The sequence below is a fragment of the Xanthomarina sp. F1114 genome (assembly GCF_026410255.1).
Taxonomy (GTDB): Bacteria; Bacteroidota; Bacteroidia; order Flavobacteriales; family Flavobacteriaceae; genus Xanthomarina.
Map to the genome: position 1 here is coordinate 1 of NZ_JAPMLL010000016.1, position 57,671 is coordinate 57,671.

Here is a 57,671-nt window from a genome sequence, read left to right on the forward strand (position 1 = left end):
GTCAAGCAACCAAGCAAAAAAAAACACCCTCCTTAGAATTAAAAGAATAAAGAGCTCATCTGTCATGCTGAGCATAGTCAAAACATCTCCAAAATCAGCTCCTCCCTTCAGATGAAGGGAGGTGGCTCATCTGACTTCAGGAGGATGAGACGGAGGGTTTGAAGTCACGAAAATTCTCTCCAGACATAGAAAATGTACAGGCTGTGGCTCAAAGCATCTTAAGACATAGAATTATAAAAAACTATAAACCCGAAACCGAAGGAATATCAGAAGAGCAGATTATTAAAAGCCTGTTCTAATACCTTCCATTTTTATATGTTTCTCTCCAAAATGGGCTCCTCCCTTCAGATGAAGGGAGGTGGCTAGCCTGATATAAGGAAGGCTAGACGGAGGGTTTGAGTTATCAAGCAACCAAGCATAAAAAACACCCTCCTTAGAATTAAAAGAATAAAGAGCTCATCTGTCATGCTGAGCGTAGTCGAAGCATCTCCAAAATCAGCTCCTCCCTTCAGATGAAGGGAGGTGGCTCATCCGACTTCAGGAGGATGAGACGGAGGGTTTGAAGTCACGAAAATTCTCTCCATTCATAGAAAATGTACAGGCTGTGGCTCAAAGTATCTTAAGACATAGAATTATAAAAAATTATAAAGCCGAAGCCGAAGGAATATCAGAAGAGCAGATCATTAAAAGCCTGTTCTAATACCTTCCATTTTTTCTATATTTCCCTATAAATTCAACGAGATAACCGTGCATTTTACGGACACTCAAAACCAACCTATTCTAAATTTTATTAATTTACTATTTTAGCTCATACTATTTTAAGAAATCTGTATTTCTTATCATAGAAAACCTCTTTTTGTTGAATTATTTTCAGTGAAACTTTCATTCTATTACATATTTTTAAAACTCCTTAAAAATTCGTAATTTTGCAATACACGGAACATGTGAAAAACACTGAAACTATTAATATTAATAATTAAATACAACTTATGGCTTTCGATATAGACATGATTAAAAAGGTGTACGGTACAATGGCAGAGCGCGTAGATGCAGCTCGTAAAATTGTTGGAAAACCGCTTACACTTTCAGAAAAGATTTTATACGCACATCTTTGGGATGGAACACCAACCAAAGCGTTTGTTCGTGGAAAAGATTATGTGGATTTTGCTCCAGATCGTATTGCGTTGCAAGACGCTACGGCGCAAATGGCATTATTGCAGTTTATGCAAGCTGGAAAAACGAAGGTTGCAGTTCCTACTACAACGCATTGCGATCACTTAATTCAAGCAAAACAAGGTGCTAAACCAGATTTAATCCGTGCTAACGAAACAAGTAGCGAAGTATTCGAATTCTTGGCCTCTGTATCTAATAAGTATGGAATCGGATTCTGGAAACCAGGTGCTGGTATTATTCACCAGGTGGTTCTGGAAAACTACGCTTTCCCAGGTGGAATGATGATTGGTACCGATTCGCACACCGTTAACGCTGGTGGTCTTGGAATGGTAGCTATTGGAGTAGGTGGAGCAGATGCGGTGGATGTCATGGCAGGAATGGCTTGGGAACTTAAATTCCCTAAATTAATCGGGGTTAAATTAACAGGTAATATCAACGGATGGACATCGGCAAAAGATGTGATTTTAAAAGTAGCTGGAATTCTAACCGTTAAAGGTGGAACAGGTGCTATTGTTGAATATTTTGGCCCAGGGGCTAAAAACTTATCTTGTACTGGAAAAGGAACCATTTGTAATATGGGTGCCGAAATTGGTGCAACTACTTCAACCTTTGGTTACGACGATTCTATGGAACGTTATTTACGCGCTACGGATAGAGACGATGTTGCTGACGAAGCAAACAAAATCCGAGAATACTTAACCGGAGACGACGAAGTATATGCAAACCCTGAAAAATATTTCGATCAGGTTATTGAAATCGATTTAGATACATTACGCCCGCATTTAAATGGTCCGTTTACTCCAGACTTGGCAACGCCAGTTGGAGAATTAGGTCCTAAAGCTAAAGAAAACGATTGGCCAATTAAAGTAGATTGGGGTCTTATAGGATCTTGTACCAACTCGTCTTACGAAGATTTAACCCGTGCAGCTTCTATTGCCAAACAAGCGGTAGATAAAAAGATTAAAGCCAAATCAGATTTCGGAATTAACCCAGGCTCAGAACAAATTCGTTTTACAGCCGAACGTGATGGTATCCTAAAAATCTTCGAAGATTTAGACGCGACTATTTTTACCAATGCCTGTGGTCCATGTATCGGACAATGGGATAGAAGCGATTTAAAAGGAGATGAGAAAAATACCATTGTACACTCTTTTAATAGAAACTTCTCAAAACGTGCAGATGGAAATCCAAATACACACGCCTTTGTGGGCTCTCCAGAAATGGTGGCAGCAATTGCTATTTCAGGAAGATTAGACTTTGACCCAATGAACGACACCTTGATAAACGAGGATGGAGAAGAAGTAAAATTAGAAGAACCAAGAGGTATTGAATTACCACCATTAGGATTCGAAGTTGAAGATGCTGGTTATGTAGAACCTGTAAAGGATGGTACGGGAATAGAAATATCTGTAAGTGCTACGTCAGAACGTTTACAATTATTAACACCTTTCCAACCTATTGGAGATAGCATTACAGGAGCCAAACTGTTAATTAAAGCGTTTGGAAAATGTACTACAGACCACATATCAATGGCTGGACCTTGGTTGCGTTATAGAGGACATCTAGATAATATCTCTAACAATATGCTAATTGGTGCGATCAATGCTTATAATAAGAAAACCAATTTTGTAAAAAATCAGTTGACTGGAGACTATGCAGGAGTTCCGGATGTGGCCAGAGATTATAAAGCCAAAGGTATTTATTCAGTAGTAGTTGGAGATCATAACTACGGCGAAGGTTCTTCTAGAGAGCATGCTGCCATGGAGCCAAGACACTTAGGTGTAGCTGCAGTTATTGTAAAGTCCTTTGCACGTATTCACGAAACAAACCTGAAAAAACAAGGGATGTTAGGTTTAACTTTTGTTAATGAATCTGATTACGATCTAATCCAAGAAGATGATACCATCAATTTCTTAGATTTAAATGAATTTGCACCAGACAAGCCTCTTAATATAGAGTTTGTGCATAAAGATGGTTCAAAGGATGTTATTACCGTAAATCACACCTATAACCAAGCGCAAATTGATTGGTACAACGAAGGTTCTGCACTTAATTTAATTAAAAAGCAAAACGCGTCTTAATTAATAAGAATAGTATTAAACTAAAAAACTCCTGAAGAAATTCAGGAGTTTTTTTATGTCTTAAATAATTTTACAATTTAATTGCCTCCAAGTTGTCAGAAAGTAAGAGTATAAAGTCTCCTGTCATTCTGAACGAGGCTCGAAGCAAAGAATCTAATAGTACAACACTAACAACTCACCACTAACAACTCAAAGCTCACAACCCACAACTCACCACTCAAAGCTCACCTCTCAAAGCTCACGACTCAAAACTCACACCCCACACCCCTTGTCCAAAGTGATAAAGAAAGCAGGTTTAAGCCATCAGTAAAAGTGAGAAAACTAAAATTTATAGATAACTTCAGCACTATGCTGAATGTAATTTGATAAGTAAATCGATTTATTGAAACCCCATTTCCCTACGGTTTGCAATCGCAATCCTAAATCATAGGTGTTTGTAAACCAAAACTGAACACCTACTCCAGCATTAAACGTGCCCGTATTAAAATCTGTTACTTGAGTGAAGCCTAGCCCAAGAAGCGCGTATGTTTCTACTCGCTTTAGTCGGGTAGTGGGAGCATAAAATTGATCAAGATATACTTTACCCGACATGTCCATCGCAAAGAAAGATTTATTTTCAGGTAGTACCAATTCATTCTGCAAATTACTCATTTGTAGGCTATTAAAAGATAACGCTGCATTTATAGCTAAATAATTTAAAACGCGATATTCCCCACTTAACATTACTGGGTTTTTAAAATTCCAATTACTTCCATCAAATGGTTGGTTAATTCCCGAGCCATCATTATCTACAATATTAACTCCTAGACCTATAGCCCAAGGATAATCAAGTACTTCATTTACGCCTCTGCTTTGACCAAAACTAAAAATGGTAATAAACAAAAGTATAATGGATATGCTAAGTTTCTTCATAGAGCAAATTTATAATAAAAATAACATTATTTTGGACTTCATCAAAAGAATATTAAAAAATAAGCTTTCAAATAATCACGACTTTCCTTTTAAACGTTCAAAAATACGATTATAATTATTAAAGACATCTTTTCTATAATCTTTATTAATTAAGAATAGTTTCAATCGTGAAAATAAAAACTTAATAAATAAAAAACTCCGAAATAAATAATCAATAGAATAGGAAAAACTAGGATGCCTTTGCTTAAAATTATAATAACTGAGCTTAAAAAAAGTCTTTTTGTCTTTTATTAGATGTTGGACATCCTTAAAATAAACAGTCGATAAACATAAAAAATTGATTACAAATCTATCAGCTTCTAATTCATCAGGTAATACTCCTTGGGCTTTATTTAAAATAAGGAGCGAGTCATATATGCTTCTAAAACTAACTCGTGAATAATAATTCCCACGATCATTTATTTGCCAGTTGAGTATGCAATGATGTAAGAGGTGATTATTAGCAGGTACGTAAACTTGGTTAATTAATTGTTTAGAATTTAAAACACACTCTTTGTTTAAAAGAGCTTTCTGTCCCTTAAAAAATAAAGATTTATGTAACTCCACTGCTGCCAAACTATTAGCTAAAACTAATCTGGGTAGGTGTCTATGTTCAAAATATTTAACTCCAAATGTTTGTTTTCTAGGCTTGTAGTTTTCCGAAATCAGTACATTATTAGCAGCTTCAAGTTGGTGTTCGGAAACAAGAATATCAATATCACCAATCATTCTTTCTCCTAAATCAATATAATACCCTGCTGCTAATAGCCCAGTCCCTTTTAGAAAAACATGTTCAATATCATGATTTTGAAAGAGTTTGCTAATAGTATGAACATCCCTTAAAAGAGAGATATTTCTGTTTCTATTAATGTCGGTTAGCTCTTCAAGATAGTCTCTAAGGTCTGCTGGTAAAACACTTAGAAGAGACTTTTGTTTTAATCGCAAATAAAGGGTAGGTAAAACAACATGCTGGCTAGCATGTACTACAAGAGCGTCCCAATCGAAATCAGAATGGGCCAATCTCGTTTTTAAAACTTCAGAATCACTCTTAAAACTTAAGATGTCAGCAATAATTTGATACGCTTGAAAGGGAGTCATTTTTGAAGGGTGACGAATTAAATGTTATTTAAACAAATATAAATATATAATGTTATTGCGCAGGTCTTAATAACGTTTCAAATTTAGAAATAACAGCATCTGTTTCACTATAAGTCAGTTTGTAAAAACTACAGCTATCAAGCCAATCCATAAAAATTCTAACATGTTCAGGATGAGGCGAAATCCATGAATCGGGTATTAATGCATTTAGAGCTTCTTCAATTGGGAGTGTGTCCAATGAGGCTTCGGAATCTGCCTCATAATTAACTAATACTATTTTAGAACAAGGTAATGGTTTGATATCCGAGTTAACTGGTGTAACGTATTTCAAGAGGCCTTTATGGCTATTGGGAGATTGAAATGTCCTGTACTTTATGCGTTCAGAAAGAGAATCAATCAGACTAAAGGCATTTTTTTTAATGGAGATGGCTGATGGAAAATGATGAATCTGTTGAGTTTTAGCAAGCATAGGACTAAGGTCATCAGTCAAAAGATTAAATCCATAATCCATTAGTATGGCTGATAGAGTGCTTTTCCCTTTGCCAGATTCCCCAATAAGCATAACAGCCTCAGAATTATTTGAAATGGTAGAAGCATGGAAGCTTGCAAGCCAATCAGATTCCTTGGTCTGAGTTAAAGTGCACAATAATTCTATGGCAAATTTTCCCTGTAATAAATGATAAGCTTGAGTTGAATAACTTTCTAAAAAATGATTACTTTTAAATAAGTGCAGAAGATGGTTTGAGCTGCTAATATGAAAAACACAATCTGCGTTAATTTGCGGAGCCTCTATTTCTAAATATGAAAATTGCGGGTGAATCAAACGCTGTTCGTTTTCAGACTGATAGCATACTTGGATAATTACACCATTGAAATTATAAAAAATGGAAATAAATGGGAACTCTGAATCCAAAACAGAAACTTCACTAACTTTATTTTCTTCAGGATCTATACTATGAACAGATGTTAAAAGACTTTCAATTTCTGAAAATAAAACACCTGATACCTCTCCTGAAATAGGTTCACCTGTATTGATTAATTGATGAAAATGGCTGTAATCCTTGCTTTGTAAAAAGCAATCTAATAAAGTGTAAATATGGTCATTTAAGACCAAGTATTTATTTGAAACCTGAAACCACAAAATAACAACATCATGGGTGTGATGCACATAGTTAGGGGCTAAAATGGTTTTCAATTTTTGTTTTCTTATATTTATTAAGAATGAAGCTTTTATTCAAAAGGGTTCCCTCCTGGATCTAAGGGTACAGATTGAGCATGGGCTTTTTTGGGGCTTAATATAAGAAAGGTTCCCACAGCCGTTAATGCAGCGTATTTCCCCATTCTCTTTAGCGCTTCATTACGCGTGATTTGATTTTTTGACGAGTCTTTATTCATAATGCAAATATAAAAATCATTTTATATATAATTACTATAATCTGTTAATAGATTATATTTTAAACAATATGGTCAATTTAATTTCCCTCTTATAAATTAATCCCAAAAATCATATTTGTAGAAATTTATAAGAGGTTTTTTATATATTATTTAATAATTACTTTTTGTGTCTTAATTAAAGTTTTGTTTGATACAGCAACAGCATATACCCCTGTGGCTAAGGTTGAAACATCTATTTGGTTATGGATAGTTCCAGCCTCTAGAGTAGAGCTCAGTACCACTCTGCCTTGCATATCGTACACTTTAACAAAGGTAGTCTCTGTTAAATGCCCTTTTACAAAAATGGCTTTTGGTGTAGCAGTAGCAAAAATATGTAAGCTATTTAAAGTCAGGTCATCTGTAGATAGTGAAGCATCTGCAAACCTTAAAAAGAAACGTCCCACTCCCGAAATAGCGGAAGTAGCTGTTAAGTTATAGGCACTATCTGTTAATAAGGTTAAGGTATTAGCTACAGTATCTTCCAAATAAACATGTGTGGATGCCGGTAAACTGGTTTCAGCTAATGTCAAGCTTATTGTTTCGCCTGCTGGAATATGAACTCCCAATGGAATACTAACATCGGCATAATCGTTATAAGCTAATGATTGAACGCCCATAGCATCACCAGTATTATCTTGAACTAAATTAGAATATAAGGAGAATTCGTTTGTTTGTCCCGCAAATACTTTCGAATCGTAACCAGGGTCTAAACCTAAAGAAGCATTATCAGTAAAATAGAAATCTGTGCTATATGATAAATCGGCCTCATTACTTAGGCGAAGTTTTAAATGTTCTATTGGAGTGTTACTTAATCTTCCTGGAATAAAATCATCACCAGGACCAATGGTGCGCATGGATGGGGTAAACGAAATAGTTCCGCTTGTCGCACGGGAAGCAACATAAAACCCTTGGCCTGGTGCTAGTTTTGCACCAGGGTTTGCCTCAGAATATGCTTGATTTTGTATATTCCAACCATTCGAGGCATTTCCATCATAGCCATAAACACCTGAGCTAGTAGTACTCAACGAACTATTATTAAGAGCTAAAAAGTCTGCTAAACTTAAATAAGACGTATATGGGTTTCCAATTAAGTTCCAATCTGGAGTTACCGTCCCAGCAATAGAAATAGGAGTGCTAACACTACCTGTGTTAACCGTTCCAGTAAAATTTAAATTACCATCGTCTGTGGTCGCTGTTCGATAACCAATACCAGGACTTAATATGACAGATGCTTCCGCGGGAATAGCAGTGTCATAAGTTAAATAGCTGCCCGTAGTCTTGTCAAAGGGACCAAAAAGTTTCTCGCTAGGATTACCAGGATTGTAAAATAAATTAGAATTATTAGCAGCCATATCACCAAATGTTTGCCCGCCAACTGGAGCTGAAATTAAATCGTTTCCACCAACACTAGCATTGGTATTTACATGGCGACTATAAGTAACATTTCCAGTGACAATACCTCCAACAATTAAACTGGAGTAATTGGAAGAAAGAGAATTCAGTTTTAATAATCCTTCTGTATTTAAATCTGAATTTACTGTAATAGAACTAATGGATGATACAGTGACAGTAGCTCCATTTGCAATAATTAGATTATTAAACCCAATATCTTCACCCACTACGTAATTTCCATCTTTCACAAGTCCGTTTTCAGTACCTGTAGCCATAGCATCAGTAGGGGCGTAAGGTATCCAAGAACTATTTGTATAGACCAACCCATCAAAAGCAATCACAACGTTAAATCTAACACTGCTAAATAAACCTCCCACTCCCGGCGTTATGGGGTCAACATATAATTTAGCATTTTCCCTTGGTTCTAAAAATTTGACCGTATTAAAGATTCCAATTCCATTATTGATGTCATAATCTGTTGATGATGGATCCATTGATCCATTTGAACTTACCTCCACTTCTCCATTATAATCGATATCCAAATTATTGTTTATATCCACCGCATGAACCGTTGGATAGGGGATCATTATTTCAAACTGATCGACATCTGTTGGTTGTTGGTCAAATATGAGTATAGAAGCCGTTACTTCTATTCTGTTATCATCGCCAGTAATTGATGTACTAGCCCCTCCGGCATCAGTAGCTGTAAAAGTCGAGCCACTAACATGAGAAGTTGCTGAACTAATAATTAATTGAATTTGCTCATTATCAGTAACGGTGCTTTTAAAAGTGGCATAAACACTAAACGTTTTGGAACCATTATTCGGAGCTGTTATGCTTAAGCCACTAAAATTTGTTGTGGCATCTACCGTAGTCATTTCACTAACATTTGTAGTGCCATCAAAGATAGCCAATGCTGCAAAATTGGTATATCCAGAAACACTAAACCCTAAATCGGTTAAAATTGTTGGTAAGCCATCAGGATCTGATAAATCGTTGCCCCCATCTTGAATGACAAATTCTCCAATTTGAATAGAATTTGTTGTAGTTAAACCGGACGCAGCGTTATACGTTATATAATTAATATTTTGCGAAGCTGTAAAGCTAGTAGAAGCAATAATATTAGATTCTTGTGCATAACTAAAGAGACTAATAGTAAATATTAAAAGTGATAAGTAGATTTTTTTCATAATCATGTAATTTTAAATAACTGATTGCCAGGCGGGTATATCAGAGCTTTGATTTTTTAATAGCTAACTACAAATATATGAAAAGTAGATGACTTTTAAAGGGTTTTATTTTTGGAATTGAATAAATAAAATGGATAACTAATTTGCTTAGGGAAATTTTTATAAATATATACGCTGTGAAGCAAATTATGGGATACACCATCCTCGAGCAAACCCAAGACTGGTAAATTCATAGTAGAATGGATTAATAATAATTGTTTTACCAACCAATAAGCTTCAGACCCTGTTAACGGTTTCTCATGTCGAATGCTTGGATTCAGATAGAGTTGCATTAATAAAATAATACCTGACCTGTTTTACTGTGTTAAGAAGTCCTTATAGCTTAAACTGCCATAAAAATAAAAGGTTTTTATTTCTATTAATTGCACGAAGTTCCTTTAAATACGTTTCAATATCTTTTGGTAAAATGTTTAAAGGGCAACTCTGTTATAATCTGCTATAAATAGGAGTTAGTAGTTAGAACTAAATTAAAGCTAGCCACCTTAAAGACATTCTCTCAATTAACAAGATGCTAAGTTAAAAGTGTTTATAATTCAATAATATTAATTTTAAAACTTAAAATTGCTGAAATCTGATGAAAAGAGGCTTGTAATAGATTTATATTAAGAAGTTGTTTTTTTACTTTTTAGAATGTCTAAATAAAAGTGAAATGCTATATTTTCTTTTTAAATATTTAGAATTATTGAAAAAATACAAATTATGATAGCCATAAATTTATTTTAGGTAGTATAAATTATGTATTTTCGCGATTAGTTTATATCCTGTTTGTAATTATAAACAGTTCAAAATTAAAATAAAAAAATGCCCTGGTTCGTACTTAAAACCAAGCCAAATTGCGAAAAAAAAGCAGCTGACAAATTACAAGCAATAAATGTAAATGCGTATTGCCCGGTAAAGACTGTGGTAAAGCAATGGAGCGATCGTAAAAAGAAAGTTCAAGTACCCTTGTTGCCCTCCATGATTTTAGTTAATTGCAATGAAGCAGATCGAAATATGGTTTTTGGTATCCCTTATGTTAGGCCGTATTTGTTCTGGTTAGGTAAACCAGCTGTAGTTACAGAGAAAGAAGTAGAAGCTTTGCGCTTATTCGAGACCGAAGACTATAAACGTTGCGATTTAGAAACAATAAAAGTAGGCGAAACAGTCGATCTAAGTAGTATTGGGTTGCAACAACAAAAAGGCGTGGTTAAATATGTGTCGGGAGACCAGTGTTGGGTGGTTTTAGACAGTTTAGGTTATATTGTAAAGCTACAATTGGCAAAATAAGTAACAGCATCCATGGGGTGCTGTTTGTATAAAAAATTAGAATAAGCTCAGCACTTGTATGTGACTGGCAGTGGCGAAGCCATGTAAAATCACGAACAATTGCATAAAATATTATGCAGTGGACAAGGCTAAAATAGTCAATATTAATAGTGTCCACGGTTCAAGCCACCAAGGTGATATGCCACATTATTTTGGCGCCTGTAAAGAAAGTAAAAAGTTTCTGTAGTAACCAACCAGGCCACATCCTACACAAAGATATTAAAGAGGCGATTTTATGGTATCGGGGAGTTTGGCGTGAATTTGTGGTGAATATTTCACATAAAGTAAAGCTTAACAATAAAGCGCTTCTATATATGGAATTTGTAATTTTAAGGATTAATAAATATTTTTGATATTAGTGTCAAACAAAAAAACAATTTTAGCGGGGTACTCTGGACATGGTTTCGTTGTTACGGAAGCAGCTGTTTTGTCCAATATTATAATTGATGGTTATCTTGAGCCAAAAGAAATTCTTCCAAACCATTTTAATTTAGAATATTTAGGCTTTGAAATGGATCCTAATTTTGAATGGGATAGAGATATTGATTTTATCCTGGGGATTGGGGATAATCAGATAAGGCATAAACTTGGGAAATTCATACAATCCAAATCCAAGGAGATTTTGAATATTATACATCCATCAGCTTCAGTTACTAAAATGTTAACTATGGGTTCGGGAAATTTTATTGCTAAAAATTCTTCGATCAACCCAATTGTAGAAATTGGAAATTTTTGTATCATTAATACTGGAGCTATTGTAGAACATGAATGTGTTATCGGAGATACAGTTCATATTGCACCTGGTGCCGTTTTAGCTGGGAACGTTAAGGTGGGTACAAATACGTTTATTGGTGCAAATTCAGTTATTAAACAAGGCGTTACCATTGGAGAAAATGTAATTATTGGTGCAGGTGCTGTTATAATTAAAGATATTGCTGATAACTCAAAAGTAGTTGGGAATCCAGGAAGGATAATATGAATAAAAAAGTGATAATAATTGCAGAGGCTGGTGTCAATCATAATGGCAATATGGATACCGCTAAACAACTTATAGATGTTGCGGCTGAGGCAGGTGTGGATTATGTGAAGTTTCAAACCTTTAAAACCGCTAAACTTGTTACGAAATCAGCAGAGCGCGCCGAGTATCAAAATACAAATACTAAAAACAGCGATTCTCAATACGAAATGCTCAAGAAATTGGAGCTTTCTGAAACAGATCACTTAGAATTGATAGCTTACTGTCAAACTAAGAATGTGAAATTTCTATCTACTGGCTTTGATTTGGATAGTTTACAATTTCTTGCTAATATTGGAATTACCTTAGCTAAAATTCCTTCGGGTGAAATTACCAATTTACCATATCTGGAAAAGATGGCAGAATTATATTCTGAGTTCATTCTTTCTACAGGGATGGCGAATATACAGGAAGTCAAGGATGCCTACCAAGTATTGATTGATGCAGGAGTCAAACCTTCAAACATTACTATCTTACATTGCAACACAGAATATCCTACACCAATGGAGGATGTCAATTTAAAAGCAATGCTACATATAGAAAGGGAACTAGATACAACTATCGGATATTCCGATCACACTTTAGGTATCGAAGTGCCTATTGCTGCTGTGGCCTTAGGAGCAACAGTCATTGAGAAACATTTTACTTTAGATAGAGAATTGCCCGGTCCAGATCATAGAGCATCTTTAGAACCCACAGAATTAAAAGCCATGGTTTTGGCTATCCGCAATATTGAAAAGGCAATTAATGGAAGTGGAATAAAGGAACCGTCACCTTCAGAAATGAAAAATAGACCAATTGCCCGTAAGAGTATTGTTGCAAGTAAGCTAATTAAAAAGGGCACTATTTTTTCTGAAGAAAACTTAACTATTAAAAGGCCAGGTACAGGAATTAATCCTATGAAATGGAAGATGATTTTAGGGGAAACAGCAACTCAAGATTACGGTGAGGATCAACAAATCGAAATATGATTAAGAATATTTGTGTCGTTACCGGCACGCGCGCCGAATATGGTTTATTAAAACCATTATTGGATTTAATAACTAAAAGTATTTCATTAAACCTCCAATTATTGGTAACAGGAGCACATTTGTCGCCTGAATTTGGTTTGACTTATAAAAGTATAGAAGCAGATGGTTTTAGCATAGATGAAAAGATAGAAATGTTATTGTCTTCTGATACAGCCACGAGCATTGTAAAATCTATGGGATTAGGTATGATAAGCTATGCAGATGCCTTTGAACGATTAAAACCAGATGCTATTGTTATTTTAGGAGATCGCTATGAAATGCTCGCGATTGCTTCTGCCGCTTCCGTTTATAAAATTCCTTTAGTTCATTTACATGGAGGCGAAATTACGGAAGGCGCTTATGATGATGCTTTCAGACATGCCATTACAAAATTGAGTCATCTTCATTTTACTTCTACTGAAGACCATAGAAAACGAGTTATCCAATTGGGAGAAAATCCCGATAAGGTGTACAACGTTGGAGCAATAGGATTAGACAACATAATCAATTTGAAAATGTTGACAAAACAGGAAATAGAAGTCGAATTAGGGATTAAATTTAAAAAGTATAATTATCAAGTTACCTTTCATCCAGAAACTTTAAGTAATATATCATCTGCAGAACAGTTTCAGATTTTGTTGCAGGCCATAGAAATTCAAGAAAACAGCTTTTTTGTGTTCACAAAAGCCAATGCAGATACAGATGGACGAGTTATTAATAGCATGATTGATGACTTTGTACAAAAATATCCTGAAAAAGCAAAAGCTTTTACATCTCTTGGGAGTTTGCGATACCTATCTTTGCTAAAAGAATGCGATGCTGTTATAGGCAATAGTTCTAGTGGTATAATTGAAGCACCATCGTTAAAAGTTGCAACCATAAATATTGGTGACCGACAAAAAGGTCGCACACAAGCAGCATCAGTGATAAATTGTAAGGTAGATTATCAACAGATAAAAACTGCTATTTTAAAAACTCAGGATAGAGAATTTAAATCTGAACTGAAAAGCCTTAGAAACCCTTATGGTGAAGGTAATACGGCGACCAAAATAATTGAGGTTTTGGAGCACACCAATTGGGAAGATATAAAAATAAAAAGATTTCATAATCTAAAGTCATGAGTTCACTAAATAAACATACCGTTCTAAAAAACACAAGTGTTAGGGAAGCCTTGATTAAGTTAGATGTTCTTGCTTCTGATGCCATATTATTCGTTACAGATAATGATAATGTGCTTATTGGTTCGCTTACGGATGGCGACTTAAGGAGAGGCTTTATAAAAGGTTTGGGATTTGAGGATGCTTTACTGGATTTTATTCAGAATAATCCTTCTTATATCGTTGAAGGGGAATTTGTAATGGATAAACTCGAGGAATATAAGTCGAGAAACTTTAAGATAATTCCAATCTTGAATGCGGCTAAACAAATTGTAGAAATCATCAATTTCCGAGAGCAATCCACGATTATCCCTGCCGATGCCATCATTATGGCAGGTGGCGAGGGAAAGCGGTTACGTCCGTTGACTGAAACCACTCCAAAACCTTTATTGAAAGTTGGAGGCAAGCCCATCATAGAATATAATATCGATCGATTACAACAAGTAGGAATTAAAAATATCACATTAAGCATCAATTATCTAGGTGAACAACTTAAAGGTTATTTCGGAAACGGTGGTAATAGGAAATTAAATATCCAATACGTTAAAGAAGATAAACCTTTGGGTACTATTGGGTCAATTCTTTTGGTTAATGACTTTTTTCACGATGACATCATCGTCATGAATAGTGATTTGTTGACCAATATTGATTTTAAGGATTTCTATAAATTGTTCAAGGATTCTGGAGCTGACATGGCCGTGGCCGCAACCTCTTATAACGTCGATATCCCTTATGGCGTTCTGGAAGCAGACGATTCCAATAAGGTCCTGTCACTTAAAGAAAAACCTCGATATACATACTATTCTAATGCTGGGATCTATATTCTTAAAAAGGACCTCTTAAAAATGATTCCACAAGATGAGTTTTATGATATTACCGATCTCATGAAGCGCATCTTGGAGATGAACTTAACGATGGTGACTTACCCAATTAACGGCTATTGGTTAGATATTGGGAAACATGAGGATTTTGAAAAAGCGCAACAGGATGTTAAACATATAAGATTTTAATGAAACCATTAGTTATAATCCCTGCAAGAGGAGGTTCTAAAGGTGTTCCTGGGAAAAACATCAAATTATTGGGTGGAAAACCATTAATCCAATACGCTATCGAAGCAGCACTTGAAATAACCGATAAGGATAATATTATTGTAAGCACAGATTGCGAAAAAATAAAAGCTGTAGTTGAAGGTTTAGGACTCAAAGTGCCGGCCTTGCGCCCAAAAAAATTAGCCTTGGATGCTGCTGGAACTAATGAGGTCTTATTATATGAACTTGAAAAATTAGAGCAGGCAGGCAGACTTTTTGATTCACTTATTCTACTACAACCTACCTCACCATTTAGAACAGGGAATCATATTTTGGAGGCATTAGAATTGTATAAGGAAGATTTAGACATGCTCGTTTCCGTCAAAGAAACAAAAGCTAATCCGTACTTTGTTTTACGGGAAGAGGATAATAATGGTTTTTTAGTACCATCCAAATCCTTTACTGCGAATCGTCGTCAAGATGTGCCCAAGGTTTGGGAGTTGAATGGAGCTATTTACATTATAAACACTAACACACTTAAAAGTAAGCCTATAAATCAATTCACAAAAGTAAAGAAATACGTTATGGATGAGTTTTCTTCTCTCGATATTGATACCATGATGGATTGGCAATTGGCAGAAAAACTCTTGGCTTAGTGGCTAACTCTTTAAGAGAATCCGGAAAATCCGGAATGATTTGGTCTTTTTTAATACAAGGAGGTACACAGGCAATCAACTTTGTCGTAACTGTTATTTTGGCGAGATTATTAATGCCAGAACAGTTTGGTCTCATTGGAATGATCGCTATTTTTATAGCCATTAGTCGTGCTTTGATAGATGGAGGTTTTGTCTCTAGTTTGATTAGAACAAAGGATGCCGATAATGTGGATTACTCAACAGTATTCTTTGTTAACCTTATCAGTTCAGTTTTTTTATATGGACTCCTATTCATTACTGCCCCGTTAATTTCAGAGTTCTATCAAGAAGAAATTCTAATTAAATTAATACGGGTACTAGGTTTGATTTTGATTATAAATGCATTTTCATTAGTACAATCAACAAAACTAAATAAAGCTTTACAATTTAAGACTCAGTTTAAGTTACAACTACCTTCTTTGATTATAAGCGCATTGATTTCAATTTGGATGGCCTATAATAATTATGGGGTATGGAGTTTAGTGGCCAAAGATATTATTTATGCGTTTCTGGCAACTCTGCAGCTTTGGTGGTATGCCAATTGGATTCCAAGTTTTGTCTTTGATAGAGAAAAATTTAAGTACCATTTTAATTTTGGCTACAAACTTTCTTTGACCCAAATTATAAATACAAGTTTTAATAACCTCTACAATGTGGTTATAGGGAAGTATTTTTCAGCTGCACAATTGGGGTATTTTACCAGAGCAAGATCTTTAGAACAATTACCTACATTGTTTTTTTATAATGCTTTTAATCGGGTGTTTTATCCTTTATTAGCCAAGGTAAATGATGATGACCAACAATTGAAGAGAGTTTACTCACAATTGATGAGAGTGGTAATATTTGTTGTGACCCCTATTTTAATTTATTTAGGTGTCGTCGCAGAACCTTTTTTTAGATGGCTTTTAACTGAAAAATGGTTGCCTGCTGTACCATATTTTCAATTGCTAATTATATCCGGAATTTTCTATCCCATCCATCAATATAATCTCAATATCTGCAAACTCAAAGGACGAAGTGATATGGTGCTTAAGTTATCTATGTTACAAAATATTATGTTGCTTGTTGGTGCGTTTAGCGCGATTTGGTTTGGCATCTATGGGCTCTTATATAGTTTAATTGTAATTAATATTCTGATAACTTTTATTAATGCTTATTTTTCTGGTAAATTGATTGGATATAACTTAAAAAATCAGTTAAAAGATATACTTCCCATTTTGTTATTAAATGTTTTGATAGGAATAATTTTCTATTTCTTACAAATTAGATGGTTATATAAATTTCCTGATTTATTGAATTTAATCGTAAGTGTTATTGGATTCCTTGTTATTTATTTATTTATAGCATTTGCAATAAGAATGAAAGTGATAAATGACTTGATGTCCTATAGGAGAAAGTAATATGGAAAAAAAGGTCAACATATTTATAGCGCATACAGAATACCACTTTATTCAAAGTTTGAATATTGCTCTTGGTTTATTTAATGAAGATCTGTACGAAAATTATATTCATATAACCAAGCGTGGTAATCGCTTTGAAAATGTAATTGATCCTGCTTTAAAAAATAATATTTTTGTCAAAGTTCATATTGAAAAGGAACCTTCTGTATTAGTTAAAGAAATTTTGGCATTAAAGACTTGTTACAGATTCTTTTTTTTTCAAGAAAACTCTATTTATAATCGATTCTTAGCGTATGGATTGAAAAAGAAACATAATACCATCATCAGCTTAGGACCTGATGGTTATAAACCTTATGGCGTGTTTAATAAAAAACATGAGTTTCTTTCTATGATTAAGGATACTATTACTGATCATAAAAAATTATATAAAGATCGCTTATCTACTACTAAATTATTTAAGTCGGATTATTACAGATATGGGTCAAGTAGTTTTATTGATGAAGTTTGGCTAACAAATGTTGAAATTTTTAATAGTAAAAGAAACAAAACAACCGCCGAATTAAAAGAAATTAATCCATTTACTTTGGAAGTAATTGATTCTCTCAAATCATATTTTAAATTAGAAGATAATCCTTTAGATGGAAAAGAGCATAAAATCTTATACTTAAATCAACCATTTTGGACTGAAAAATTGGTTAGTAGGGAAATGTCTTTTTTGAAGGACTTAATTATTCATTTTAACAAAACTATTTATTTAAAGCTACACCCAGGCACTCCCGAGGAAACAAAAGCACTCTATAAAAAAATAGATCAATTGATATTGATAGATTCAAAACTTCCAGCTGAAATATATATCTTGGAAGTTAAAAACTCTATAATTTTCAGCGGCTGGTCGACTGCTTTGATTACACATAACCCATCTTGTAATTATTATTTTAATTTGCCTATCTATAAAAATTGTGATGCTAAGGCTGTAGATCAAATGGAGCTTACTATATTGCCTCATATTGATATTGTGGAAACCCCTAAATCAATGAAATTTCCAAGTGAATAATCAAACCAAAGGATTTTCTATTATTTTGTACCTTATATGGCCTATTTCTGCCATATTCATTGGTTTAAGAAATTTTGATTGCAGATTTGGAAGAAATTTGTTGGTAGCTTCTTTTACGTTTTTAGGATATACCGCGGATGATACTGGAGACTTAGAACGATATGCCTCTCAGTATTATGAGGCTTCCAATAATAAATTGGATTATATTTTGGATTTATTCTTAAACCTTCAGATTGGAAAGTTTTTCAATGATTTCTCGGCCATCATTTTTTCGATCTTTGACAATCATCATATTTATTTCGCTTTTTTATTTGGTGTTTTTGGTTACTTTTTAGTTAATGCTATCAATTTATTGCGTATAAATATCTCATCTAAATCTAAACTTCCAGTTTTAGTTGGTTTTATAGCCTTTGCTTCTTTTTATTCAATATTAACCATTTTCAATTATGCCTTCTATATGGGAGGGATATATTTCTTGTACTTTTTATTAAAAATTATTTTTAGTAACCATAATAAGAGAAAATACTATATTCTTATTTGCTTAGCGCCATTATTTCATATTGGATTAATACCTGCTTTACTTGTTCCTTTTTTCTATGCTATCTTTAAACAAAGGACATTATTCTACATTCTATTGCTAGTTGTTTCGACATCGCTATCGCAATCTTTTCTTGTCAATAAAGTTGAAAGTGGTTTGGTTGATTCAGATAATATATTAGATGATAAGTTTAGGTCTTATGGATCTGAAGCTGGTAGGGAACGTTTGGAAGACCGATATGCAGGAGGCTATGAATCAGGAAATTTTAATTATAGAATATCAAGAGATTCTAAAAAATGGGCCAATACTATTGGTATTCCTTTACTATTACTTTTTTTATTTATAAATCGTAAAAAGTTAAAGGAGGATAAAGAATCCTTAGACCTATTTAATGTAAGTATTGCTTGTTTATCTATAACTAGTTTAATGTTGAATATTTCTCAAGGAGAACGGTTTTACAATATTAGTGGTTTTATGGTGATTGCGGCTTATGCTTATTATATTCAAAAAATGAGCTATAATTCTCTTAAATTTCGATCCTTACTGTTCATAAGCGTTCCACTAATAATATTTGCAAACATCTTATCCTTTATCATGGCAAAAAATTTTATAAGTCCAGATTTCTATTTATCGAATTATCCTATAAAATTATTTGAATTATTATGATAACCTATGAGGCTGAAAATATATAATTACCTAATCATTATTTAAACAATGTTAAAAAATATAATCAAAAATCTCTCCAATTTGCCTGGTTGGCGCACCAACAGAAAAATTGTTGTCATAGAATCTGACGATTGGGGAAGCATAAGGATGTCCTCTAAATTAGCTTATAACAAACTTCTTAAAGCAGGAGTTAATATAGAAAAAGGAGCAGGTGCCAGATATAACAAATATGACACCTTAGCTTCTAATAAAGATTTATCTTTTCTATTTGAAACCTTAAATAGTGTTAAGGATAAAAATAATCACAGCGCAAAAATAACGGCTCTGAGTCTTACAGCAAATCCTGATTTTGACAAAATTAAGGAAAGTAATTTTCAGAAGTATTATTATGAATCTTTCTTTAAAACTTTAGAGAGATATAATATGGACTGTACGCAAAAACTTTGGCAGGAAGGTTATAACTCTAATATTTTTGTGCCTGAATTTCATGGTCGTGAACACTTAAATGTATGTGCTTGGCTGCGAGCTCTACAAGCAGAAGATAAGGAAGCATTATTAGCCTTTGACCAAGGCATTTGGGGTTATAATAGAAAAGAAGGTATAGGGTTTCAGGCTGCGTTTGATTTAGAGTTATTTTCTGATCTTGAAGAGCAAAAGCGAATCATCAAAGATGGATTAAGATTTTTTGAAGAATTACATGGTCATAAAGCACGATTTTTCGTTCCACCCAATGGGCCGCTAAATAATCAACTTGAAAAAGTTGCGGCTGATGGAGGCATTCAATATATTTCTTCTCCAAAAATACAGAGTGAACCAATAGGCCAGGGTCAGTCCAAGAAGCATTTTAGATATTTAGGAAAACGAAATGGACATAATCAAAACTATATAACTCGCAACGCGTTCTTCGAACCCTCTGGCTCGAACAGAAATGAAATTCATGGTTGTCTTTCGGAAATAGAGCTTGCCTTTAAATGGAAAAAACCAGCTATCATTAGTTCTCATAGGGTAAATTATATAGGTGGGTTAAGTGAGTCAAATAGAGATGATAGTTTGAAGCTCTTAAATGAATTACTTAAATCAATAGTCAAAAAATGGCCAAACGTTGAGTTTATGACTTCGTCTGAACTTGGGGATATTATAACTAAACGCCAATAACATAATGTTCAGTAATCTTAAAAGCTCTCTCAGCAGAGCATTAACTAATTCCAAAGGATGGCGTACTAATGAACATATAGTAATAATTGAAAGTGATGATTGGGGAGGAATAAGAATGCCTAATCGAACAGTAAGAAATGCTTTCCAGAAAAAGGGATATAACATCAATCACAATCCGTATTGTCAATTTGATACGATAGCAAACTCTGAAGACCTTATAAAATTATTTTCTGTTTTAAGTAAGTATAAAGATAAAGATGGTAACCATCCAATGATTACAGCAAATACCGTAGTTGCTAATCCTGATTTCGATGAGATTAGAGATAGTGATTTTAAGAATTATAGTTATAAACCTTTTACAACTACGCTTAACGAATACTATCCACATCAAAATGTATTCGAATTATGGAAAGATGGCATAGAAAAGAAAGTATTTATACCCCAATTTCACGGTAGAGAACACTTAAATGTGCCATTATGGTTAGAATTATTAAGAGGTAAAGAACAAGTTCTAATTGATGCTTTTGACATGGGCTTTTGGGGAGTACCTAAAGAATTATACGATAAAAATATTATTAATATTCAAGCGGCATATGGTTCAGCAGAAAATGAGTCTATAGATTATTATAAAAATACGATAAGAGAAGGACTTGATCTGTTTGAAAGCATTTTTAACTATAAGTCTACAACATTTATTGCAAATAATTATACGTGGTCTCCCAAGTTGCACACCACTCTAAAAGAGAAGGGAGTAATAGGTTTTCAAGGAATGAAATACCAGAAAATTCCAATTGAGAGCAGCACTGACCTTGATTTATATCCTGCCTATACCGGTAAACGTAATGATTTAGGACAGGTTTACATGGTTAGAAACTGCGTATTTGAACCCTCTCAAATGAACGCATCAGCGAATAATGTAAAAAACTGTTTAAGAGATATGGAGATTGCATTCTTGTTTAAAAAGCCTGCAATAATAGCTAGTCACCGTCTCAATTTTATAGGTGCTATTAACCCAGATAATAGAGATCAAAATCTAATTATGTTAGACAAGCTGTTGACAGAGATTCTTAGAAAATGGCCAGATGTAAAATTTAAAACCTCTAATCAATTAGCGGATAATTTATATGTTAATGGATAATAAGAAAAAAGTTTGCTTTTTAATACCTTCTGTAAAATCGGGTGGAATAGAGACTTATGTACTTCGTTTTCTCAAATATCAAGAAAATGAATTGGGCATTACTGTTCTAGTGAGAAATAACAGTAAGGGAGAGCTATATGAAGCTTATAAAGCTACAGGTGCTAATATACTTTTTAAACCTTTAGGGTATTTCAATATTCGATCAATTATTTGGTATTATCAATTTTTTAAAAAAGAGAATTTTGATACGATTTGCGATTTTAATGCAAATTTTGCTGGTTTGCCCATATGGCTCAGTAAGTTGGTTGGGACAAGGAAAAGAATAGCTTTTTATCGACAAAGTAGTCATCATTTTAAAAAATCGGCATTTAGATTGGCATATACTAATTTTCTTAATAGATTGGTCTACAAATATAGTACTGACATTTTTTCGAATTCACTTTCAGGTCTTAAATTTTTCTTTCCGTACGAATACTCTAATAATGCTAAATTTAAAGTCATAAAAAACGGTGTTGATCTTAGAGATTTCTCTAATATTAATGTAAAAAATAAGAACGAACTAAGAGAAATTTTAAACTTGCCAAAGGATAAATTTATAATTGGACATACGGGACGATTTGCTCATGCAAAAAATCATTATTTCTTATTAGATGTTGCTTCTAAATTAATTACTGAGGATAGTGATTTATATTTTGTATTAATTGGAAATGATACAGATAAATTGTTGCCTTATATAGTTAAGTTAGGAATTGAAGATAATGTCAGGATTTTGGGTTACAAGAATAATATTCCGGAATATCTTTATTCTTTTGATATGTTTTTTTTTCCATCACTTACCGAAGGTCAGCCAAATGCTTTAATAGAAGCCATGGTAACAGGACTACCAATAGTTACGTCTAATATCCCACCTATTATTGAATGTTTGCCACCCGATAGGCTCGATTGTCTGATTGATTTAAATGATGCAGTTTCTACGACTTCCAAAATAATTTATGTGAAAGAAAATAAACAAAATTTTATATACGATAACTGGGCTATTCGAAATTTTGATGGTAGGGTGCAGTTAAAAATTTTCAAAGAAAACCTATAACGCTATTTCATGAAGAAAACTTTATTTATTCACGACGGTCCAAGATGGCGAGATAAAAAAGGTAATCAGTACGGTACAGCTGCAGATATTGATATGTTTGCTAGATATAAATATCTTGGAGATAAAGTTGAATTTGTAATGCGTGTTGTTCCCATTACTGATCAACTTACATTAATTAATTTAAATGATTATGGACTTCATATAAATTCAATAATACCTTTTAATCGACCTGGATTATTGAAGAATTATTTTAAAAGTAAAACGGAAATTATCAATCAAGTAGATTCCGCAGATATTATTGTTGTTAGGTTACCTAGTACAATAGGCTCTGTTGCCTTAAAATATGCCAAAAAAATTAATAAACCATATATTGTAGAAGTAGTAGCATGCCCATGGGACGCTTTGTCACATCATAGTTTCTTGGGTCGACTTTATGCACCTTTTTCCAAAAACAAATTAAAACGATTAGTGTCAGATGCTCCTTATGTTATATATGTCACAAAATATTTTTTGCAAAATAGGTACCCTACAAAATATCATTCTACGAATATATCTAATGTCGTTTTAAGAAACATTCCAACTAAAAACTTAAAAGAAATTAGTTATCGCGTTTTTGATTTTAATAAAAAAATAGAACTCACGACACTGGGAGTAGTTAATCTTGATTACAAGGGGCACAAATATGTATTAAAGGGAATGGCAACTTTGATAAGTGAAGGGTATGACGTTAATTATAATATTATAGGAGGTGGTGATAAAAGAAACTTACTAGATTTGGTAAAAAAATTGGGACTCACTAAGATGGTTAATTTTACAGGTAAGCTTCCGCACGACGAAGTTTTTAGAGTCTTGGATTCTACTGATTTATATATTCAACCTAGTGAGACTGAAGGCTTGCCTAGGGCGTTAATTGAGGCTATGAGTAGGGGTTGTGCTTGTATTAGTTCAGATGCTGGTGGAATGCCAGAGTTGTTAGATGAGCGTGTTATTTTTGAATCAAAGAATGTGAATGACTTAGTTCTGAAAATTAAATATCTCCTTGATAAAAGTAATCTTATGGAGCAGAGTAAGCTTAACTTCGAAAAAGCTAAGGATTATAGATTTGAAGTTTTAGAAAAAAAGAGACATGATTTTTACAATAAATTTTTAGCATCCATTAATGAAAAATAGAATACTTGTAGTCCCTGGTAATACGGACTTAAACAGAGGAGACCAAGCGTTAGTTTGGGAATCTATTAGATTATTTGAAGATATCTATCCAAATCCCGAAGTCTATCTTTATGAGTCAGGAGCTACCCAAGAGGAAAAAAACTTACAAAAAGCCCAAACCCAATCAAGGGGTTATAATTTTATCACACGTATACTTCTTCATCCTAGAGTAAAAGCCCAAAGTCGAACTCATGCGTCAAAAGAAGTGAACTACTCCAAATTAACTTATATCAAATGGGGGTTTGTAGCGATATTTGATTTGTTTAATACTCTTTTACTTACTTCTCGAGTTGGATTTTTGAATAAATTGGGTCGAGCTTCCTTGAATGAAGAACAAAAGAAATCGTTGGATATTATTCCAACCTTGGATGCATTGGTCGTTAAAGGTGGAGGGTTTTTACATAGTTATGGTAAATTACAGGATCCTTATGTTATGTATTTTTTTCTTTTCGACTTGATGTTAGCGCATCGCTATAATGTAAAAACGGTGGTACTACCTAATTCCATTGGGCCTTTAAAGAATGGATTGGCAAAATACCTTGTCAAGAGAGTGTTGAAACGGTCTGCATTTGTTTCCGTTAGGGAAGAAGTCTCCTTTAATTTTGTGAAAGAACAATTAGGGATTCAGGCATTTAAGTATCCGGATTTGGGCTTTTTTCTAAAATCTTCTTCTTTTGATGCAATTCTTTATCTCCTTGGAAAGGGAATTAATACGACAGATAAAAACATCTTGTTGACTCTTAGGCCTTATCGATTTGATGGTTTTAAAAATCCAGATAAACTTTACCACGACTATTTAACGGAAATAAGTCAATTGGTTAAAGAACAAGTTCAAAGAGGTTATAAGTTTACTTTTATGGCACATACTCTTGGTCCCAGTAATCATGAGAATGACACCCTAGCGCTTAAGGAAGTGCTTTCAATAATTGATCAAGATATAAGAGAAAATATTACTTATATTGAGGATTTCTCTCTAAATGCCCAAGATATCCAGAAAATATATGCGAATTATGATATTTTAATTGGTACCAGATTTCATTCAGTCATTTTCGCACTTAATGAAAAGATTCCTTGTGTGGCTATAGCTTATGGAGGGAATAAAAGCTATGGGATCATGCAGGATATGGATTTAGCAAACTTTGTAATTGGGATAGAAAAAGTGAATTCTAATAATATGTCCGAAATGATTTTAGCAATAGAATCAGAGAGAACACAGTACATTGATAAGATAACTAAGTATCATTCATTTTTAGAAAATGAAAGGATGTCCATGTTAACGAATCTTAAAATTGCTTTAAATGAATAATAAAATTCTTTTTGTAGCTACAATTCATAAACATTTTAGAGCGTTCCATATTCCTTATATCGAATATTTAAAATCAAAAGGTCATGAGGTCCATGTCGCAGCAAATGATGGTGTAACCCGTGTTGAAGAGGCAGACAAACAATTTGATATTCCTATTAACAGAAATCCATTTTCTTTAGATAATGTCAAAGCAATTAAAGAGTTGCGCACTATTATTGATCGAGAAAACTATAGCCTTATTCATTGTCATACCGCGATGGGGTCTGTAGTAGCTAGATTGGCAGCAAAAGGATTCAGAAAGAAAGGTTTAAAGGTGCTTTATACAGCCCACGGTTTTCATTTTTATAAAGGCTCTTCATTAAAAAACTGGCTCTTATTTTACCCAGTGGAAAAATATTTGTCTACATATACGGATGGCATTATTACCATTAATCAGGAGGATTATAACCTGATGGATAAGAAAAAATTTAGAAATGAGCATTCCTTTTTAACTTCTGGTGTTGGAATTAATACGGGAAGATTAGATAATATTAATGAAACGATCAGTGAACTTAGATCTAAAAATAATTATAAAAGCACGGACTTCTTATTACTTTATATTGCAGAGTTCATAGAAAGAAAGAATCATGAATTTGTTGTAAATCATGCTATAGAATTAAAAGAGGCAATGCCAAATATTAAAATATTATTCGCAGGGAGAGGAAAAAACCTTGAAGTATTCAAACAACTGGTTAAGGATAAGAATATTTCTGATACTGTTCATGTATTGGGATTTAGAACAGATATGGGAGAACTGATAAAAATGATTGATGTCGGCATTTCAGTTAGTGGTCAAGAAGGTTTGCCTATGAATGTTGCAGAACAGCTCTATATGGGTAAACCTGTAGTAGCGACCAAGATTCGCGGACATATCGATTTAATAGAACATGAGGTAAATGGTCTTCTTTTCGAGTATGGCGATTTTGTGGGTTTTAAGGATTGCCTTCTTAAATTGTATAGTGATAAGAATTTATATGATAAGATGAGTGAATCAGCTAGGATTAAATCTCAAGATTATATATTAGACAATTGTATTATACAAATGTCTGAAATATATAAAAAATTATTACCTAACTGATCTTAAATATTACTTCAAAATACACTTCTACATTGTTAAATGAAATTTTAAAATGCACCATTTAAAAAATAATCATGAAAAAAGTTATTTTAATCGGAACGGGTGGACATGCTGCTGAGGTAAGAGAATATATCAGCTACCACAATCGTAATAAACCAGATGAACCTATGGAGATTTTAGGTTTCTTGGATGAAAATGATAGGTTACATAAAAAATACAAATACCCTGAACCCTACTTAGGGACTGCTGAAAATCATAAGGTAAGTGTAGAGGTAGAGTATATGTTCTGCTTCGGAAATATGAGCTACAAAGAAAAATTAGTAGCTCAGTTTAGAGAAGATGGCGCAACATTTCTAACATTTATTCACCCTACTGCCCTTATCGCTGAATCTTGTAAGATTGGAACAGGCGTACTTATTTCCCACAATGCCTCCGTGGGGCCAATGGCAGTTGTTGGAGACTTTAATATTCTTAATTCACGCTGTACTATAGGTCATGATACCATCATGGGTGAATATAACTTTATTTCACCGCAAGTCTCGTTGTCCGGTAATACATCGCTGGGCAATCATAATATGTTTGGCGTCAATAGTGCTACAATTCCAGGGGTGAGTGTGGGGAATAATAATACCATAGGAGCCGGTTCTATAATTACTAGAGATGTGGCTGATGATTGTGTAATAGTAGGAGTTCCAGGAAAACTGCATAAGAAAAAGTAGCCACATCCATCGCATTGAGGATGAAAAATAACACTCTAATACTTAAACAAAGATGTCGTGAATACTATAGCCTTTAAACCACGTTTTTATAAAGATTTATTAGAACGTCATAATACCATACTTGATTATTGATAAATCTCTCTTTAATTACTGGTTTTTGAAGTACTTTTGCATCGCTGAATACGTCGTTTGAAGTTGCTGAAGCACATAAATTATAGCGCTCATTATAAACATGTACGATATAGACCAGTGTAACTTAAATAGAGGCAGTATCAATTAAAATATAAATAGCTTAAAATATGAAAGAACAGTTAATAACCATCGTAAAAGAAGCCTTGGATCTAGAAGGTGAAACAGTGACCATGAACGATAGCTTTGATAGGTTTGACACTTGGGACTCGTTGGGTAAGTTGTCATTAATTGCACTAATAGATGAGCATTTTGACTTGCAACTTTCGGACGATGAGTTCAATTCGTTCGAGACTATAGAGGACTTATATAATGCTTTGGAAGCAAAAAAATCTTAAAAAATGGCTGAGTTAAAGTTTAGTGGAATACATATCACTGGGATGGCAGGTGCTGTACCTGCTCAAACCATTAAAAACAGAGCGTACACTGAGCATTTTGATAAAGAGGCTGTTAATGATATTGTTGACAAAACCGGAGTAGAAGAACGGCGTTTTGCAACTGAAAGCACAACAGCTTCTGATTTATGCTATGCAGCGGCCGAGAAGCTCATTGCGGATATGGAAATTGACAAGTCAGAGATTGATGTGTTGCTTTTTGTATCTCAAACGCCCGATTATAGGATGCCTGCCACTTCAATCATTTTACAAAACCGATTAGGCTTATCCAAATCAACAGCGGCTTTTGACATTAGTCTTGGATGTTCCGGGTTTGTTTATGGATTGTCTGTAGCCTATGGATATGCACAACAACCAGGGATTCGTAAAGTATTATTACTAGATGGGGAAACACGCTCTAAAGTGTACCATCCAAAAGACCGGAAAACAGGTTTTATTTTTGGAGATGCTGGTGTTGCAGCCATTATAGAAAAAGACACTAATATTGGAGACTCATTTTTTTCATTAAACTCGGATGGATCCTTGCAGAATCTAATAAAAATTGATGCTGGTGGTTATAGAAATAGAAGCACCTCAGAAAGTCTTAAGGAAAAAGTGGTTGATGAGCATGGTAATATTAGAACCGATGAGCATGGTTATATGAATGGTGCCGATGTGTTTAATTTTGTATTGCGGGAGATTCCTAGAAATATTAAACAAACCTTAAAGTTTGCGGATGCCAAATTGGACGATTTTGATTATTATATCTTTCATCAGGCGAATAAGTTTATGAATGATTATCTTATAAAAAAATTAAAACTGGACGTGGATAAGGTACCTACGACTATTGCTAAATACGGTAATACCTCCTCAGTATCTATCCCAATTACTATGGTAGATCAATTGAAAGATAAAACGGCAGGCGATAAAAATTTATTATTATGTGGGTTTGGCGTAGGCATGTCTTGGGCTACTGCATGTATTCCTACACAGGATTTGAAAATTTCTGAAATTGTTGAGGTGTCATGAACCCATTCACACTAAAAGGTAAAACCGTTTTAATTACAGGGGCATCTTCTGGTATTGGCGAAGCTACGGCTATAGCCTGCGATCAATTAGGTGCTAGGTTACTAATATTAGGGCGCAATGAGGAACGCTTATTAGGTACCTTAAAAAAACTGTCCGCCAACGACCACCGGACCTTGACAATAGATTTAACAGATTTTGAATCCTTAGAAAAGGAAATTCCTGTCTTTTTAAAGGAGGTCAACAGTATTGAAGGCATTGTACATGCTGCTGGAATAACGTCCACCTATCCATTTAAATTATTTAAACCAACGCAACTCGATACTATTTTAAAAGTAAATGTTCAAACCGCATTTTATTTAACCAAACTGGTATTGACCAAATTAAATAAACAAGGGGCAAGCATCATTTTTATAAGTTCGATTATGGCAAGCGTGGGCGAAAAAGCTAAAACAATGTATGCCATGAGTAAAGGCGCTGTTAGTGCTGGAGCAAAATCATTAGCTATAGAATACGCTTCAAGGAATGTTAGAGTAAATAGTATTGCTCCTGGCATTGTAAACACCCCAATGACAGCAAACGCCACGTATAAGAAAAATGAGACGCTACACGCTGAAACATTGGCACAATACCCACTAGGTTTTGGTAATCCTGAAGATATCGCCTACAGTTGTGTGTATTTATTGTCAGACGCATCAAAATGGGTTACAGGAACCGAAATTGTTATTGATGGTGGTTATTCTGCAAAATAATATAAATCAAACCCTATGGAAAATATAATAATTGTTGGTTGTGGCTCTCATGCTGCAGAGCTCACTGACTATATCGATTATATAAATAAGCATTCCCCAACACCAAAATTTAATGTTAAAGGGCTAATTGATAATACGAAGTCTCATTATGATCATTATGCTTACCAATATGAGTTTTTAGGAACTATTGACGATCATATTGTAAATCCAAATATGAGTTATATCATGGGGATAGGGAACTTAGAGATTAGAACTAAAGTATTTCAAGAGTATAAAGTAAAAGGAGCTAAGTTTATTGGGGTTATCCACCCTACGGCGTTAATTTCAAAATCAGCCATTATTGGTGAAGGTACAGTCATATCGCATAATGTTTCTATAGGTCCCAAAGCCGAAATTGGCGCATGTAATGTTATTAACTCACGATGCACTATTGGCCACGATTCAAAAATAGGAGATAATAACTTCTTAAGTCCGCAAGTGGTTTTGGGAGGGTTCTCCAAGATTGGAGATAATAATTTACTCGGCACCAACGCTTGTTTAATTCCTGAAATTGAAGTGGGGAATAATAATAAAATTATGGCAGGGATGGCAGTGACAAATAATGTTAAGGATGACGAGACCGTGTTTTTTAGATTTAAAGAAAAGTTGGTAGTTCGGAAGGAATTTATTGAAAAACGATCTCAGGATTGATTGAGAAACAAACTTATTATTATACAGTTTTTTTTAATAACGCACTAGCTCTAAATGAAAACTAATTTCTCGTCTTCACTATATAGTTTAATAAAACGGGTTTTCGACATGTCGGTGGCAGCTATAGGAATACTCCTTATCTCACCTCTTTTTATAATCATTATGGTTGTTCTTAAATTTACTGGCGAAGGTGAAATCTTCTATCTGCAAGAGCGTATGGGCTTAAATAATAAACCTTTCTTTATTTACAAATTTGCGACCATGCTAAAAGATAGCGCCAATATGGGGCACAAAGCATTGACAGTCAGAAATGATCCGAGAATTACCAAAGTCGGTAAGCTCTTGCGTATCACAAAAATCAATGAACTGCCACAAATAATAAATGTCATCAAAGGGGATATGGCATTAGTGGGGCCCAGACCAAATTTACCTAGGAACTTTCAAAAATATGCACCCGAGGTGCAAGCGGTTATTTTTAAAAATAGACCCGGTATTACAGGCATTGGATCTTTAGTGTTTAGGGATGAAGAGTTATTAGTGACCACCTACAAAGAGCTCGGTAAAAATCCTTCAGATTATTACAAAAACTATATTTACCCCTACAAAGGTGAACTCGAAAAGTGGTACTACCACAATTGCTCTATATCCGTAGATCTTAAAATACTATTCTTAACATTTTGGTCTTTAGTAAATAAGGATTCTCAACGAGTATTTAAAAGTTTAAAAGACCTGCCAGCTAAACCAGAAACTTTAACGGTAGCAGGTATAGCTAAACTGTAAGTTTCTAGAGAAAGCAGAACTATTTTAAAATTCAGAAAACGTATTAAATAAAATAAAGTTATGATTCCTTTATCAATTCCAAAACTAAATGGTAACGAATGGAAGTATGTCCAAGACTGTTTAAACACGGGCTGGATTTCTTCGGCCGGAAGTTATGTCAACCAATTTGAAGAGATGGTTGCTAAATACGCAGGTGCTAAATATGGCGTGGCTTGTATGAATGGTACGGCTGGACTTCATATGGCACAAATTTTATTGGGTGTAACGGAAAACGATCATGTTATTGCGCCAAATATTACCTTTATTGCTACCTTAAATGCCATAAAATATACGGGTGCACAACCCATCCTCATAGATGTGGACCCTACTAATTGGCAAATGGATTTAGACCTTTTAGAGCATTATTTGAGCAACCAAACCGAAATACGATCTACAGAGGCTGGTAATTTCAGTTTTGATACCTCTACCAACAAACGGGTACGCGCCATCATGCCCGTTCACGTTCTAGGAAATATAGGTGATATGAATCGGATGTTGGCCATTGCTAAAACCTACCATCTCGATATTATTGAAGATAGTACGGAAGCCTTAGGCAGTACATTTAACGGGAAGCATGCCGGAACCTTTGGAAAAATAGGCGTTTTTAGTTTTAATGGGAATAAAATTATCTCTACGGGTGGGGGTGGAGTAATTGTGACCGATGATGAAGAACTTGCCAAAAAAGCACGACACTTAACCACACAGGCCAAAGTGAGTGCGATGGATTATATTCATGATGAAATTGGTTTTAATTACCGTTTGGTGAATGTACTTGCAGCGATTGGCGTGGCACAAATGGAACAGTTCCCCGGTATTTTAAAAGCTAAAAAAGCCATGGACGCCTATTATCGGGAGCATTTAAATGAGGTAGGCGATATTCAATTCCAAGCCATTCCAGAAGGAGCAAACCCCAATGGTTGGTTATTCACCTTTAGTACCTCGCGGATGCGTGAGCTGTTAGCCTATTTAAATGACAACGGGGTACAATCCCGTCCATTTTGGATGCCAATGAATCAGTTAGAAATGTTTAAAAATGATATCTATATTACAAAAAAAGATGTTTCCGCTTCAGTTTATCAAAACAGTATCAGTATCCCAAGTTCTGCAGGTATAACACCAGAGCAAATGGAAACGGTAGTGAAGACAATTAAAAAATTTTACACTTTAGTACGTTAAAATAGATTCTTATAGCTAGTTGATTTTTTTTTTGCACCCCTCTAGGGTCTAAGGTCTAGGGTTAGGCTCAATATTCTTTTCCCCCTTTAGGGGTTAGGGGTCCAGCCAAAGAGTCAAGCCCAATACTCCTCACCCCTTTAGGGGTCGGGGGTCTAGCCAAAGTAGGGGTCTAGCCATAGAGTCAAGCCAAACCAGGGGTCCAGCCATAGAGTCATGCCGAATACTCTTTCCCCCTTTAGGGGCAAGGGGTCAGGCCAAAGTAGGGGTCCAGCCAAAGAGTCAAGCCCAATACTCCTTCCCCCTTTAGGGGCTAGGGGTCAAGCCAAATCAGGGGTCCAGCCAAAGTAGGGGTCAAGCCATAGAGTCAAGCCAAAGCGTCAAACCAAAGCACGGTCCAAGCCAACCTAAACTTAATTCTGTAGTGGATAAAAAAAATCCTTATCATGATAAAAGTATGTATAAAGGAGCTCCAAATAGGGCATTCCTTAAAGCGAGGCTTTTACGTAATAAAATGACTTCCGAAGAAAATATGTTATGGAGTTATTTACAAAATAAAAAATTTGAAGGCTATAAATTCAGACGCCAACATCCCATTCATCTTTTTATTGTCGATTTTTATTGCCATGAATTAGGATTGATTATTGAAGTTGATGGACCCTATCACGAAACTCAAGTACAGCAGGATAAAGATGAAAAACGAACAGAATTATTGGAGTTTCAAGGTTTAACAGTCATACGTTTTACCAACGAAGAGGTGGCAACTGAAATAAATATTGTACTAACTAAAATAAAAGAAGCCATAAACAAAATCAATAGTTCCTGATGGAAACTAATTTGCCCACCAGCCCCTCCCAAAGAAAAGCTATTCAAGATAGCCAAATTTTCAACCTCCCCTTTAGGGGCCGGGGGTCTAGCAAAAGTAGGGGTCAAGCCATAGAGTCAAGCCAAACCAAGAGTCAAGCCAGCCCCTCCTAAAGAAAGGCTATTCAAGACAGCAAAATTTTCAACCTCCCCTTTAGGGGTCGGGGGGGCTAGCAAAAGGAGTCAAGCCCAACCCCCCCCAACCATAAAAATTAACAAAACACGAAAAATATAAAACAAAAAACACATATAAATGAATATCATAGACATACCAAATTTCATAAATAAATACATCACCAAACGAGAAACCAGTCTCTTTAAAAATGATATTGAAACCCACAAAAACACCTTAACTGAAAAAATAGAAGGCAAATCTGTTTTGGTAATCGGGGGAGCAGGAACCATTGGGTCCTCATACATTAAAGCGGTTTTAAAGTTTAAACCAGGGAAACTTTTCGTTGTTGATACCAACGAAAATGGATTGACAGAATTAACCCGCACCTTGCGATCCGATGCCCACACTTATGTTCCAGACGATTATAAAACCTACCCGATGAGTTTTGGAGACCCGGTTTTTGAAAAAATGTTCCTGGCAGAAGGGCCGTTTCATATTGTGGCTAATTTTGCCGCCCACAAACACGTAAGAAGCGAAAAGGATAAGTATTCCATTGAGGCAATGATTGATAATAATGTGTTTAAGGCAAAAAAGTTTTTAGATGTATTAATGGACCACAAACCCGAGCATTTCTTTTGCGTTTCAACAGATAAAGCCGCCAATCCGGTGAATGTGATGGGGGCGAGCAAAAAGCTCATGGAAGAGGTGATCATGGCTTATAGCAAGGACTTGCAAATTACAACAGCTCGTTTTGCCAATGTGGCATTCTCCAATGGCTCCTTATTGGCAGGATATATTGAGCGCTTGTTTCAAAATCAACCCATCTCTTGTCCTTCGGATGTGAAGCGATTTTTTGTATCGCCTGAAGAAAGTGGCCAAATTTGTATGCTGGCCTGCATGCTCGGAAACTCTGGCGAGATCTTTTTTCCAAAATTGGCCGAAGAACAAATGGCATTCTTTAAAGATATCACCATAGACTTTTTTAAGGCCTCACAACGACCAATTCTGGAATGTCAATCGGATGATGAGGCAAAGCAGAAAGCATTAACTACTAAAGAAAGTGATCCGTATCCGGTTTACTTTTTCGATACCGATACTTCCGGTGAAAAGCTCTACGAAGAATTTTTTACGACTTCCGATGTGGTTGATCAAGACACCTATTCAAGTCTCGGGGTAATAAAAAATGCCAGAAAACTATCCTTGGCAGAAATCAATAAAACCATTTCAGATTTACAAAATCTTATGGCTTCAGGAACTTACGATAAATCGACCATCGTAGATTTATTAAAACAACAGCTTCCGGATTTTGAGCATATTGAGACAGGAAAGAGCTTAGACCAAAAAATGTAGAAGACGATATAGAGATTCGAAAAATGATTAAAAAATGAGCAAGTCCCTAGTTTAATAAAAATTGAATTAAATGTATAAAGTATTTAAAAGAATCTGTGATATTATGATTTCTGGAATAGCCCTATTAATTTTGGCTCCTTTATTAATCCCAATTATGATTGGGCTTAAGTTGACAGGGGAAGGTTATATCTGGTATAAACAAGAGCGTGTGGGCTATAAGAATAAACCCTTTTTAATTTGGAAGTTTGCCACCATGCTTAAAGATAGTCCGAATATGGGGGGTGGAATTATCACGACAAATAAAGACCCTAGAATTACCCCAATGGGAGGGTTTTTAAGAAAGAGTAAGATTAACGAACTGCCTCAGTTAATTAATATCTTCAAAGGAGATATGAGTGTTGTAGGACCACGTCCTTTAATGCGTATTAGTTTTGAATCCTATCCCAAGAATGTTCAAGAAGTTGTCTATAATGTAAAACCAGGATTAACAGGGATAGGATCTATCATTTTTAGGGACGAAGAAGAACTGATTACCACTGTTAAAAATAGAGGAGAAGACACTTGGGCCTTTTATACCAACCAAATCTACCCCTTTAAAGGTGAAGTCGAAAAATGGTACCAAGCTAATGAATCGTTTATCGTTGATGTGAAAATAATCATCATTACAGCTTGGGTGATTTTAAACCCTGCCAGCGAAATTGTGTACAGCTGGTTTAAAGAATTACCAAGAAGACCGTTTTAGAAATAGAGATCTAGAATTGAAATTAAATAAAAAGGACTATAGGTACTTTAGCCGGATGTAAAATATATGTCTTGTCTAGTGGTATCGACCTTTTTGGATGTTATATGGGTTTTTACAAGCGGTATATTTGTGATTTAAATATACGGTCCTTTTGGTACTTAACTGGAATATCTATTGTTTTTAAGAGAACATAACTAAGTCTTGAAAGGACGATGATGAATATAGGACCGAACTCCTAAATAAATTAAAATGACTAAAAAAATTAGAAAAATAACTCTTATTGCCGGCGCTAGACCAAACTTCATGAAAATAGCGCCCATCATCCATGCCATTCATGATGCACAAAGTAAAGGTTCTGATATCGCATATCGTTTAGTCCATACCGGACAGCACTACGACAAAATAATGTCAGGAAGCTTTTTTGAGCAATTGGAAATCCCAGAACCTCATGTAAATTTAGAAGCGGGAGGAGGAACCCAAGCTGAGCAAACCGCAAATATTATGCTGCGCTTTGAAAAGGAATTGCTGGCAAATCCCTGTGATTTGGTTTTGGTAGTAGGCGATGTCAACTCGACCATGGCCTGTAGTATTACGGCTAAGAAAATGAATATTAGAGTGGCCCATGTAGAAGCAGGAATTCGTTCGGGCGATATATCAATGCCGGAGGAAATAAATAGAATGCTTACAGATGCCATTACCGATCTGTTCTTTACGACCTCAGAATTAGCTAACGATAATTTACGTCAGTCTGGCATTCCAGACCATCGTATTCATTTTGTGGGGAATGTCATGATCGATACCCTTTTAAAACAGCGCCCTAATTTTAAGGCCCCAGCAGTTTGGAAGGATTTAAACCTCTCTAAAAAGAATTATATGGTTTTAACCTTGCATAGACCAGCAAATGTGGACCAAATGTCTCAACTAAAAGAGATGCTAGATCAAATTGTTGAAAGCACAGAAAACCTACCTTTAGTTTTTCCCGTACATCCTAGAACAGCTAAAATGTTAGAGGGCTTAATCTGCGATCCAAGGCTTCACATGATTGAACCTCTTAGCTATTTAGAGTTTAATTATTTAGTTGAAAGAGCTAAAGCGGTTATTACAGACTCTGGAGGAATTACCGAAGAAGCTTCTATTATGAATGTGCCCTGTTTAACCTTACGCGACAATACCGAGCGTCCAGAAACCATCACCTTAGGCACCAATATATTGGTTGGTACCAATCCTGAAAATATAAAACCTTATTTAGATAAGTTATTTGCAGGCCATTGGAAAACAGGTCAGGACATTCCGTTATGGGATGGAAAAACAGCACCTCGAATAATTGATGCTATTTTAAAATCATCCTAACTTTTTAATTTTGAGGATAACATAAAATGAATCTTAGGTCTTTTCTGAATGATTAGTCCAAAAAAAGATAGATATTTGCGTTTAATTTATACAAACTTACCAAAATGTTAAAATCGCTAATAGATGCATTTAATCCTGCAGACCATCCGGTTATATGGTTGATTTCTGCATTTGTTATGGCTTTTATTATTGCCTACAGTACGTTTCCCACTATTTTATATGTGGCCAAAGAAAAGCATTTAATGGACGAACCGGGTAGTAGAAGCATGCACTCTAGAAGAACCCCGACCTTGGGAGGGATTGGTATTTTTTTTAGTTTAATTGTGGTAATGACTATAGTGGGAGCTTTTTTAAATACCAAAGTGCTGCTTTTGGTAATGGGAGGCTTGACCATTTTGTTTTTTATAGGCTTAAAAGATGACCTGACCGTTTTGTCTCCAGGAAAAAAACTCTTTGGGCAACTGTTAGCAACAACCTTCTTGATAGTTTTTACGGATACGCGTATTATTGGTTTTTCAGGGATTTTAGATGTTTATGAGCTGCCTTACTGGATATCAGTTGTATTTACACTTTTTGTATATATATTAATTATTAATGCATATAACCTCATAGACGGGGTGGACGGCTTGGCAGGTACTCTGGCTTTGAGCGTAAGTGCTATTTTCCTTATGATTTTTGTAAGTTCAAACGATTTAAGCCTGGCAACTATTGCTATTGCACTTTGTGGAGCTCTCTTGGCTTTTCTGCGTTTAAATTTCTCCAAAAACAATAAAATATTTATGGGAGATACAGGTTCTATGATTGTAGGATTTCTATTAGCCTTCTTTACCATAAGCTTTATAAATCTGGCTCAGATAGATGACACTTCAGAGTACTACAGAGCATCTCCAGCTTTGGCATTTGCTTTATTGTTTTATCCGCTAATTGATACCTTAAGAATATTCTTTATAAGAATTGTAATTCATAAAACCAGCCCCTTTAAACCTGATAATAACCATCTGCACCACAGGTTCATAAAAGTAGGCTACAGTCATTTAATGACAACCATCTTAATCTGTAGTATTAATTTTGTAATTGTCTGTATAGCATTCAATTTAACTCATTTAAATTTGAATGCACAAATTATAGCTTTATTATTTTATGGGAGCCTTTTGTACATTTCACCTTTTATTATTATGAACAAAAACATAAGGAAAATAGATGTTTAAGGCTGATAAGTTCATGCTTTAAAATATTATAAATGCTTTTGTAGTTGAATCAATAGCACCTATATTTGTGCCTAATTAAGGAATTAAAGTTATATGAAGATTAAGTTAATTTGGATTGTGATGCTATTATCACTAAATGCCTGTGTCTCGAAGAAAAAAATATTTTATCTTCAAGATGTCGATTCCTATAATAACGCGAGTCTCACCTATGGGGAAACTAAGATACAACCTAACGATATCTTAAAAATTACCGTGGGCGCTTTGGTTCCGGAAACGGCCATTCCATTTAATAAACTAAATCCTTTAGATCTAAATCAGAACACATTGGAGTTAATGAAACTGAATGGGTATCTGGTGTCTAAAGAAAAGACCATTGTGTTTCCATCTTTAGGGAAGGTCTCAGTAGAAAATATGTCCACCGCAGAATTGGAGCGTTATTTAGAACAACAACTTACAGATGGAGGCTATTTAAAAGACCCTACAGTAACGATTCGTATTTTAAATGCCAAAGTCACCATTTTAGGAGAGGTAAATGCCCCGGGAACCTATGAGTTTACGGAAGAAAGCATTTCACTTTTACAGGCCTTAGGCTATGCGGGCGACTTAACTATCAGAGGAAAGCGAGACGATGTGTTAATTATGAGAGAAGTGGATGGCATTAGAAAAGTAACTCATTTAGATTTAACCACGGCAGACTGGTTAGATAGCCCGTTTTCTTATATAAAACCTAACGATGTGATTGTTGTAAATCAAAACCCACCTAAAGTAACTTCTGCTGGATATATTGGAGATATAGGGACCATTTTAGGTTTATCCTCCTTAATTTTAAGTATAGTAATTCTGGTAACAAAATAAGCATGAAGCAAGAACACCTCAATAACGAGCTCCTTCAACCCGATGAAGAGCCTATTGATATCAAACAGGAAATTAGACGTTATCTCAGGTACTGGCCATGGTTTTTACTGTCAGTATTCATTACTATGTCTGTAGCTTATATATATCTAAGATATGCTCCGAGAATTTATCAGACAAGCACAAAAATTAAAGTTTTAGATGAATCGGACGGTCTGGAACTTCCAACCTCAGCGTTCATCTTTAAACGCTCCAACATCAATTTGGAGAATGAAATGGAAATCCTAACCTCCTATCGAATTGTTGAACAGGTTGTACGAGAGCTAAAGTTAAATACGAGGTTTCAAGAGGAAGGTCAGATTCTAAACGCTCAATTAGTTGAATTACCGTTTCAATTTGACCAGCACATACAAGTAGATAGTATTACTTCTAGTGATCAATATGAAATTTTTGTAAATCAGGCGGATTTCGAAATTAGAAATATTAAAACCGAGGAAGAGTATGTATTTAAAGGTCATGATTCTTATACTAAGATACATAACCTGCCTTTCGATATAAAACTAAATAATTCATCAGATGTAGCCATTCTAAAAGGAAGAAAGTTTATTGTAAACTTAGTGCCATTGAAAGCGGCTACTTTACAATTGAAATCTAGAGTAAAGACGGAGCCTATTGGAAAAGTGAGCGATTTACTCGAACTAGTTATAAACTCAGAAAGTACAGTATGGTCTGAACGTGTCTTAAATACCTTGGTGAGTGTATTTAATGAAGATGGGATTAACGACCGTCAAAAAGTATCTAAAAACACCATTGATTTTATTGATAAACGTTTTGTGTTTTTAGCCGAAGAATTGGACTCTATTGAAATCAATAAAAAAGAGTTTAAACAAGACAACAACTTGGTGTTTTTACCAAATGATGCAGAGCTGGGTTTAGAAAAAAGAACCCGCTCCGAAGAAGAACTCTTTAAAATAGAAAACCAGGTGGCTCTGGCAGAACTGGTAAAAGAATCTTTAAATGCAGACAAAGACGACTTTGGCCTTATTCCTGCCAATGTAGGTATTGAGAATGGAGGGGTAAACGAACTGATTAACCAATACAACACCACCGTTTTAGAATATCAAAAATACGAATCCAGTGGTGGGGTTAATAATCCAATGGTTCAGCAGCTTATAGGTACTCTATCCGGTTTAAAACGTAACATCAATAGATCCCTGGAGACGTATAGCCAACAATTAGAACTGTCCCGAAAACAATTAGATGCTCGTAATTCAGTGTTTCGTGGAGAAGTAAGTCGAATTCCTGAAAAAGAAAAACTCCTGAGAGCTATAGATAGACAACAGAAAATTAAAGAAAGTCTGTATCTATTACTCTTACAAAAAAGAGAAGAAGCAGCTATTAATTTAGCTATTACAGAACCTTCTATAAAGGTGGTAGAGTATGCCTTATCTGGAGCCTACCCAATTTCACCAAAACCCAAAATTGTATATCCAGCTGCACTTTTAGGGGGCTTGCTTATACCTTTCGGACTTTTCTACCTGTTCTTTTTGCTAGATACCAAAGTGCACGATAAAAAAGACATAGAAAAAGTAGCGAAGAATATATCTATTATAGGTCAAATCCCTGAAGTGAAAGGGAAAGATAATCTTATTTTCGAAAACCCTAACGATCGTTCGGTATTGGCAGAATCTTTTAGAATTCTAAGTGCCAATGTGAAATACGTTTTACCTATAAAAGAGGATAAGCAAAAAGGACATGTCATCTTTTGTACTTCTACCATAAAAGGGGAAGGAAAAACCTATGTAAGTGTTAATTTGTCCTTAGCGCTCTCTAGCTTAAATAAAAAAGTCTTATTAATTGGAGCCGATTTAAGAAATCCGCAAATACATAGATATTCCAATAGAGATAAAAACTCAAAGGGCTTGTCAAATTACTTGCATGACACAAGTCTAGATTGGAAAGATATACTAATCACAGGCTTTAAAAACCACAGCACCCACGATGTTCTTTTATCGGGAGCTATTCCTCCAAACCCAGCACACTTGCTTACAAATGGAAGATTCGATACCTTAATTGAAGAGGCTAGAGAATATTATGATTATATTGTAGTAGATACCTCTCCAACCATTCTGGTAACCGATACCATGCTAATTTCTCATTTATCTGATATTAATGTGTATATCGTTAAAGCTAATTATACAGAAAAAAGTTTATTAGAATTCTCTAAAGATCTAAGTGAATCAGGAAAACTAAAAAACATGGCTTATGTAGTAAATAGTGTAGGAGTAAGTAAACATAGAGGTTATGGTTATAATTATGGCTACGGCTATGGCTATAACGAGGACCGTTAATATGAAAGCATAAGAGACCTAAAATTAAACTTATAATTCATAAGATTTATATAATTCCTTTTGTTTAATATATAGGATGTCTGCATTTTAAAGAGACTTCGTCGTATAGAATAAGGTGTCTTTTTTTTTCTTTATATAATGTCATTCTTAACACAGTTCATTCTAAGTCTTGTCATTCTGAAGGAGGCACGACTGAAGAATCTCAATACTTAACTTTGTTAACTGCAATTAAGAGACTCCTCCATTCATCGGAATGACAATCGTCATAATAAGCCAAATCCCCATAAGGAGATGTCGCTCTAAACACAGCCTTGTCATTCTGAAGGAGGCACGACTGAAGAATCTCAATACTTAACTTTGTTAACTGCAATTAAGAGACTCCTCCATTCATCGGAGTGACAATCGTCATAATAAGCCAAATCCCCATAAGGACATGTCATTCTAAACACAGCCTTGTCATTCTGAAGGAGGCACGACTGAAGAATCTCAAAGCTTAACTTTGTTAACTGAAATTAAGAGACTCCTCCATTCATCGGAATGACAATCGTCATAATAAGCCAAATCCCCATAAGAACATGTCATTCTAAACACGGCCTTGTCATTCTGAAGGAGGTACGACTGAAGAACCTCAATGCTTAACTTTGTTAACTGAAATTAAGAGATTTCTCCATTCATCGGAATGAAAATCGTCATGATAAGCCAAATCCCCATAAGGACATGTCATTCTAAACACGGCCCTGTCATTCTGAAGGAGGCACGACTGAAGAACCTCAATGCTTAACTTTGTTAACTGAAATTAGGAGATTCCTCCATTCATCGGAGTGACAATCATCATAATAAGCCAAAACCCCATAAGGACATGTCATTCTAAACACGGCCTTGTCATTCTGAGCCCAGCCTTGTCATTCTGAGCACAGCGAAGAATCTCCCCCCTCAAAACCCCAAACCTAATAGTTGCCTCTTCCGAAACAACCAACAACACTTGCCCGACCACGTTATTCAGGCGGGCCTGCCCAACTAAGTTCTTCAGGCGGGGATAACCGACAACAGACAACAGACAACAGATAACCAACAACAGACAACAGATAACCGATAACAGATAACCGATAACCAACAACAGACAACAGACAACAGACAACAGATAACCGATAACCACCAACAGAAACACCCCCATAAAACACAAGTCTTCCACTTTCTTTTCTTATTTTGCAGTCTCGTAAGTAGACATCTAAAAATACTAACAAACAACATGTATAAGTAATGAAAAAACCTAAATTTAGAATCAGTAATATGGTGTTTGTCGTCTTTATTGCGCTTTTAATTTTCCCACAGACTAGAACCCCAATTCAAGTATTTTTAAACAAAGGTTTAGCCTTGTTTGGTCCTTCTGTAGTAAAAACGGAAAATAGAGTCCAGTTATCAGACTATAACTGGGTCTTAACAAACAATGCTGGCGAAAGCTATAATTTTAATGAGGCTAAAGGCAAAGTGGTGCTTATAAACTTTTGGGCGACTTGGTGCCCTCCTTGTATTGCAGAAATGCCAAGTTTAGAGAAACTGTACACCACGTATAAAGAAGATGTGGTATTTCTCTTTGTATCCAACGAATCGCAACAAACCACTTCCAGTTTTTTAAATAAACACAACTATACTTTTAAATCCCATACCCCAAAAACGGCACCTCCAAAAGCCTTTGAAGTGGGAGCTATTCCACAAACCTATTTAATAGATAAAAACGGCAATCTGGTTATCGACAAAACAGGGGCAGCTAATTGGAATAGTAAAGCCATTCAAGAGGAAATAGCAGCCTTGATAAAAGAGGAATATAAGGGGACTTCCCTAGAACGCTAAGACTAAAACCCAGCTCAAATCTAAATGAATGTTCCACGGCCTACTTTCCATTTTCGTCGTAAAACAAAGTCAAATTCGAAGCGTGGGATGAAGGAGGATGGCCTAGCGCAGCGATTGCCATCCGCATGATAGGAATTTGACGTAGTTTTCAAGAAAATTGAAATCAGCCTAGATTTTCCTGCCCGACCATGTCCTTCAGGCGGGCCTGCCTGACAAACAGGCGGGTTTGGTTCGTTTTTTTTATCAATGAAATCGCAGATTCACGAACACCAACCATAAAATAGAAACGATGTGAGTAAAAAAAATGAACATATATAATAGTGAAATCCAAATAACCCACACAGCAACTCTCTCAATTGTATATACAATAAAAAACTATAAACCCGAAACCGAAGGTATTTCAGACGAGCAGATCATTAAAAGCCTGTTCTAATACCTTCCATTTTTATATGTTTCCCTCCAAAAATCAGCTCCTCCCTTCAGATGAAGGGAGGTGGCTAGCCTGACGTAAGGAAGGCTAGACGGAGGGTTTGAATTGTCAAGCGACCAAGCAAAAAAAAACACCCCATTAGCATTAATAGAATGAAAAGGCCTTCTGTCATGCTGAGCGTAGGCGAAGCATCTCCACACTTCATTAGAATTAATAGAATTAAGGTCTATTGTCATGCTAAGCATAGTCAAAGCATTTCCTAAATCGGCTCCTCCCTTCAGATGAAGGGAGGTGGCTCATCCGACTTCAGGAGGATGAGACGGAGGGTTTGAAGTCACGAAAACTCTCTCCCGGAGAACTATCGGGACAATATAGGGAGGTGGCTAGTCTGACATAAGGAAGGCTAGACGGAGGGTTTGAATTGTCAAGCAACCAAGCAAAAAAAAGAACCCCCTTAGAATTAAAAGAACAAACCCCCAATCCCAAAATCTCTTGAACTTGCCACTGGCCTACTTTCCATTTTCGTCGTAAAACAAAGTTAAATTCGAAGCGTGGGATGCAGGAGGATGGCCTAGCGCAGCAACTGCGACCCCTGTCTGCCGACCTTTAGATTTACAAAGTTATATTTAATAAATAAAAGAATAAAACCCCCATCTATCACGCTAAGCATAGCCAAAGCATCTCCAAAATCAGCTCCTCCCTTCAGATGAAGGGAGGTGGCTCATCTGACTTCAGGAGGATGAGACGGAGGGTTTGAAGTCACGAAAACTCTCTCCCGGAGAACTATCGGGACATTATAGGGAGGTGGCAAACCTGACATAAAAATGGCTAGACGGAGGGTTTGAATTGTCAAGTAACCAAGCATAAAAAACACCCCATTAGAATTAATAGAATGAAAAGGCCTTCTGTCATGCTGAGCGTAGTCGAAGCATCTCCACATTTCATTAGAATTAATAGAATTAAGGTCTATTGTCACGCTAAGCATAGCCAAAGCATCTCCAAAATCAGCTCCTCCCTTCAGATGAAGGGAGGTGGCTAGCCTGACATAAGGAAGGCTAGACGGAGGGTTTGAATTGTCAAGTAACCAAGCATAAAAAACACTCCATTAGAATTAAAAGAACAAACCCCCAATCCTAAATTCTCTTGAACTTACCACCGGCCTATCGAAATTTTATCGTAAAATTTGAAGTGAAGATCCCGTAAAATTTTAGGCTGCCTGCCCGACCATGTTCTTCAGGCGGGCCTGCCCGACTACCCGGCGGGCCTGCCCGACAAACAGGCGGGTTTGGTTCGTTTTTTTTATCAATGAAATCGCAGATTCACGAACACCAATCATAAAATAGAAACGATGTGAGTAAAAAAATGAACGTATTTAATAAGACAATCCAAATAACCCACACAGCAACTCTCTCAATTGTATATACAATAAAAAACTATAAACCCGAAGCCAAAAGAATTTCAGAAGAGCAGATTATTAAAAGCCTGTTCTAATACCTTCCATTTTTTATATGTTTCCCTCCAAAATGGGCTCCTCCCTTCAGATGAAGGGAGGTGGCTCATCCGACTTCAGGAGGATGAGACGGAGGGTTTGAAGTCACGAAAATTCTCTCCCGGAGAACTATCGGGACAATATAGGGAGGTGGCTAGCCTGACATAAGGCAGGCTAGACGGAGGGTTTGAGTTGTCAAGCAACCAAGCAAAAAAAAGAACCCCCTTAGAATTAAAAGAACAAACCCCCAATGCCAAAATCTCTTGAACTTGCCACTGGCCTATCGAAATTTTATCGTAAAATTTGAAGTGAAGATCCCGTAAAATTTTAGGCTGCCTGCCCGACTACCCGGTGGGCCTGCCCGACCGGCAGGCGGGTTTGGTTCGTCTTTTTTCATCAATGAAATCGCAGATTCACGAACCCAATCATAAAATAGAAACGATGTGAGTAAAAAAAATGAACATTTCACATATTCACGAACACCAATCATAAAATACAAACGATGATGAGTAAAAAAATGAATAAATTAAATATTAAGGACAGGATTGACCTCTAAGCTTGTTTAAAAAATCACACCTCGACCTTTTATAACAAAACAAGATCACTATCCCGAATAATAAATTAAATACAACTTACATAAATCAGCAGCTTAATTTACCGACCGTAAGCCTTTAAGTCCCCATAAATGATGATAAGTTGTCCTATTTCTACTAAAAACATTCAATATGCTAAGGTGCTGCTAACTAGCAATGTAGTTAATAGGTATAGCGTATGTATAGCGTATATATAGCGTATTACCCTAATGGTATGGCCATGAACCAGCCGTAGATAGCTCCTGAACACTACGTACCTCTCACGACATTAGGTAGCCACGGAGGACTTCATGCATACCAGAACCAGAAGCCATGTATAATTCAAAATAAATAAAAAAGGTAAACAATAAGACGTACTGCATATATTAGCTTGGCTGTTTTGAGCCAAAGAAACAAACCGTTGGACCCCGATAATAGAATCTCTCAAGTTGGCATATCCATTAATTTCGCTACCTGCGTATTCAGAAAGTATAAAAATAAAAAAAGGTTAAGCAAATTTGCTTAACCTTTTTCGTGACCGGGCTGGGGCTCGAACCCAGGACCCTCTCCTTAAAAGGGAGATGCTCTACCAACTGAGCTACCAGGTCATTAAATGTTTCTCTCTAACGAGGGTGCAAATATAAAACAAATTATCAATACAAAAACAGAACTAATTGATAAAATTTGAGAAATAGTTCTAGATAAAACAGACACAGCTAAATAGAATACTCAGAAAGCAAGAAATCGAATAAATTTCCTTCTTAAATAATTAAAAGTGCGCACGAGAAGACTCGAACTTCCACGGACTAATGTCCACCAACCCCTCAAGCTGGCGCGTCTACCAATTCCGCCACGTGCGCATGTTGTTTTTTAAAGCTTCTAAAAGATCTCTCCGTTTTAAGCTTGATGTTTTAAACCCTTTATCCTTTTGTTAAAAAGGCTAAAAAGAAAATAAGAACGTATTTATTAGAGCTTTTCTGAGCAAAAATAAAAAAAGTTAAGCAGATTTGCTTAACTTTTCTTAGTGACCGGGCTGGGGCTCGAACCCAGGACCCTCTCCTTAAAAGGGAGATGCTCTACCAACTGAGCTACCAGGTCATTGTGTGTCTCTTTATTGAGGGTGCAAATATAGAACGTTTTATCAGTATTCCAAACCTTTTTAAAAATTATTTTTGTTTTTTTATATTGTTACTTTGTAAACGCAATAAATTATAATTAGACTTAAGTTATGAGAATTATTTTAATAGGATATATGGCATCAGGAAAGTCGTTAATAGGCAGAGAATTAGCCAGAGTTTTGGATTTCGAATTCCTGGATCTAGATGATTTTATTGAAGAAAATGAGAAGATGCCCATCTCAGAAATTTTTTCTGAAAAAGGAGAAATAGTCTTTAGAAAAATTGAAAACAACTATTTAAAAGAAGTCTTATCTTCAAAAAATAAGATGGTTTTATCTCTTGGTGGTGGTACCCCTTGTTTTTCAAATAACTTAAAAGTAATTCTGGAAGATAAGAACGCAAAGTCATTCTTTTTAAACGTTCCCGTAAGTGAATTAGCAAAAAGATTAATGGCTGATAAGGAGAACCGCCCTTTAGTTAATTATGTGTCTAACGAAGAAGATATGTTAGAGTTTGTAGGTAAACATATATTTGAGCGCTTATCCTTTTACAATCAGGCTAACTTTAAAATAGAGGCCAATAAACCTAAAGAAGAAGTGGTGGAAGATATTATTTCTAAACTATTTTAAATAAGCCTTAAATACGTTTCCGTCTATAATAACATCTACATGCTCGTTTAAAGATGTAGATAAAGAGATCCCTTTAAAATCTGCCTTCACCGGATACTTCTTATGGTTTCTATTAACCAGTACAGCCGTTTTAAATTGTTTAAGCGGAACTTCTAGAAAATGCTTAACACCATAGATTAAGGTGGTACCAGAATTGAGAACATCGTCGATTAAAACAACCGATTTATTTTGGTAATCTTCAGCTTTAATAGATGTAAGAATAGCTTCCCTGGGGTTCTTTTTGTTAATGCTAACTTTACAAAGAACAGGCTCTATGGGAGAGATCTTACTTAAAACTGTTTTAAGTTTTTTAGCAAGAATATATCCGTTACTATCAATCCCTGCTAAAACAACCTCTTTTTCATTCACATTACTTTCGTAAATCTGATAAGCTATTCGCTTAATCTTATGATTGATTTCATCGTGATCAAGAATTACATTTTTAGTTAAAGCCATGCCTAATAAGAATTTGTTTGCTTAGCCAAAGATAAATACAAATTTAAAACTGAACACATTTTTACTATTCATTTTCATCTTTATAGTCCTCAATATCTCTTCGGTCTTTTTTAGTGGGTCTCCCAGTGCCTTTTTTTCTGTAGTAATCTTTAGAGTACTTTAAAAGATCTTGTGCTTCAAAAGCTTCCTTAGGGGTTGTATTTACTCTATAGATGTCAACTAACTTGGCACCAACTCTGTTTGGAGGTAAATCGCTTATAGTTAGAGTATGGTTTATTTGGTCTTTTCTAACTTGTAGCTCATCTGTAGGATAAACATTTCTACTAGGTTTTGCAACTTCACCATTTACCCGAACATGCCCCTTTTTGCATGCTGCAGTAGCAATACTTCTTGTCTTATAGTATCTTACGCACCATAAATACTTATCAATTCGCATAACTTTTATCTAAAATCAACGTTAATGTTCTTGTGCAAAATTATTAATAAATTGTATCTTGCACCTCAAAAAAGAAGCAATAATGAAATTTAGAAATTTAGCCACAACAATATTGTGTTTTGGTTTGGTTGTTTTGTCTTGTGAAAAAGACGATGATAACGATGCACCATACGTAGTTCCTCCAAGAGACAGACAAGAAGTTTATGCGGAAGATATTCTTAAAATTGAAGAGTATTTAGCCACGCACTTTTATAACTATGAAGAATTTGAACAAAATCCAGAGTATAGCGTTTTAAGTACGACGCCGTATACAGTTACTCCTAACGACAACTTTGAAATAGTTATAGATACAATTGCAGGTGATAATAGCAATAAAACACCTTTAATAGAGCAAGTAACTAGTAAGATAGTTAAGGATATTGAAGGAAATGATTGTAAATTATATTATTTGGTTGTTAGAGAAGGTCAAGGAGGAGTGATACACCCTATAGATCAGGTGTTTGCTAGTTATAATGGGTTTTTAAACGATGGAACCTTATTTGATAGTACCGTTTCTGCTGTGCCATTTCATTTAACCTCTGTAGGTAATTACCTAGGGGTAGTTGATGGGTTTAGAGAAGGCCTTATTGAGTTTAAAGCAAGAGAAGCTTTTACTGAAAATACGGATGGAACAGTAACAAATCACAATCACGGAATTGGTGCTGTTTTTATCCCTTCTGGCTTAGGCTATTTTGCGCAAACGCAAACAAATATACCAGCCTATTCTAATTTGTATTTTACATTTAGAGCAGAAAAAAGAGTGCTTTTCGACCACGATATGGATGGAGTATTTTCTTATTTGGAAGATATAAATGGGAATGGAGATAATTTTGATGACGATTCCGATGGTGATGGTATTCCAGACTTTGTAGATGTGGACGACGATGGTGATGGCGTTTTAACAAAAGACGAAATAGAAAGAACAGCTTATACTGAAAATGAGAGTATGGAGCCGTTTATTACTTACGAGTCTGCTGAAACTTACTATAATGAAAATGCAGCTCCAGATGAGATCCTATATAATATTGTAGATAATAATGATGGGACATTTACTTTAAATACAGTCATTTTTACAGATTCTAATGGGAATGGAATTCCAGATTATCTAGATAATACCTATCCAGAGTAATCCAATAATAAAGAGATAAAAAAAGCCACTTAAAACAATTTAAGTGGCTTTTTTTGTCTGTATAAATGAGCTTTATAATATAAACGATAAACTTAAAATAAGTTGGTCGGGTCTGGTGTCAATCCTACTTTCTGTAACAGGAGTAACATTATTATTAATAAAACTGGCTTCATTGTCGCTAAAACCTCTTTCGTATCTTAAATCGATACCAATGCTTTTAAAGCTAACACCAACACCAAAATTTAATCCAACCGTAAAGTCGTTTTTAACATTGCTAATATTAATGCCATCAAATTCGCTGTCTAAAATATACTGAAACGATGGACCTGCAAATACATTAAACATATGAAAGAATCTTAGACCTGCCAAAATAGGGGCATCCAATTTCTGCATCTGAAAAGTACCAGTACTATAATCGCTTTTAGTATTTGTATAAACAAGTTCAGGTTTAATATAAATCTTGCCTCCAAACTTTGCAAATACGCCAAAGTGATAGCCTATATTTCTATCCGGATGTTCGGCATTACTACTTACAGATTCAAAATAATCTCCATTAGCATTGTAATTGACACCACCTTTAAATCCAAAGCCAGTCTTGTTCTGGGCTTGAGAATAAGTAGTAAACAAAAGACATACTAAGCTTATAAAAAGTGCTTTTTTCATGAGTTTCATTATTAGGGTTAAATAGTAAAACGAAACAATTTCGTTATTATTTTCTTTTTATAACAGCTTCGGCAGCTTTTACTATGGCATGACTGTTTAATCCGTATTTTTCCATAAGCTGTGCCGGGGTTCCAGATTCGCCAAAGGTGTCATTTGTTGCTACAAATTCTTGAGGCGTTGGCTTATTGGTAGCTAAAACTCGAGCGACGCTTTCTCCTAAACCTCCAAGAAAGTTGTGTTCTTCAGCTGTAACAATACAACCTGTTTTTGTAACAGATTTTATAATGGCCTCGTCATCTAAGGGTTTTATGGTGTGGATATTAATGACTTCGGCAGAAATACCTTTTTCATTTAAAGCTTTTGCAGCTTCAAGCGCTTCCCAAACTAAATGTCCAGTTGCCACAATAGTAACATCTGTGCCATCAACCAAATGTAAAGCCTTTCCAATTTCAAACTTCTGGTCTTCAGGTGTAAAGTTGGCTACTTTTGGTCTTCCAAATCTTAAATAAACAGGACCTTCGTGCTCTGCAATGGCTATGGTTGCTGCTTTAGTTTGGTTATAATCACAAGGATTAATCACGGTCATTCCTGGTAACATTTTCATTAAACCTATGTCTTCAAGAATCTGGTGAGTAGCACCATCCTCTCCTAAAGTTAAACCGGCATGAGATGCACAAATTTTCACGTTTTTATCTGAATAAGCGACACTCTGACGGATTTGGTCGTAAACACGACCCGTAGAAAAGTTTGCAAACGTTCCAGTGAAAGGAATTTTGCCTCCAATGGTCATTCCAGCTGCTAAACTAATCATATTAGCTTCGGCAATTCCTACTTGAAAAAATCGCTCTGGATGATTGGCTTTAAAATCGTCCATTTTTAAAGACCCAATTAAATCGGCACAAAGAGCAACCACATTTTCGTTGGTTTTTCCAAGTTCAGTTAATCCGGCTCCAAATCCTGAGCGTGTATCTTTACTTCCTGTATTAGTATATGTTTTCATATGTATGCCCACAAAAGTGGGTGACTTTTAATTATTAATCATTTTTTACTATAAAACTGAATCCTGCTATTGCGCACTGTTTTAGTAATCTCCTAAAGTTTCCGGATTCTGTCTAAGTCCTTCTGCTAACTGGTCGTCGTTAGGAGCTTTTCCATGCCAAGCATGTGTATGCATCATAAAATCGACACCATTCCCCATAACAGTTTTTAACAAAACACAAACTGGTTTTCCTTGCCCTGTTTTAGATTTAGCCTCAGCCATTCCTTTTAAAATAGCTTCTATATTATTACCTTCATTAATTTCAACAACAGTCCAACCAAAAGCTTCAAATTTAGCTTTTATGTTTCCCATTGGTAAAACATCGTCTGTAGAACCATCAATCTGCTGTCCATTTAAATCAATAGTCGAAATAATATTATCTACATTGTTTCCTGCAGCATACATAATGGCTTCCCAGTTTTGGCCTTCTTGTAACTCGCCATCGCCGTGTAAACTATAAACTAAATGAGAATCGTTATTTAGCTTTTTAGTTTGTGCAGCACCTAATGCTACAGACATACCTTGCCCTAAAGAGCCAGAAGCAATTCTAACTCCAGGTAAATGGTCATGTGTAGTTGGATGTCCTTGTAAGCGAGAGTTAATTAAACGAAATGTGTTTAATTCGTCTACAGGAAAAAATCCAGACCTGGCTAAAACACTGTAATAAACGGGAGAAATATGACCGTTGGATAAGAAGAATAAATCCTCTCCAATACCATCCATTTCAAAATCTTCCTTTCTATCCATGATGTCTTGGTAAAGTGCTACAAAAAACTCAGCACAACCTAAGGAACCTCCAGGATGACCTGAATTTACTTTGTGTACCATACGTAAAATGTCTCTACGTACTTGTGTTGTTAAATCTTTTAATTCTTGTGTGTTTGGCATGTGTAAATAGTTAATTATGTACTTGCAAAAATAAAGTTTTAATACGCGTAATCAAAAAGAGATTTGTCGCACTTATTAACCAATTATGTGCAGTTGCTAACAATTACGATAAATGAGCTTAAAATTGAACTTAAAAATGAATGCTGATTAGCGCCGAAGCACTTTAATTTTTTTTAAAAATAGCTGTTGCAAAATCTAACTATAATAAATAAAACTCAAAAATTGATAGTAAAGGAGTGTTTGTAACAGGAAACAGTTTTTAATTTCTTTTAGAAAAAGCATTTAAATTTATTAAATGTTTAAGAATCTATAGGCTTATGTTATTTATATTTGCCACTTGATGAAATAAGAACATGATATTCAAATTAAAAGGAAAAGATGCACAATCTAGTGCTAGAGCAGGAGAGATTACAACCGATCACGGTAAAATTGAAACCCCTATTTTTATGCCGGTTGGGACGGTAGCTTCCGTTAAAGGAGTGCATCAACGCGAATTAAAGAACGATATAAACCCAGATATAATTCTAGGAAATACCTATCATTTATATTTAAGACCTCAGACAAAAATTCTTGAAAAAGCTGGTGGATTACATAAATTTATGAATTGGGATAGAAACATTCTTACGGATTCTGGTGGGTATCAAGTCTATTCACTTTCTGCAAATAGGAAAATAAAAGAAGAAGGGGTTAAGTTTAAATCGCATATAGACGGTAGTTACCACTTCTTTACTCCAGAGAATGTTATGGATATTCAAAGAACCATTGGTGCCGATATCATCATGGCTTTCGATGAGTGTACACCGTATCCTTGCGACTACCATTACGCCAAACGCTCTATGCACATGACGCATAGATGGTTGGATAGATGTATTAACCATTTAGAGAAAACACCGTTTAAATACGACTATAGTCAGACATTTTTTCCAATAGTTCAAGGAAGTACGTATAAGGATTTAAGAAAACAGTCTGCTGAATATATAGCAAATACAGGAGCAGAAGGAAATGCTATTGGTGGCTTATCTGTAGGGGAACCAGCAGAAGAAATGTATGCCATGACAGAAGTGGTAACTAGTATTTTACCCGAAGATAAACCACGCTATTTAATGGGCGTTGGAACTCCAATTAATATTTTGGAAAATATTGCATTAGGGGTAGATATGTTTGACTGTGTGATGCCAACTAGAAATGCGAGAAACGGGATGCTTTTTACAGCACATGGAACCATTAATATTAAAAACCTGAAATGGGCAGACGACTTTTCTCCAGTGGACGAAATGGGAATTACTTTTGTGGATACAGATTACACCAAAGCTTATTTACGACACTTATTTACCGTTAATGAAAGGCTAGGTGCACAAATTGCTACCATACACAATTTAGGGTTTTATATGTGGTTGGTTCGTGAAGCGAGAAAACATATCTTAGCGGGAGATTTTAGAACCTGGAAAGATATGATGGTAAAGCAAATGGATAAAAGATTATAATCTTTAGAAATTAGTCTTTTGTAACTTAAATACTAAAAATAAATAGAGACATTCCTTTTATATAAAAAGGTTTATAGCGAATGAAAATACTTGATTGGTACATATTAAAACGTTATTTGTTTACATTCTTCATCATGTTATTGTTGTTTATCCCTATTGGAATAACCGTTCATTTAGCTGAGAAGATTGGTAAAATTCTTGAAAACGAAGTACCTTTAGGAGAAGTGCTAATCTACTTTTTAGATTTCACTATTTATTTTGCACATCTGTTATTTCCACTGTTTTTATTCCTTTCGGTTATTTGGTTTACTTCAAAATTGGCAAATAATACAGAAGTAATCGCCTTTTTAAGCTCTGGGGTTTCCTTTTCAAGGTTTTTAAGACCTTATATGATTGGAGCTACTTTTGTTGCCATATTAGCGCTGGTTCTGGGAATGTATTTAGCTCCAAATGCAAGTAATGGCTTCAACGATTTTAATTATAAATATCTTAAGAATAAAAATGATGCACTCGATAATCAAAACGTCTATCGGCAAATTAATGATCACGATTATATTTATGTGAGTAGCTTCGATGTCCGTCAAAAAATTGGTAGAGATTTTACTTTAGAACATATTGTAGACGATAAAATGTCTTATAAAATAAGTGCCAATATTATAAAATATATTGAGAAAGACTCGACTTATCGTTTATCCGAATATACAAAACGCTATATAGGAGAAAGAGAAGATATTATCGAAGTGGCACGACGAAAAGACACAATTTTTCCTTTCGATTTAGAAGATTTAACACCAGTAGTTTATATTGCCGAAACTCTGCCTTATGGCGAGTTGAATAAGTTTATTGAAAAGGAAGAAAAAAGAGGCTCGTCTTATATTAACCGCTATAAATTGGTAAAATATAGAAAATGGAGTTTGCCTGTTTCTGTGTTTATTTTAACTATTATCGCGGTAGCGGTATCGTCTATTAAACGTCGGGGAGGAATGGGAGTAAACCTGGCTTTTGGTATTTGTATAGCCATGGTTTTTGTCTTTTTCGATAAAATATTTGGGGTTTTGGCCTCACAATCAGACTTCTCTCCTCTAGTGGCAGTTTGGTTTCCTAATATTATTTTTGGGGTGCTAGCAGCCTACCTTCTTTATAATGCAAAACGATAAATTAAAAAACTACCTGCACTTACATCTTCTGGTATTTATAGCAGGATTTACAGCCGTTTTAGGAGAATTAATTAGTATTGACGCCGTGCCACTGGTGTGGTATAGAATGCTAATGGCAACTATTTTAATGCTTGGCTTTGTTGCTGTTGCTAAGATCAATATTAAAATTCCATTAAAGTCTGTGGCAAAACTAGCATTTGCTGGAATTGTTATCGCTTTACATTGGATTACCTTTTTTGAGTCTATAAAAGTTTCAAATATTTCTATCACCTTAGCCATGTTTTCTACGGGTGCATTTTTTGCATCTCTAATAGAACCTATTATTTATAAACGAAAAATAATATGGTACGAAATTATTTTTGGATTGCTTATTATTGTCGGAGTGGTTATTATAACTAATAGTGAGTTCAAATACTTAAATGGTATTATCCTTGGAATTATTTCAGCTTTTCTATCTTCCACCTTCGCCGTTTTAAATGGAAAGTTCCTAGAAAAACATACAGCAACTGTTATTTCTGTTTACGAGTTTATAAGTGGCGTGCTTTTTATTAGTCTGTTTATGCTGCTTTTTGGTAATGGTTTTTCTAAAGAATTCTTTGTATTAAGTCTCTCAGATTTTGGTTATCTATTTATTCTGGCCTCTGTTTGTACGGCATATGCCTTTATCGCTTCGGTGTATGTTATGAGACATATTAGCCCATATACGGTGGTATTAACTTTTAATCTTGAACCTATATACGGTATTATTTTGGCGTTAATATTCTTTCCAGAAAATGAAATTATGAGTACGTCTTTTTATATAGGAGCAGCAATTATTATTAGTGTAGTAATGCTAAATGGGGTTTTAGAAAATCAAAAAAAGAGAAAATCTAGAAAATTACTTCAAAAGAACTCCCAGTAATATTTTTAAAGTTAAGGAGATACAACTATTTAAATCCTTTTGACTAAATTTACCGAGTATTTAGTTTTAATTCTAAAATTAAAACAAAATAAAATATGTAATTTTGTACGCTAATTAAAACAAACTATAATTTCCCATGGAATATTTAGATTTTGAACTCCCTATAAAAGAACTTGAAGAGCAATTGCAAAAGTGTGAGATTATAGGTACGGAAAGTGAAGTAGATGTTTCTGAAACCTGTAAGCAAATAGAAAATAAGCTAATTGCCACTAAAAAAGAAATATATAAGAATTTAACTCCTTGGCAACGTGTACAGATGTCTCGTCACCCAAGTCGCCCATACACCTCAGATTATATTCATGCCTTGTGTGGAGACAGCTTTGTGGAACTGCATGGAGATAGAGGATTTAAAGATGATAAAGCCATGATTGGTGGTCTGGGTAAAATTGGAGATCAATCTTATATGTTTATTGGACAACAAAAAGGTTACAATACCAAAACTAGACAATATAGAAACTTTGGAATGGCAAACCCAGAAGGTTATAGAAAAGCCTTGCGCTTAATGAAGTCTGCCGAAAAGTTTGGAATTCCCGTAGTTACTCTATTAGATACGCCAGGAGCTTATCCGGGCTTAGAAGCTGAAGAACGTGGACAAGGTGAAGCTATTGCTAGAAACATCTTGGAAATGACCAGACTAAAAGTGCCAATTATTACCATAGTTATTGGAGAAGGTGCTTCTGGTGGAGCTTTAGGGATTGGAGTAGGAGATAAGGTAATGATGTTAGAAAATACCTGGTACTCTGTGATCTCTCCGGAATCTTGTTCTTCTATTTTATGGAGAAGCTGGGAGTATAAAGAACAAGCTGCAGATGCCTTAAAACTAACTGCAAAAGACATGAAGAAACAAGGCATTGTAGACGAAATTATAAAAGAACCGCTTGGTGGTGCACATAGCGATAGAGAGAAAACATATTTGGCGGTAAAAAATGCCATTGTGAAAACTTTTGAAGAGCTGAAAAACTTATCACCAAAAGATTTAGTAAATAATCGCATGGAAAAATATATGGGAATGGGAGTTTATAAAGGTTAAGACTTTTAAAACCTATAAAACATAAATCTGAAATGTCTTATTTCAGATTTTTTTATGCTTATCAACAATATATTTAAGTTATTAACAGTTAAATTGTTAACTTATGGTGGACAATCAAAACCAATTTTCACATCATTAATCTGTTCAATTTAGCTACTTTCGTAAACATGAAGCAACCAAATCAAATAAAAGGATATCCAGTAGATAAAAGCACTCTTATTAATCTAGAACGCGGGAAAATACCACCTCAAGCCGTTGATTTAGAAGAGGTTGTGCTTGGAGCAATGATGATTGATAAAAAAGGTGTCGATGAAGTAATCGATATTTTAAGCCCGGAAGCATTCTATAAAGAAGCGCATCAGCATATCTTTGATGCTATTTTTCAGTTGTTTGAAAATAGTGAGCCAGTAGACTTATTAACCGTTTCTAGTCAATTAAAAAAGAATTTAAAGCTGGATATGGTGGGTGGCGATTTCTACCTTATTTCTTTAACTCAAAAAGTGTCATCTTCTGCCCATATTGAGTTTCATGCGCGTATTATTCTTCAAAAATTCATCCAACGTAGTTTGATTAAAATTTCTAGCGAAATAATAGAAGACTCTTACGATGAAACCCAAGATGTTTTTGATTTGCTAGATCGCGCTGAATCGAAATTATACGAGGTTACTCAAGGAAATATTAAGAAATCCAGTGAAACAGCCCAAGAGTTGGTAATTCAAGCTAAAAAGAAAATTGAAGAAATTTCCAATAAGGAAGGTTTAAGTGGTATTCCTTCAGGCTTTACAAAATTAGACAAGTTAACGTCTGGATGGCAGGAAAGCGATTTAATAATTGTAGCCGCTCGTCCAGGTATGGGTAAGACGGCTTTAACGCTTTCTATGGCAAGAAATATAGCGGTAACACAAAATATACCTGTGGCATTCTTCTCCTTAGAGATGGCTTCTGTACAATTAATTATGCGTTTAATTTCTAGTGAAACAGGCCTGTCTTCAGAAAAACTTAGAACAGGGAAATTAGAAAAACACGAATGGGAGCAATTAAATGTCAAAGTAAAAAGCCTAGAAAAAGCACCTCTATTTATTGACGATACCCCATCACTTTCTATTTTTGATTTAAGAGCAAAGGCGAGACGTCTGGCTTCTCAACATGGTATTAAATTAATTGTTGTAGATTATTTGCAATTAATGACGGCTGGAGGAAGTCAGAAAGGTGGAGGAAACAGAGAGCAGGAAATATCTACAATTTCTAGAAACTTAAAAGCCCTGGCTAAAGAATTAAGTATTCCAGTAATTGCCTTATCGCAATTATCGCGTGCTGTAGAAACCCGTGGTGGTAGTAAAAGACCACTACTATCAGATTTACGTGAGTCTGGAGCTATTGAACAGGATGCAGATATTGTATCTTTTATTTATAGACCAGAATATT

At 35.1% G+C, this 57,671-nt stretch carries 48 protein-coding genes, 3 tRNA genes and 2 pseudogenes (1 of these 53 running past the window's edge); 40 read left to right on the top strand and 13 right to left on the bottom strand.

Annotated elements, in window-relative coordinates:
* Positions 1–170: 170 nt before the first annotated feature.
* The 3 genes and pseudogenes from OS188_RS12870 to OS188_RS12880 form a co-directional block, all read left to right on the top strand.
* Positions 171–299 (top strand): annotated as a pseudogene (locus tag OS188_RS12870) (AAA family ATPase); the annotation flags it as partial.
* A 272-nt stretch (positions 300–571) separates the two neighbouring features.
* Positions 572–700 (top strand): annotated as a pseudogene (locus tag OS188_RS12875) (AAA family ATPase); the annotation flags it as partial.
* 289 nt (positions 701–989) lie between these two features.
* On the top strand, positions 990–3,254 hold the full coding sequence (locus tag OS188_RS12880; RefSeq protein ID WP_267149262.1) for an aconitate hydratase: 2,265 nt from the start codon (positions 990–992) through the stop codon (positions 3,252–3,254).
* Between the two features lie 321 nt (positions 3,255–3,575).
* Here OS188_RS12880 and OS188_RS12885 read toward each other — a convergent pair whose 3' ends face one another.
* From OS188_RS12885 to OS188_RS12905, 5 genes are all read right to left on the bottom strand, one after another.
* On the bottom strand, positions 3,576–4,166 hold the full coding sequence (locus tag OS188_RS12885; protein ID WP_267149263.1) for a putative outer membrane beta-barrel protein: 591 nt from the start codon (positions 4,164–4,166) through the stop codon (positions 3,576–3,578).
* Positions 4,167–4,241: 75 nt separating this feature from the next.
* Entirely contained in the window at positions 4,242–5,303 is a 1,062-nt protein-coding gene (locus OS188_RS12890) for a nucleotidyltransferase family protein (RefSeq protein ID WP_267149264.1), read from the bottom strand.
* 52 nt (positions 5,304–5,355) lie between these two features.
* Positions 5,356–6,498 carry a phosphoenolpyruvate carboxykinase (ATP) gene (locus tag OS188_RS12895; protein WP_267149265.1) on the bottom strand — a complete coding sequence of 381 codons (1,143 nt, stop codon included), beginning with the start codon at positions 6,496–6,498 and terminating at the stop codon, positions 5,356–5,358.
* A 35-nt stretch (positions 6,499–6,533) separates the two neighbouring features.
* Positions 6,534–6,698, bottom strand: a complete 165-nt coding sequence (locus OS188_RS12900; protein ID WP_267149266.1) for a hypothetical protein — start codon at positions 6,696–6,698, stop codon at positions 6,534–6,536.
* A 146-nt stretch (positions 6,699–6,844) separates the two neighbouring features.
* Positions 6,845–9,319 (bottom strand): DUF8693 domain-containing protein, encoded by a 2,475-nt coding sequence (locus OS188_RS12905; RefSeq protein WP_267149267.1) that lies wholly within the window; start codon positions 9,317–9,319, stop codon positions 6,845–6,847.
* 861 nt (positions 9,320–10,180) lie between these two features.
* On the opposite strand from OS188_RS12905, the gene OS188_RS12910 reads away from it, so the two are divergent.
* From OS188_RS12910 to OS188_RS13055, 30 genes are all read left to right on the top strand, one after another.
* Positions 10,181–10,645, top strand: coding sequence for a UpxY family transcription antiterminator (locus tag OS188_RS12910; protein ID WP_267149268.1), 465 nt, complete (start codon positions 10,181–10,183; stop codon positions 10,643–10,645).
* Positions 10,646–11,042: 397 nt separating this feature from the next.
* On the top strand, positions 11,043–11,663 hold the full coding sequence (locus OS188_RS12915; RefSeq protein ID WP_267149269.1) for an acetyltransferase: 621 nt from the start codon (positions 11,043–11,045) through the stop codon (positions 11,661–11,663).
* On the top strand, positions 11,660–12,670 hold the full coding sequence (gene neuB, locus OS188_RS12920) for an N-acetylneuraminate synthase (RefSeq protein ID WP_267149270.1): 1,011 nt from the start codon (positions 11,660–11,662) through the stop codon (positions 12,668–12,670). Before OS188_RS12915 ends, neuB begins: the two co-directional genes overlap by 4 nt.
* Positions 12,667–13,830, top strand: coding sequence for a UDP-N-acetylglucosamine 2-epimerase (neuC, locus tag OS188_RS12925; protein ID WP_323370458.1), 1,164 nt, complete (start codon positions 12,667–12,669; stop codon positions 13,828–13,830). Before neuB ends, neuC begins: the two co-directional genes overlap by 4 nt.
* A complete protein-coding gene (locus tag OS188_RS12930; protein WP_267149271.1) occupies positions 13,827–14,876 on the top strand; it encodes a nucleotidyltransferase family protein in 1,050 nt (349 codons plus the stop codon). Before neuC ends, OS188_RS12930 begins: the two co-directional genes overlap by 4 nt.
* Positions 14,876–15,550: an acylneuraminate cytidylyltransferase family protein gene (locus OS188_RS12935; RefSeq protein WP_267149272.1), complete on the top strand. Its 675-nt coding sequence runs from the start codon at positions 14,876–14,878 to the stop codon at positions 15,548–15,550. The genes OS188_RS12930 and OS188_RS12935 overlap by 1 nt, the downstream gene beginning before the upstream one ends.
* Positions 15,520–16,989, top strand: coding sequence for a lipopolysaccharide biosynthesis protein (locus OS188_RS12940; RefSeq protein WP_267149273.1), 1,470 nt, complete (start codon positions 15,520–15,522; stop codon positions 16,987–16,989). The genes OS188_RS12935 and OS188_RS12940 overlap by 31 nt, the downstream gene beginning before the upstream one ends.
* Before the next feature lies 1 nt (position 16,990).
* Positions 16,991–18,043, top strand: coding sequence for a polysialyltransferase family glycosyltransferase (locus OS188_RS12945; RefSeq protein WP_267149274.1), 1,053 nt, complete (start codon positions 16,991–16,993; stop codon positions 18,041–18,043).
* The gene (locus OS188_RS12950) at positions 18,036–19,247 is read left to right on the top strand and encodes an EpsG family protein (RefSeq protein ID WP_267149275.1); all 1,212 of its coding nucleotides are present in this window, start codon (positions 18,036–18,038) and stop codon (positions 19,245–19,247) included. The genes OS188_RS12945 and OS188_RS12950 overlap by 8 nt, the downstream gene beginning before the upstream one ends.
* A 48-nt stretch (positions 19,248–19,295) precedes the next feature.
* On the top strand, positions 19,296–20,402 hold the full coding sequence (locus OS188_RS12955; RefSeq protein WP_267149276.1) for a polysaccharide deacetylase family protein: 1,107 nt from the start codon (positions 19,296–19,298) through the stop codon (positions 20,400–20,402).
* A gap of 115 nt (positions 20,403–20,517) precedes the next feature.
* On the top strand, positions 20,518–21,540 hold the full coding sequence (locus tag OS188_RS12960; protein ID WP_267149277.1) for a hypothetical protein: 1,023 nt from the start codon (positions 20,518–20,520) through the stop codon (positions 21,538–21,540).
* A complete protein-coding gene (locus OS188_RS12965; protein ID WP_267149278.1) occupies positions 21,533–22,630 on the top strand; it encodes a glycosyltransferase in 1,098 nt (365 codons plus the stop codon). The genes OS188_RS12960 and OS188_RS12965 overlap by 8 nt, the downstream gene beginning before the upstream one ends.
* 9 nt (positions 22,631–22,639) lie before the next feature.
* A complete protein-coding gene (locus OS188_RS12970; RefSeq protein ID WP_267149279.1) occupies positions 22,640–23,800 on the top strand; it encodes a glycosyltransferase in 1,161 nt (386 codons plus the stop codon).
* Positions 23,790–25,145 (top strand): polysaccharide pyruvyl transferase family protein, encoded by a 1,356-nt coding sequence (locus tag OS188_RS12975; RefSeq protein ID WP_267149280.1) that lies wholly within the window; start codon positions 23,790–23,792, stop codon positions 25,143–25,145. The genes OS188_RS12970 and OS188_RS12975 overlap by 11 nt, the downstream gene beginning before the upstream one ends.
* Positions 25,138–26,262, top strand: a complete 1,125-nt coding sequence (locus tag OS188_RS12980; RefSeq protein WP_267149281.1) for a glycosyltransferase family 4 protein — start codon at positions 25,138–25,140, stop codon at positions 26,260–26,262. Before OS188_RS12975 ends, OS188_RS12980 begins: the two co-directional genes overlap by 8 nt.
* A 74-nt stretch (positions 26,263–26,336) precedes the next feature.
* Entirely contained in the window at positions 26,337–26,981 is a 645-nt protein-coding gene (locus OS188_RS12985) for an acetyltransferase (RefSeq protein WP_267149282.1), read from the top strand.
* Between the two features lie 299 nt (positions 26,982–27,280).
* The gene (locus tag OS188_RS12990) at positions 27,281–27,508 is read left to right on the top strand and encodes an acyl carrier protein (protein ID WP_267149283.1); all 228 of its coding nucleotides are present in this window, start codon (positions 27,281–27,283) and stop codon (positions 27,506–27,508) included.
* Between the two features lie 3 nt (positions 27,509–27,511).
* A complete protein-coding gene (locus OS188_RS12995; protein WP_267149284.1) occupies positions 27,512–28,573 on the top strand; it encodes a 3-oxoacyl-ACP synthase III family protein in 1,062 nt (353 codons plus the stop codon).
* Positions 28,570–29,322, top strand: a complete 753-nt coding sequence (locus tag OS188_RS13000; RefSeq protein ID WP_267149285.1) for an SDR family NAD(P)-dependent oxidoreductase — start codon at positions 28,570–28,572, stop codon at positions 29,320–29,322. The genes OS188_RS12995 and OS188_RS13000 overlap by 4 nt, the downstream gene beginning before the upstream one ends.
* 15 nt (positions 29,323–29,337) lie before the next feature.
* Positions 29,338–30,012 carry an acetyltransferase gene (locus OS188_RS13005; protein ID WP_267149286.1) on the top strand — a complete coding sequence of 225 codons (675 nt, stop codon included), beginning with the start codon at positions 29,338–29,340 and terminating at the stop codon, positions 30,010–30,012.
* A 54-nt stretch (positions 30,013–30,066) separates the two neighbouring features.
* Entirely contained in the window at positions 30,067–30,792 is a 726-nt protein-coding gene (locus tag OS188_RS13010) for a sugar transferase (RefSeq protein WP_267149287.1), read from the top strand.
* A 60-nt stretch (positions 30,793–30,852) separates the two neighbouring features.
* Positions 30,853–32,007: a LegC family aminotransferase gene (locus OS188_RS13015; RefSeq protein WP_267149288.1), complete on the top strand. Its 1,155-nt coding sequence runs from the start codon at positions 30,853–30,855 to the stop codon at positions 32,005–32,007.
* A gap of 421 nt (positions 32,008–32,428) precedes the next feature.
* Positions 32,429–32,830: an endonuclease domain-containing protein gene (locus tag OS188_RS13020; protein WP_267149289.1), complete on the top strand. Its 402-nt coding sequence runs from the start codon at positions 32,429–32,431 to the stop codon at positions 32,828–32,830.
* A 291-nt stretch (positions 32,831–33,121) separates the two neighbouring features.
* Positions 33,122–34,333 (top strand): polysaccharide biosynthesis protein, encoded by a 1,212-nt coding sequence (locus tag OS188_RS13025; RefSeq protein ID WP_267149290.1) that lies wholly within the window; start codon positions 33,122–33,124, stop codon positions 34,331–34,333.
* A gap of 70 nt (positions 34,334–34,403) precedes the next feature.
* Entirely contained in the window at positions 34,404–35,075 is a 672-nt protein-coding gene (locus OS188_RS13030; protein WP_267149291.1) for a sugar transferase, read from the top strand.
* Between the two features lie 249 nt (positions 35,076–35,324).
* A complete protein-coding gene (wecB, locus tag OS188_RS13035; RefSeq protein WP_267149292.1) occupies positions 35,325–36,425 on the top strand; it encodes a non-hydrolyzing UDP-N-acetylglucosamine 2-epimerase in 1,101 nt (366 codons plus the stop codon).
* A 104-nt stretch (positions 36,426–36,529) separates the two neighbouring features.
* Positions 36,530–37,633 carry an MraY family glycosyltransferase gene (locus tag OS188_RS13040; RefSeq protein ID WP_267149293.1) on the top strand — a complete coding sequence of 368 codons (1,104 nt, stop codon included), beginning with the start codon at positions 36,530–36,532 and terminating at the stop codon, positions 37,631–37,633.
* Positions 37,634–37,726: 93 nt separating this feature from the next.
* Positions 37,727–38,488: a polysaccharide biosynthesis/export family protein gene (locus OS188_RS13045; protein WP_267149294.1), complete on the top strand. Its 762-nt coding sequence runs from the start codon at positions 37,727–37,729 to the stop codon at positions 38,486–38,488.
* Positions 38,489–38,490: 2 nt separating this feature from the next.
* Positions 38,491–40,836: a GumC family protein gene (locus tag OS188_RS13050; RefSeq protein ID WP_267149295.1), complete on the top strand. Its 2,346-nt coding sequence runs from the start codon at positions 38,491–38,493 to the stop codon at positions 40,834–40,836.
* A gap of 1,260 nt (positions 40,837–42,096) precedes the next feature.
* Positions 42,097–42,687, top strand: a complete 591-nt coding sequence (locus tag OS188_RS13055; protein ID WP_267149296.1) for a TlpA family protein disulfide reductase — start codon at positions 42,097–42,099, stop codon at positions 42,685–42,687.
* 3,026 nt (positions 42,688–45,713) lie between these two features.
* Here the strand turns inward: OS188_RS13055 and OS188_RS13060 are convergent.
* The 3 genes from OS188_RS13060 to OS188_RS13070 form a co-directional block, all read right to left on the bottom strand.
* Positions 45,714–45,786, bottom strand: a tRNA-Lys gene (locus OS188_RS13060).
* A gap of 168 nt (positions 45,787–45,954) precedes the next feature.
* Positions 45,955–46,038 (bottom strand) — tRNA-Leu (locus tag OS188_RS13065).
* A gap of 165 nt (positions 46,039–46,203) precedes the next feature.
* A tRNA-Lys gene (locus tag OS188_RS13070) sits at positions 46,204–46,276 on the bottom strand.
* Positions 46,277–46,406: 130 nt separating this feature from the next.
* On the opposite strand from OS188_RS13070, the gene OS188_RS13075 reads away from it, so the two are divergent.
* Positions 46,407–46,925, top strand: coding sequence for a shikimate kinase (locus OS188_RS13075; RefSeq protein WP_267149297.1), 519 nt, complete (start codon positions 46,407–46,409; stop codon positions 46,923–46,925).
* Here the strand turns inward: OS188_RS13075 and OS188_RS13080 are convergent.
* Both OS188_RS13080 and hslR read right to left on the bottom strand, forming a co-directional pair.
* A complete protein-coding gene (locus OS188_RS13080) occupies positions 46,917–47,420 on the bottom strand; it encodes a phosphoribosyltransferase family protein (protein ID WP_267149298.1) in 504 nt (167 codons plus the stop codon). The genes OS188_RS13075 and OS188_RS13080 overlap by 9 nt on opposite strands.
* 64 nt (positions 47,421–47,484) lie before the next feature.
* Positions 47,485–47,856, bottom strand: coding sequence for an Hsp15 family ribosome-associated heat shock protein (gene hslR / locus OS188_RS13085; RefSeq protein ID WP_267149299.1), 372 nt, complete (start codon positions 47,854–47,856; stop codon positions 47,485–47,487).
* 82 nt (positions 47,857–47,938) lie between these two features.
* Here hslR and OS188_RS13090 point away from each other — a divergent pair, with 82 nt between their 5' ends.
* Positions 47,939–49,024 (top strand): beta-barrel assembly machine lipoprotein BamM, encoded by a 1,086-nt coding sequence (locus OS188_RS13090; protein WP_267149300.1) that lies wholly within the window; start codon positions 47,939–47,941, stop codon positions 49,022–49,024.
* A 72-nt stretch (positions 49,025–49,096) separates the two neighbouring features.
* Here the strand turns inward: OS188_RS13090 and OS188_RS13095 are convergent, their stop codons facing one another.
* The 3 genes from OS188_RS13095 to OS188_RS13105 all read right to left on the bottom strand — a co-directional run bounded on the left by OS188_RS13095 (position 49,097) and on the right by OS188_RS13105 (position 51,614).
* The gene (locus OS188_RS13095; protein WP_267149301.1) at positions 49,097–49,687 is read right to left on the bottom strand and encodes a porin family protein; all 591 of its coding nucleotides are present in this window, start codon (positions 49,685–49,687) and stop codon (positions 49,097–49,099) included.
* Between the two features lie 46 nt (positions 49,688–49,733).
* Complete coding sequence (locus OS188_RS13100) at positions 49,734–50,687, bottom strand: transketolase family protein (protein ID WP_267149302.1); 954 nt, start codon at positions 50,685–50,687, stop codon at positions 49,734–49,736.
* 81 nt (positions 50,688–50,768) lie between these two features.
* Complete coding sequence (locus OS188_RS13105; protein WP_267149303.1) at positions 50,769–51,614, bottom strand: transketolase; 846 nt, start codon at positions 51,612–51,614, stop codon at positions 50,769–50,771.
* A gap of 353 nt (positions 51,615–51,967) precedes the next feature.
* On the opposite strand from OS188_RS13105, the gene tgt reads away from it, so the two are divergent.
* The 5 genes from tgt to dnaB all read left to right on the top strand — a co-directional run.
* Positions 51,968–53,098 (top strand): tRNA guanosine(34) transglycosylase Tgt, encoded by a 1,131-nt coding sequence (gene tgt / locus OS188_RS13110; RefSeq protein WP_267149304.1) that lies wholly within the window; start codon positions 51,968–51,970, stop codon positions 53,096–53,098.
* An 80-nt stretch (positions 53,099–53,178) separates the two neighbouring features.
* Positions 53,179–54,255 (top strand): LptF/LptG family permease, encoded by a 1,077-nt coding sequence (locus tag OS188_RS13115; RefSeq protein WP_267149305.1) that lies wholly within the window; start codon positions 53,179–53,181, stop codon positions 54,253–54,255.
* A complete protein-coding gene (locus OS188_RS13120) occupies positions 54,242–55,156 on the top strand; it encodes a DMT family transporter (protein ID WP_267149306.1) in 915 nt (304 codons plus the stop codon). The genes OS188_RS13115 and OS188_RS13120 overlap by 14 nt, the downstream gene beginning before the upstream one ends.
* Before the next feature lie 136 nt (positions 55,157–55,292).
* Entirely contained in the window at positions 55,293–56,246 is a 954-nt protein-coding gene (locus tag OS188_RS13125; protein WP_267149307.1) for an acetyl-CoA carboxylase carboxyltransferase subunit alpha, read from the top strand.
* A 167-nt stretch (positions 56,247–56,413) separates the two neighbouring features.
* Positions 56,414–57,671, top strand: partial view of a replicative DNA helicase gene (gene dnaB / locus OS188_RS13130; protein WP_267149308.1) — the 5' portion only. 284 nt of this gene lie beyond the right edge of the window; 1,258 of the gene's 1,542 nt are visible here — the first part of the coding sequence; the start codon lies at positions 56,414–56,416; the stop codon falls past the right edge of the window.

Coding starts and splice junctions, on each gene's coding strand:
- hslR (WP_267149299.1), bottom strand. CDS start 47,856: ATGCGAATTGATAAGTATTTATGGTGCGTAAGATACTATAAGACAAGA.
- OS188_RS12995 (WP_267149284.1), top strand. CDS start 27,512: ATGGCTGAGTTAAAGTTTAGTGGAATACATATCACTGGGATGGCAGGT.
- OS188_RS12990 (WP_267149283.1), top strand. CDS start 27,281: ATGAAAGAACAGTTAATAACCATCGTAAAAGAAGCCTTGGATCTAGAA.
- OS188_RS13125 (WP_267149307.1), top strand. CDS start 55,293: ATGGAATATTTAGATTTTGAACTCCCTATAAAAGAACTTGAAGAGCAA.
- OS188_RS13030 (WP_267149291.1), top strand. CDS start 34,404: ATGTATAAAGTATTTAAAAGAATCTGTGATATTATGATTTCTGGAATA.
- OS188_RS13120 (WP_267149306.1), top strand. CDS start 54,242: ATGCAAAACGATAAATTAAAAAACTACCTGCACTTACATCTTCTGGTA.
- OS188_RS12980 (WP_267149281.1), top strand. CDS start 25,138: ATGAATAATAAAATTCTTTTTGTAGCTACAATTCATAAACATTTTAGA.
- OS188_RS13005 (WP_267149286.1), top strand. CDS start 29,338: ATGGAAAATATAATAATTGTTGGTTGTGGCTCTCATGCTGCAGAGCTC.
- OS188_RS12880 (WP_267149262.1), top strand. CDS start 990: ATGGCTTTCGATATAGACATGATTAAAAAGGTGTACGGTACAATGGCA.
- OS188_RS12885 (WP_267149263.1), bottom strand. CDS start 4,166: ATGAAGAAACTTAGCATATCCATTATACTTTTGTTTATTACCATTTTT.
- OS188_RS13040 (WP_267149293.1), top strand. CDS start 36,530: ATGTTAAAATCGCTAATAGATGCATTTAATCCTGCAGACCATCCGGTT.
- tgt (WP_267149304.1), top strand. CDS start 51,968: ATGATATTCAAATTAAAAGGAAAAGATGCACAATCTAGTGCTAGAGCA.
- neuB (WP_267149270.1), top strand. CDS start 11,660: ATGAATAAAAAAGTGATAATAATTGCAGAGGCTGGTGTCAATCATAAT.
- OS188_RS13000 (WP_267149285.1), top strand. CDS start 28,570: ATGAACCCATTCACACTAAAAGGTAAAACCGTTTTAATTACAGGGGCA.
- OS188_RS12905 (WP_267149267.1), bottom strand. CDS start 9,319: ATGAAAAAAATCTACTTATCACTTTTAATATTTACTATTAGTCTCTTT.
- OS188_RS13115 (WP_267149305.1), top strand. CDS start 53,179: ATGAAAATACTTGATTGGTACATATTAAAACGTTATTTGTTTACATTC.
- OS188_RS12935 (WP_267149272.1), top strand. CDS start 14,876: ATGAAACCATTAGTTATAATCCCTGCAAGAGGAGGTTCTAAAGGTGTT.
- OS188_RS13075 (WP_267149297.1), top strand. CDS start 46,407: ATGAGAATTATTTTAATAGGATATATGGCATCAGGAAAGTCGTTAATA.
- OS188_RS12900 (WP_267149266.1), bottom strand. CDS start 6,698: ATGAATAAAGACTCGTCAAAAAATCAAATCACGCGTAATGAAGCGCTA.
- OS188_RS13010 (WP_267149287.1), top strand. CDS start 30,067: ATGAAAACTAATTTCTCGTCTTCACTATATAGTTTAATAAAACGGGTT.
- OS188_RS13090 (WP_267149300.1), top strand. CDS start 47,939: ATGAAATTTAGAAATTTAGCCACAACAATATTGTGTTTTGGTTTGGTT.
- OS188_RS13100 (WP_267149302.1), bottom strand. CDS start 50,687: ATGAAAACATATACTAATACAGGAAGTAAAGATACACGCTCAGGATTT.
- OS188_RS12945 (WP_267149274.1), top strand. CDS start 16,991: ATGGAAAAAAAGGTCAACATATTTATAGCGCATACAGAATACCACTTT.
- OS188_RS12960 (WP_267149277.1), top strand. CDS start 20,518: ATGCCTAATCGAACAGTAAGAAATGCTTTCCAGAAAAAGGGATATAAC.
- OS188_RS12985 (WP_267149282.1), top strand. CDS start 26,337: ATGAAAAAAGTTATTTTAATCGGAACGGGTGGACATGCTGCTGAGGTA.
- OS188_RS13080 (WP_267149298.1), bottom strand. CDS start 47,420: ATGGCTTTAACTAAAAATGTAATTCTTGATCACGATGAAATCAATCAT.
- neuC (WP_323370458.1), top strand. CDS start 12,667: ATGATTAAGAATATTTGTGTCGTTACCGGCACGCGCGCCGAATATGGT.
- OS188_RS12910 (WP_267149268.1), top strand. CDS start 10,181: ATGCCCTGGTTCGTACTTAAAACCAAGCCAAATTGCGAAAAAAAAGCA.
- OS188_RS12890 (WP_267149264.1), bottom strand. CDS start 5,303: ATGACTCCCTTTCAAGCGTATCAAATTATTGCTGACATCTTAAGTTTT.
- OS188_RS13095 (WP_267149301.1), bottom strand. CDS start 49,687: ATGAAAAAAGCACTTTTTATAAGCTTAGTATGTCTTTTGTTTACTACT.
- wecB (WP_267149292.1), top strand. CDS start 35,325: ATGACTAAAAAAATTAGAAAAATAACTCTTATTGCCGGCGCTAGACCA.
- OS188_RS12965 (WP_267149278.1), top strand. CDS start 21,533: ATGGATAATAAGAAAAAAGTTTGCTTTTTAATACCTTCTGTAAAATCG.
- OS188_RS13050 (WP_267149295.1), top strand. CDS start 38,491: ATGAAGCAAGAACACCTCAATAACGAGCTCCTTCAACCCGATGAAGAG.
- OS188_RS12970 (WP_267149279.1), top strand. CDS start 22,640: ATGAAGAAAACTTTATTTATTCACGACGGTCCAAGATGGCGAGATAAA.
- OS188_RS13015 (WP_267149288.1), top strand. CDS start 30,853: ATGATTCCTTTATCAATTCCAAAACTAAATGGTAACGAATGGAAGTAT.
- OS188_RS12975 (WP_267149280.1), top strand. CDS start 23,790: ATGAAAAATAGAATACTTGTAGTCCCTGGTAATACGGACTTAAACAGA.
- OS188_RS13105 (WP_267149303.1), bottom strand. CDS start 51,614: ATGCCAAACACACAAGAATTAAAAGATTTAACAACACAAGTACGTAGA.
- OS188_RS12930 (WP_267149271.1), top strand. CDS start 13,827: ATGAGTTCACTAAATAAACATACCGTTCTAAAAAACACAAGTGTTAGG.
- OS188_RS13025 (WP_267149290.1), top strand. CDS start 33,122: ATGAATATCATAGACATACCAAATTTCATAAATAAATACATCACCAAA.
- OS188_RS13045 (WP_267149294.1), top strand. CDS start 37,727: ATGAAGATTAAGTTAATTTGGATTGTGATGCTATTATCACTAAATGCC.
- OS188_RS13055 (WP_267149296.1), top strand. CDS start 42,097: ATGAAAAAACCTAAATTTAGAATCAGTAATATGGTGTTTGTCGTCTTT.
- OS188_RS12955 (WP_267149276.1), top strand. CDS start 19,296: ATGTTAAAAAATATAATCAAAAATCTCTCCAATTTGCCTGGTTGGCGC.